This is a genomic window from Micromonospora mangrovicola, assembly GCF_047200535.1.
Taxonomy (GTDB): Bacteria; Actinomycetota; Actinomycetes; order Mycobacteriales; family Micromonosporaceae; genus Micromonospora.
The window spans coordinates 1-54,716 of sequence record NZ_JBJZOG010000030.1; the positions used below are offsets into that span (position 1 = coordinate 1).

The window sequence follows — 54,716 nt, forward strand, 5'->3', positions numbered from 1 at the left end:
CCCCCCCCCCCCCCCCCCCCCGGGCCCCGGTCAGGGCAGCAGGTCGCGCACCACCGCGTCGGCCAGCAGCCGGCCGCGCAGGGTGAGCACCGCCCGGCCGGCCGCGTACGCGTCGGCGGCCAGCAGGCCGTCGGCCCGGGCGCGGTCGGCCGCCGCCCGCCCGGCCTCGTCCAGCACGTCCAGGGGCAGGCCGGAGGCGAGCCGCAGCCGCAGCATCACGTCCTCCATGTGCGCCTCCGCCGGGGTGAGCACCTCCCGGGCCAGCCCGGGTGACTCCCCCGCCGCCAAGCGCTGCGCGTACGTGCTGGGGTGCTTGACGTTCCACCAGCGCACCCCGCCGACGTGGCTGTGCGCCCCGGGGCCGAGCCCCCACCAGTCGGCACCGGTCCAGTAGAGCAGGTTGTGCCGGCACCGGGCCGCCTCGGAGCGGGCCCAGTTGGAGACCTCGTACCAGGAGAAGCCGGCCGCGTCGAGGGCGGCCTCCGCGGCCAGGTAGCGGTCCGCCGCCACGTCGTCCGAGGGGTACGGCAGCTCACCCCGGCGCATCCGCCCGGCCAGCCGGGTGCCGTCCTCGACGATCAGGGCGTACGCGCTGACGTGATCCACCCCCGCCTCGACCACCCGGTCCAGGGAGGCGGCGAAGTCCTCCGCGCTCTCCCCCGGGGTGCCGTAGATCAGGTCCAGGTTCACGTGGTCGAAGCCGGCGTCCCGCGCCTCCAGGGCGGCGGCGGTGGCCCGCCCGGCGCTGTGCCGCCGGTCCAGGACCGCCAGCACCCCGGGCGCGGCGGACTGCATGCCCAGCGAGATCCGGGTGTACCCGGCCGCCCGCAGGGCCTTCAACGACTCGGGCGTGACCGACTCCGGGTTGGCCTCGGTGGTCACCTCGACGTCGGCGGCCAGTCCCCAGGTGCGGTCGATGCCGTCTAGGATCCGGGCCAGGTCGTCGGCGGGCAGCAGGGTCGGGGTGCCGCCGCCCACGAAGACGGTGTCCACCCGCGGCGGCGGGGTGTCCCCCAGTACCCGACCGGCGAGGGCCAGCTCGGCCAGCACGGTGTCGGCGTACGTCTCCCGGCTGGCCCCGCCGCCCAGCTCGGCGGCGGTGTACGTGTTGAAGTCGCAGTAGCCGCAGCGGCTGGCGCAGAACGGGACGTGCACGTACACCCCGAAACCGCGCGCACCGACGTCGCGGCGGGCGGTGGCGGGCAGCGATCCGTCGCGCGGGACGGTTTCGCCTTCTGGAAGAGCGCCGGGCATGGCCACTAGTGTGCCCGGCATGACCTCTCCGGACGCTCTCGTGCGGGTCGCCACGGCCCGTGGGGTGACCACCCTCACCCTGGACAGCCCGCACAACCGCAACGCGCTCTCCACCCCGCTGATGACCGAGCTGCTGGCCGGGCTGGCCGCGGCGGTCGCCGACGACGCGGTCCGGGCGATCGTGCTGGACCACACCGGCCCGGTCTTCTGTTCCGGGGCGGACCTGAAGGAGACCGCTGCCGCGTACGCCAGCGGGACGGTGCCCGCCGGGATGCTCGGCGATGTGCTGGTCGCGGTCCGGGAGTGCCCGAAGCCGGTGCTGGCGAAGGTGGCCGGGCCGGCCCGGGCCGGCGGCCTGGGTCTGATCGCGGCGGCCGACCTGGCGGTCTGCGCCCAGGAGGCGACGTTCGCCTTCACGGAGGTCCGGATCGGGGTGATCCCGGCGGTGATCTCGGCGACCGTGCTGCCCCGGCTGCACCCGCGGGCCGCCGCCGAGCTGTACCTGACCGGCGACACCTTCGACGGCCGGCGGGCCGCCGAGATCGGCCTGGTCACCGCGGCGGTGCCGGCGGACGGGCTGGACGCCGCCGTGGACCGCTACTGCGCCTCGCTCGTGAAGGGCGCGCCGACGGCCCTCACCGGGACGAAGGAGCTGCTGCGCCGGCCGGCCGCCACCGACCTGCGCGCGGAGATCGCCGAGTTGGCCGCCCTGTCCACCGGGTACTTCCTCTCCGAGGAGGGCCGGGAGGGCGTCCTCGCGTTCCGCGAGAAGCGACCGGCCCGCTGGGTGCCGGCCCCCGAGGGCGGGGTGGCGGAGAGCGCGGGCTAGCAGCGCCGGGCCTGCGGGCCGTGGCGGGGCGGTGACGGAGCGGGAGGCAGCCGGTCGGACGACCCGATCCGCCCATCCGGACACGTACGCTTGCAGACTGTCGGGACAGGAGGTGCGGGTGCGAACCAGGGCGGCAATCGTGGCGGCCGGTGTTGCAGTGTGTGTGCTGGCGCTGCTCGGCGTGTGGTTCGTCGCCAAGCAGTTCGGGAACCAGCTCCGGCTTCCGATGGCGAGCCGCACCTGCACCGTCCAGGCCGACGGGCGGGTCGTGCTCGGCGCCGACCAGATGGCCAACGCGGCCACCATCGCGGCCATCGGCATGCAGCGGCGGATGCCCGAGCGGGCCGTGGTCGTGGCGCTGGCGACCGCCTACCAGGAGTCGCACCTGCGCAACATCGCGCACGGTGACCGGGATTCGCTGGGCCTGTTCCAGCAGCGCCCGAGCCAGGGCTGGGGCACGCCGGAGCAGATCCGCGACCCGCGCTACGCGGCCGACAAGTTCTACTCCTCGCTGCGCAAGGTCAAGGGCTGGGAGAAGATGCGAATCACCGAGGCCGCCCAGCGGGTGCAGCGCTCGGCCTATCCCGAGGCGTACCAGAAGTGGGCGGACGAGTCGGAGGTCCTCACCCGCGCGCTGCTCGGTGACGCGACCGGCGCGGTGGCCTGCACGGTCGGGCCGACGCCGACGATGCGCGGGCCGGCCGCCGCGACCGCGCTGGTGCGGAACCTGGCCCTGGACTGGGGCCTGCCCGGCCTGACCGCGCCGACCGACCTGACCGACTTCACGGTCCCGGCGACGGACACCCGCGACGGCTGGCGGTACGCCCACTGGCTGGTCTCGCACGCCGACGACCACGGCGTGAAGCGGGTCCGCTTCGGCGACCTGGAGTGGACCGCCGAGCACGGCACCTGGGACAGGGTGAAGAACGACGGCGCACCGACCCAGGTGCTCGCGGAGGTCTTCGCCGCGACCTGACCCGGCGGCAGCCGGCCCGCGGACGGCCACGGGCCGGCGTCGAGGACCGCGCGGGCCGCTCAGGCGGGGGCGACGCCGAGGCGACGGCGGGCCTTCTCCCGGATCGGCTCGGGCAGCTCCGGGACGTCGAGCAGCGCGGGCAGCAGCCCGGGCTCCAGCGTGGTGGCCCGGAACACCTGACCGATGGTGACCCCGTGCGCCGGGCGGTCCACCACCTCGACCGGGTCGCCCGCGCCGACCTCACCCTCCCGCAGTACCCGCAGGTACGCCCCGGGCGCCGCCCGCACGGTGAACCGCCGGATCAGGTCGGGCACGCCCCAGAACCCGGCGAACGTGGTGCACGGGGTGCGCGGCTTGGTCACCTCCAGCAGGGCCCCGCCGACCGCCCAGCGCTCACCGATCACCGCCCCGGTGACGTCCACCGCGTACGTGGTCAGGTTCTCGCCGAAGGCGCCCGGTCCGATCGCCCGGCCCAGCTCGGCGGCCCACCAGCCGGCGTCCTCCTCGGCGTACGTGTAGACGGCCTGGTCGGGCCCGCCGTGGTGGGCCCGTTCGCCGATGAAGTCGCCGGTCAACCCGCCGGACCGGACCACCACCCGGCCGCCGGCCGGCCGCTTGTCGATGCCGCTGCGGCCGCTCGCGTCGCCCGCCCATTCCGCCTCGGTCACCACGCCGAGGTTCACCGCCGCCAACCTGCCCGTCACGACGCCCAGCCTAGTCCTCGCGGCCGGTCGTTCGCATATCCGGAAAGTACTTGCCAATCAGGAAAGTGAGCGATTTACTTTCCAAGTAGGCAAGTACTCGCCTCGCCCTCAAGGAGGACGTCATGTCCGAGCCGACCGTCTCCCCCGCCGCGGCCGCCGACGCGCTCGCCGAGATCCACGCCCGCCGCGACCAGGCGGTGACCGCGAGCCTCGTACCCGCCTGGTACTGGCCGTCCCTCGGCGGGCTGGTGGTGGCCTTCACCGCCGCTGCGGAGACCCACCGACCGTGGGTGGTCGCGGTCGGCTCCATCGGGTACGCGGTGGGCCTGGCCGCACTGATCTCCCGGGTGGTGCTGCGACACCGGGCGCAGGTGCGCCACTCGCTGCTCGGCGCCCGCGGCGCGTTCGGCATCGTCGGCTATGTCCTGGTGCTGGTGGCGCTCGGTCTCGGCGCCGGCTTCGCCGCCCAGGCGGCCGGCCTACGCTGGCCGGCCACCGTCGGCGCCGCGGTCACCGCGCTGGTGATGGCGCTGAGCGGCCCCCGCCTCATGGGGTACCTTTGCGGCGTGATGACCGCCCGGCCGATCGGCGACGGCCGGTGAGCGCGCCCCGGTTCGACGAGCTGATCCACGCGCCCACCCGGCTGTCCCTGGTGAGCCTGCTCGCCGCCACCGACTGGGCCGAGTTCCGCTACCTGCGGGAGCAGTTGGGGCTCTCCGACTCGGCGCTGTCCAAGCAGATCGGCGTCCTGGAGCAGGCCGGCTACGTCGAGGTGCGCAAGAGCTTCGTGGGCAAGCGGCCGCGTACCTCGGTCCGGCTGAGCCGGCGGGGGCGCGGCGCGTTCGACGGGCACGTCGCGGCCCTGCAGGAGATCGTTGCCCAGGCCGGGTCGAGCGTGCTGCCCGGGAGCTGAGGGGGCCGGGCCTGACCGGCCCCGCCCCCGGCCCGGCGGTCAGCCCTTGACCGCCCCGGCGACCAGGCCGGAGACCATCCGGCGCTGGACCAGCAGGAAGAACGCGATCACCGGCAGGGTGAACAGCGTCGAGGCCGCCATCACCGAACCCCAGGCGGTGTCGTCCCGCCCGAAGAAGAATGTCATCGCCACCGGCAGGGTGTACTTGTGCTGGTCGTTGATGAAGGTCAACGCGAAGATCAGCTCGTTCCAGGCGGTGATGAAGGAGAAGATGCTGGTTGCCACGAGCCCGGGGGCGACCAGCGGGAAGAGGATCCGGCGGAAGGTCTGGGCCCGGCCGGCGCCGTCGATGGCCGCCGCCTCCTCCAGTTCCTTCGGCACCGCGGCGACGAAGCCGCGCAGCATCCAGACCGCGAACGGCAGCGAGAAGCCCAGGTACGTCAGGATCAGGCTGGGCAGGGTGTTGTAGAGCCCGAGCCGCTGGATCATCAGGAAGAGCGGGATGACCAGCGCCTCCAGCGGGATCATCTGCACCACGAGCAGCAGAATCAGGAAGGTGGTGCGCAGCCGGAACCGGAACCGGGCCACCGCGGTCGCGGCGAGCAGCGCGACCAGCCCGCTGAGCAGCACGGTCGACCCCGCGACCAGCACGCTGTTGAGGAAGAAGTCGGTGAACGTCACGCCCGGGATGAGGTTGCCGGTGAGAATCTCCCGGTAGTGCTCCAGGGTCGGCCGCTCCGGCAGCGGGCGCGGGGTGGCCGAGAAGATCTCCCGGTTCGGCTTCAGCGAGGTGGTGACCATCCAGTAGACCGGGAAGGCCGCAAAGAGCGCGACCAGCAGGCCGGCGGCGTTGAGGGCGATTTTCTTCACGACTCGTCCTCCTGCCGGAGCACCATGCGGACGTACAGGGCGGTCACGATGAGCAGGATCAGCGTCAGGATGACCGCGATCGCCGACCCGAGGCCGTACTTGGGCGGCGGCGAGAACGCCTCCGCGTACGAGTAGATCGACAGCATGAAGGTCGAGCGGTCCTGGGTGCCGCCGGCCAGCACGAACTGCTGGGTGAAGACCTTGAAGTCCCAGATGGTGGAGAGCACCACCAGGATGCCGAAGACCGGGCGCAGCATCGGGAAGGTGACCGACCAGAACACCCGCCACGGGCCGGCCCCGTCCACCCGGGCGGCCTCCTGGAGCTCGCTCGGCACGCTCTTCAACCCGGCCAGCACGCTCACCGCAATGAACGGGAACGAGTGCCAGACCACCACCAGCGTCAGGATCGCGAAGAACAGCAGCGGGTCGTTGAACCAGCCGTAGCCGGTCCAGTCACTGCGCCCGAAGAGGGTCGTGGAGAGCCCGTCCGGCAGCGCGTTGAACAGCCAGGTGACCAGGCCGCTGGTGTCGTCGAAGAGCCACTTCCAGACGATCGTGCCGGTCAGCGCCGGGGTGGCCCAGGCGAGCATCACGCAACTGGCCACGAAGGTGGCCATCTTCTTCCCGAGTCGGTTGAGCAGCAGCCCGACCAGGGTGCCGAGGATCATCGTGAGCGCCACGTTCGCCACGGCGAAGAGCACGGTGTTGCGCAGCACCGTACGGAAGAACGGGTCGCCGAGGATCTGCGCGTAGTTGGCCAGGCCGACCCAGGGCCACTCGCGGTCCCCCCGTAGCTGCCGGACGTTGTCCAGCTTGTAGAAGGACATCATCACGACCTGGCCGAGCGGCCAGAGCAGCAGCACCGCGATGATCGCCAGGCAGGGCAGGAGCAACAGGTACGGGAGGCGGTCCGGACGGCGGCGCCGCCGCGCGGGGGTCTCCCGCGCGGCGGCTTCGCCGGTGGCCTCGGTCAGCGTGGTCACTTGGCGTTGAGGATGCTTTCCATCTCGGTGGCCGCGTCGGCGGTGGCCTGCTCGACCGTCTTCTGACCCTTCATGACCGAGCTGTTCATGGCCTGGGTCACCGTCTTGGTCCGGCTGACCTCGACCCACTTCGGGGTGAGCGGGGTCAGCTTGGTGTTCTGCATGGCCGTGCCGAACGCGGCCATCACCTTGTCGTTGGCGTAGTCGCCGCCGCTGACCAGGTCCTTGTAGACCGGGAAGAAGCCGAGGCTGCTGGCGAACTCCTGATCCTTCTGCTTGCTCAGCAGCACGGTCATGTAGTCCCAGGCCAGGTCCTGCTTCTTGCTGTCCTTCCAGAGGGCGATGTCGGAACCACCGGCGAAGGCCGGGGCCGGCTTGCCGTCCGGGCCGGGAATCGGGAACGTGCCCCAGACCTTCTCGATGTCCGGGTTGTCCTTCTTCATCGCTCCGCCCTGCCAGCTACCGGCGAACGCCATGGCCGCCTTGCCGGTCGCGAACTGGGTGCGGGCGTCGACCTCGTTCCAGGCGGCGGCGGCCGGCGGGGCGACCTTGTGCACGGTCACCAGGTCGGTCCAGAACTTGACCGCCTTCTGCGCCTCCGGCGTGTTGTAGCCGGACTTCCAGGTGTCGCCCTGCTTGGTGGCGATCTCGCCGCCGGCGGCCCAGAGGAATGAGTAGAACGGCAGCTCGGAGTTGCCGGGCAGGGCGATGCCGTAGGTGTTCGGCTTCTTGGCCTGGACGGTCTTGGCCACGGTGACCAGCTCGTCCCAGTTCGTCGGCGGCTGCACGCCGGCCTCGGCGAACCAGTCGGTGCGGTAGTAGACGGCGCGCACGCCGGCGTACCACGGGACGCCGTACTGCTTGCCGTCGAGCTGGGCGTTCTTGACCAGGTCGGGGAGGATGTCCTTCCCCTCGGTCCAGCCGTTGAACCGGTCCGTGACGTCGGCGAGCGCCTCCTGGGCCGCCCAGCCCTGGGTCTCGGTGTTGCCCAGCTCGGTGACGTCGGGGCCCTCACCGCCGGCGAGGGCGGCCTGGAACTTCTTCGGCGCCTCGAGCCAGGGGATGTACTGCACCACCACGTCGGTCTCGGGGTGCTTCTTCTTGAACTCCGCCTCGACGCTGTCGAGGAACTTGGTCTGGGCGTCGCCGCCCTCACCCATCATCCAGACCGTCAGCTTGCTGTTGTCCGCGGCCTTGTCGTCATCCCCGGAGCCACCGCAGCCGGCCAGCACCATCGCGGCCGAGGCCACGAGGGCGGTGACCGGAGCCAGCCGCTTCCACCTGTTCACGCCATATCTCCCTCGCGCCGTTTGGCACTAACCTTCTCCGCCGCACCTTAGTAGGAAAATTTCCTTTACAACAGGGGGTACTCACGACGGTGGGGCGAGGCGACCGTATCGCAGCCGGCCGCCCGGCCGGCAGGGGTGCTGTCCGGGCAGGTCAGGGCGCAGGCGCCAGCGGGCGCCCGACCGTGAGGTCGAGCGCCCGCTCGGCGTTTCGGGGGTGTGCGGGTCAGTAACGCGAGACGCTGCGCCGGCGACCCACGCCGGCCACCAGGGCCACGGCGATGGCGGCAACGACGACCTGCACCAGCAGTTCCATCCAGTCGACGCCGGCGGTCTCGGTCGCGATACCCAGGGCCCGGGCCAGCACCGTACCGAGCAGCGCGGCACCCACGCCGATCAGCATGTGCAGCCAGATCGGCATGTTCTGGCGGCCCGGAACGACCAGGCGGCCCAGCGCGCCGACGATCAGACCAACAATGAGCGCGGTGATGATGCCCGTCACGGTCATGGTCGTTCTCCTTTGCAAAGATGTGTCACACGGGGTCGTGTGTCTGCTGTTGTGACCGCTAATTTCCCGAGCGGCTGAAAAGCCAAACCGACTCCGGTGACGAACCGATTCGAACAGCTCCGACCTGCGCTTTCGCTCCGACTCTTCAGGTCCGCCCGGCGGCTCCGACCCGGAGGCGGCCGGCGCAGACGCCACTGTGGCCGGCGGCGGACCGACCCCGGCGCAGACGCCACTGTGGCCGGTGGCGGACCGACCCCGGCGCAGACGCCAGCGGGCGCCCGACCGTGAGGTCGAGCGCCCGCTCGGCGTTTCGGGGGTGTGCGGGTCAGTAACGCGAGACGCTGCGCCGGCGACCCACGCCGGCCACCAGGGCCACGGCGATGGCGGCCAGCACGACCTGCACCAGCAGTTCCATCCAGTCGATACCGGCGGTCTCGGTCGCGATACCCAGGGCCCGGGCCAGCACCGTACCGAGCAGCGCGGCACCCACGCCGATCAGCATGTGCAGCCAGAACGGCATGTTCTGGCGACCCGGAACGACCAGGCGACCCAGCGCCCCGACGATCAGACCCACCACGAGCGCAGTAAGAATGCCCCAGACGGTCACGGTCGTTCTCCTTTGAAGTAGGTTCACACCTTCTGTGTGGTTCCTGTCGTGACCGGTAAGTTCCCGACCCGTCGAAAAGCCAAACCGACTCATCTCGTGGCGCCGCCGCCCGCGCCGGACGCCGGTGCCTCGATTGCCCGCCGACCCCGGACGATCGCGCAGGTCGCGGGGTGCGGGCGGGTCAAGTGGCGGGCATCCGCGGCGACAAAAACTCATCCGCGGGGAGATGGGAAACGGCCGGCGCCCCGGGTCGGAGCGACCCCCGTCGGGGTCGCCGCGAGCGGGGCGCCGGCCGTCGCGGCGGCGTCCGGGCTTGCCTACTTCTTGCCGGCGGGCTTGCCGTCCCCCGAGTCGGAGGAGAGCGCGGCGATGAAGGCCTCCTGCGGGACCTCCACCCGACCCACCATCTTCATCCGCTTCTTGCCTTCCTTCTGCTTCTCCAGCAGCTTGCGCTTCCGGCTGATGTCACCGCCGTAGCACTTGGCCAGCACGTCCTTGCGGATGGCGCGGATGGTCTCCCGGGCGATCACCCGGTTGCCGATGGCAGCCTGGATCGGCACCTCGAACTGCTGACGCGGGATCAGGCTGCGCAGCTTCGCGGCGATCGTGGTGCCGTAGTTGTACGCCTTGTCCTTGTGCACGATGGCGCTGAACGCGTCCACCGGCTCGCCGTGCAGCAGGATGTCCACCTTGACCAGGTCGGACACCTGCTCGCCGGAGGGCTCGTAGTCCAGCGAGGCGTACCCCTTGGTGCGGCTCTTCAACTGGTCGAAGAAATCGAAGATGATCTCGGCGAGGGGCAGGGTGTAGCGCAGTTCCACCCGGTCGGCGGAGAGGTAGTCCATGCCGAGCAGGCTGCCCCGGCGACCCTGGCACAGCTCCATCACCGCGCCGACGTAGTCGTTGGGGGTGAGCACGGTGGCCCGCACCGTCGGCTCGTACACCTCGGCGATCTTGCCGGTCGGGTACTCGCTCGGGTTGGTCACCACGACTTCCTCGCCGTCCTCCTGGACAGCCCGGTAGACCACGTTGGGCGCGGTGGAGATGAGGTCGAGGTTGAACTCACGCTCCAGCCGCTCCCGGATGATCTCCAGGTGCAGCAGTCCGAGGAAACCGCAGCGGAAGCCGAAGCCGAGCGCCCCGGAGGTCTCCGGCTCGTAGGTGAGCGCGGCGTCGTTGAGCTTGAGCTTGTCCAGCGCGTCCCGCAGGTTCGGGTAGTCCGAGCCGTCGATCGGGTAGAGACCCGAGTAGACCATCGGCTTCGGGTCCTTGTAGCCGCCGAGCGGCTCGCTGGCCGGGTTGGCGTTGATGGTGACCGTGTCACCGACCCGGGACTGGCGCACGTCCTTCACGCCGGTGATCAGGTAGCCCACCTCGCCGACGCCCAGCGCGTCGGCCTTCTGCATCTCCGGGGAGATGACGCCGATCTCCAGCAGTTCGTGGGTGGCGCCCGTGGACATCATCTTGATCCGGTCGCGGGCGTTGATCCGGCCGTCGACCACCCGGACGTAGGTGACCACGCCGCGGTAGACGTCGTACACCGAGTCGAAGATCATCGCCCGGGCCGGGGCCTCGGCCTCGCCGACCGGCGGCACGAACTGCCGGACGATCTCGTCGAGCAGGTGCGGCACGCCCTCACCGGTCTTGCCGGAGACCTTGATGCAGTCCGCCGGGTCGCCACCGATGAGGTGGGCGAGTTCCTCGGCGTACTTCTCCGGCTGGGCGGCCGGTAGGTCGATCTTGTTGAGCACCGGAATGATGTGCAGGTCGTTCTCGAGGGCCAGGTAGAGGTTGGCCAGGGTCTGCGCCTCGATGCCCTGGGCAGCGTCAACCAGCAGGATCGCGCCCTCGCAGGCCGCGAGGGACCGGGACACCTCGTAGGTGAAGTCGACGTGGCCCGGGGTGTCGATCATGTTGAGCACTGCGGTCTCGCCGGCCCGGTCACCCTCCCGGATGGTCCACGGCATGCGGACGGCCTGGCTCTTGATGGTGATGCCACGCTCGCGCTCGATGTCCATCCGGTCGAGGTACTGCGCGCGCATCTGCCGGGGGTCGACCACGCCGGTGAGCTGCAACATCCGGTCGGCCAGGGTCGACTTCCCGTGGTCGATGTGGGCGATGATGCAGAAGTTCCTGATGCGCGCCGGTTCGGTGGCACCAGGAGCGTTCGCGCCGGGATCGAGCGTCGGTGGCACAGCGGTCCGTTCTGGTCGGCTGACGTGAGCGGGCCGGCGCGCCGCCGGCCCCCTCTATGCTCCCACGCCGTCCGGGGCGCGCCGGTGCTCCCCCGTCACTCCTCCGGCGGCTCGACGAAGAGGGCGGCGAGCTTCGGCAGCCGGCGCCGCGCCTCCTCCTCGTCGTCGAAGTCCCAGAAGTCGTTGAGGTCGGGCGCCGCGGCCGGCTCACGGACCGCCGGCAGGTCGGCCGCGGTCGCCTTCCGGTACGCCTCCCACGGCACCGCCAGCATGTCCTCGCACTCGAACTCCTCGCCGCTGAGCGCAGCGGCCCGGACCTGGGGCAGCTCGGCGAGGGAGTCCGGGTCGGCGACCGCCTTGGCGAACACCGCCCGGCCCTGGGTCATCAGCCAGCCCCGGAAGTACTCGAAACCGTCGTCCGAGGCACCCCCGTTGATCAGGTACGCCGCGCCCCACAGGTCGACCCGGTAGGAGGCGGCGAGCACCCGCCGCTGGTGCTCGGCGTACCCGACGATCTCCTCCGGGTCCCGCTCGGCGAGCAGGGCGACCGCCCGGGCGGCGACCGCGTCGGGCTCTCCCCCGCCGCCGGCCCGGGCGCGGTCGATCAGCTGCCAGAAGTCGTCGGTCCTCATGGCCTGGCAGTCTCGCAGACAGACCGGCGCTTCTCGCGGGGCAGCGGGAACAGCGCGGCAAGTCGCGGGTAACGGTGGGCCAGCTCGGCGGGATCGTTCACGTCCCACTCCTCGTCCACCGGGTCCGGCGAGCTGCGCAGCTCCACCCCTCGGGCCTCGACCACGTCGTCCAGGCCCCCTTCCTCGCCGGCGATCCGCTCGTACGCCTCGTCGGCCACGTAGTCCAGGCCCTCCCAGTCCGGCCACTCCTCGTCGGTCCAGTCCAGCTGGTGACGGCCGGCCAGCCGGCGTACCCAGGGCAGGTCGGCGAGCGCGTCCGGGTCGGCCAGCACCCGGTGGTACGCCTCCCGGCCCTGCCCGACCAGCCATGCCTGGAAGTAGAAGAAGCCGTCGTCGGAGCAGAGGCCGCCGCAGATCAGCAGGGCGGCACCCCAGTGTCGCCAGGTGTCGATCGGTCCCCGCAGCTCGTCCAGCCGCTGAACGAAGCCGACCGCCTCGGCGGCCGGCCGCCCGGCCAGCCGGTCGGTGAGCCAGGCCAGCCGCTCGTCGGGTGTGCCGGCGGCGGCCGACGCCTCGATGAGCGCCCAGAACTCGTCCGTGTCCACGTCGCGGATGCTGCCAGCGCGGTACGACAATGGCGGCTGTGCCCCGGATCTCCGTGCCCCCGGTGCCGTACGACGCGACGGCCGTCCGCTCCGGCTGGGCCGCGCTGCCGGCGGGGCTGCGGGGCGGGATCGCCGCGCGGCTCGGCGCGCCCCCGGTGGCGGTCCGGGTGGCCGGTGGCGGCTTCACTCGGGGCTTCGCCGCGGTGCTCACCGCGCCCGACGGCGACCGGATCTTCGTCAAGGCGGCGGCGCTGGACGGGCAGCGACACCTCGCCGACTGGTACTTCCACGAGGCGCGGATCCTGGCCCGGCTCCCCGCCGGCCTGCCGGTCCCCCGCCCGCGCTGGGCGCTCACCGAGGCCGGCTGGTACGCGGTGGCGCTGACCGCCGTCGACGGGCGGACCCCCGCGCTGCCCTGGGACCCGGCCGAACTGGACGCCGTTCTCGCCGGGTACGCCGAGGTGGCCGCCGCGCTCGCCGATCCGCCCGCGGAACTGGTCGCGCTCGGCCTGCCCCGCCTCACCGACCTGGCCCGCGACGACATCCTGTGGTGGGGCGAGGTGGCCGCCGGTCGCGAACCGACGCCGGAGCTGCCGGCCTGGGCCCCGCTGCCCGAACTGGCCGCGCTGGAGTCCCGCCTCCCCCGCTACGCCGACACCGGCGGGCTGGCCCACGGCGACCTGCGGGTGGACAACGTGCTGCTCGACGCGGACGGTCGGCCGTGGTTCTGCGACTGGACCTGGCTGTGCCACGGGCCGGCCTGGTTCGACCTGGTCAGCCTGCTGATCACCGGGTACGCCAGCGGCCTGGACGCGGACGCGGCCTTCGCCGGCCACCCGGCCGCGGCCGGCGCCCCGGCCGACGCGCTGGACGTGACGCTCGCCGCACTCTCCGGCTACCTTCTCACCGGCGCGGCGGCCGGAGCGTCGACCGCCTCGCCGCACCTCCGGGCGCACCAGCGGTGGAGCGGCGAGCAGGCGCTCGGCTGGCTCGCCACCCGACAGTCCTGGACCTGACCCGACGGCTCACTTGATCCACTCCGGATGCCGCAAGTGGCGCTATTCGAGGCCAGAGATACCGCCACATTCCGCAGATCGAGTGGATCACGGCCGACGCCGCTTGGCCCGGGCCCGGCGAGGCCGGCGCGGCAGGCCCGGCGAGGCCGACGCGGCCGGCGGTCCCTGGTCGGCCGGCCGGACCAGGGCCGCCCAAGCCGTTTTGGCTCGTCCCGGGCCGACCTGGTAACCTGGCTCTTCGCGCGGCGATGACGCATGCTCGTCGTGCGCGGAAGCAGACCAACCCGAGCTATCAAGACGAGGCTGTCGCGTGGCGAACATCAAGTCCCAGATCAAGCGCAACCGGCAGAACGAGAAGCGCCGGCTGCGTAACAAGTCGGTCAAGTCGTCGCTGAAGACCGCCATCCGGAGGTTCAACGAGGCTGCCGAGGCCGGCGACAGCGAGAAGGCCACCGCCCTCATGCGGGACGCCGCTCGCAAGCTGGACAAGGCTGCCAGCAAGGGCGTCATCCACGCCAACCAGGCGGCCAACCGGAAGTCGGCGATCGCCAAGCGCGTCGCCTCGTTCTCGGCCTGACGAGCGCACTTCAGACCTGGCCGGAAGCCCCGGGGCATCGCCCTGGGGCTTCCGGCTGTCTGCGTTCCCGGCCCCGTCCGCCTGCCGGCCCCCAGCCTGCACGCCCCCGACCTGCCGACCAAGCCGGCCTACGCGCCGCGCCCCCAACCTGCCGGGCCCCAACCTGCCGGCCCGCGGCCTGCCGGGCACTGGCCTGCCGGGCACTGGCCTGCCGGGCACTGGCGCCTGCACGATTCGCGAATCATCGGGGAACGCGCTGCCTCAGCCACGGTGGGAAGCGACAGTTTCCCGGAAGGTCCCCCGGCTCCTGTGTGCGCCCGACGGCCGGTGGGCGCGGCAGCGGGCCGGCCGTCGGGACGGTGAGTCAGCCAGCGGGGCGGTGGGCCGGTCAGCCGGGCGGGGCGGGCCGGGACCGGTCGGCCAATCGTTCGGCCTGGTCGGCCGGAGGTGCCGGGTCGCCGGGGCGGGTGGCGGGCAGGGCCGGGTCCCGGGCGGGCACCGCGCCGGGTAGCGCCCGGGCCGTCGCCGGCACCGGGGCCCGCCCGACGACCGGCTCCATCTGCCGGCGGAAACGCTCCCGTTCCTGCTCGGGCACCTGCGCCGCGGTGCGGATCACCAGCTCGGCGACCACGTCGTTGAGCTTGACCATCGCGGCCACCACGGCCGGTAGGACGAGCACCGCCCACCAGTTGACCAACTCGGCGAGGGCGAGCAGCACGGCGAGCGCCACCGACCCCTCGAAGAAGAGGAAGCAGAGCACCCCGCCCGGGTTGACGAAGCGCAGCCCCAGCACCCGGGCGTAGAGCGGCCGGTACCGCTCGTCGTCGCTCGGGACTGTCGCCCAGGACCGGGACCGGGTCACCGGCCGCTGCCCCGCCGGGCCGCCGCGACCGAGAACACCGCCCGCTCCAGCGCGTACGCCCGGTCGTCGGCGCCGCCCTTGACCGCCGCGTTGCACTCGGCGGCCGCCCGCATCGCCTCGACCAGGCCCTCCGGGGTCCAGCCCCGCCCCTGCCGCTGCGCCCGCTCGATCTTCCATGCCGGCATGCCGAGGCTGCTGGCGAGCTGGTAGGGACTGCCCCGACCGGCGGAGGCGACCCGGGCCACCGTACGGACCCCGTCGGCGAGCGCGTCGGCGATCGGCACCGGGTCGACGCCGACGTGCAGCGCCCAGCGCAACGCCTCCAGGGCGGCGGGGACGTCACCGACCATCGTCGCGTCGGCGACCGTGAAGCCGGTCACCTCGACCCGGCCCTTGTAGTAGCGGGCCACCGTGTCCGCCCCGATCCGGCCGTCGGTGTCCGCGACGAGCTGCGAGCAGGCGGCGGCCAGCTCCCGCAGGTCGGCGCCGACTGCGGCGATCAGCGCCTCGGCCGCGTCCTCGGTGCACCTGCCCCCGCTGCGGCGGATCTCGTCCCGTACGAAGGCAACCCGCTCCCGGTGCCCCTTGAGCTTGGCCGCCGGTACGACGGTCGCGCCTGCGGCGCGCAGCCCGTCGGCGAACGCCTTCCCCTTCGCCGCGCCGAGGTGCAGCACCACGAGCTGCACCTCGGGGTCCGGGTTCTTCGCGTAGTCCAGCAGCGCCGCGACCAGGTCCTTGCGGGCGTCCTGGCCGGACCGGAGCACCAGCACCCGCCGCCCGCCGAAGAGCGAGGGGCTGAGCATCTCGGCGATCTCGCCCACCGTCAGGGAACCGGCCTGGTACTCCCGGACGTCCACGTCGGGGTCGACGCTGCGGGCCCGGGCGACGGCTTCGGTGACCGCTCGCGTGGCGAGCAGCTCTTCGTCGCCGAGAACGAGCAGAATAGGGGGCAGGCTGGCGGGGGTCACGTCGCCCATACTCGCACGCGCTCCGACCGGATCGTGCCTGGTCATCGAGGGCTGTGACGGCACAGCCCGCACTCAGCGCAAATCCAGACATTTGATTCGATCCACCTGCTATCCCCACAAGACCGCCGGCCCTCGGCGCGGCCGTCCGGCGGCCCGGCCCGAGGCCCCGGGCCACCACCGCCAGCCCGTCCCCGTCGCGTACCGCGGCGATGTCGCCCGACGTGTCGGTCCGCAGCACCCGGGCACCGCCCCGGCGCAGCCGGTCCAGCAGGGCCGCGTTCGGATGCCCGTAGTCATTGCCCGCGCCCACCGACACCAGCGCGACGGCGGGCCGGACGGCGGCGAGGAAGTCCGGCTCCTGGTACGCCGAGCCGTGGTGGGCGACCTTGAGCACGTCGGCCCGGAGCGCAGCGCGGGGCCCGGCCTCCAGCAGGGCCCGCTGCTCCTCCGTCTCGGCGTCGCCGGCCAGCAGGATCCGCACCCCCGCCACGGTCGCGGCCAGCACCAGGGAGTTGTTGTTCGGGTCCGACCGGCTGCCGCGCAACGGGTGGGGCGGCCCGAGGACGGCGAGTTCCACTCCCCCGGCCCGCCAGCGCCAGCCCACCGGCACAGCGTCCAGCACCGCGCCCGCACCGCGGGCGGCCTCGCGTACCTGGGCGACGCCGAAGGGCGGTTCGGCCCACTGCGGGGTCACCACGCCCGCCACCCGCCGGCCCCGGAACACCCCGGCGATCCCGCCCACGTGGTCGGCGTGGAAGTGACTGACCACCAGCAACGGCACCTCGCGTACGCCGAGCCGGCGCAGGCATCCGTCCACGCCGGACGGGTCCGGGCCGGCGTCGACCACCACCGCCCGGCCGGCGGTGACCGGCAGCACCACCGCGTCCCCCTGCCCCACGGCGCAGGCCACCACCACCCAGCCGGGCGGCGGCCAGCCGGGCGCGAGCAGCCGGACGGGCAGCGTGCCGAGCACCACCGCGACCGCACCGACCGCGACCAGCCGGCGCAGCAGCGGTCGCCGGGCGGCGAACAGCACCACCACGGAGAGCGCGGCCAGCAGCAGGGCCCCGGTCATCCCGCCCGGCCAGGGCAGGGTCCCGGCGGGCAGCCGTGCTCCCTGCCCGGCCACCAGCACGAGCCACCGGGCGGGCCAGCTGCCCAGCCAGGCGGCGAACCCGGCGCCCGCCGGCCAGACCGGCGAGACCACGGCGGCGGCCACCCCGAGCACGGTTGCGGGCGCGACGGCCGGCACCGCCAGCAGGTTCGCCGGCACCGCGACCAGGCTCACCGTCCCCGAGAGACCGGCGATCACCGGACTGCAGGCGAGCTGTGCGGCCGCCGGCACCGCGAGGGCCTCGGCCAGCCCCGCCGGCACGCCCCGCCGGCGCAGTGCGTCCCGCCACCCGGGGGCGAGCAGCAGCAGCCCACCGGTGGCGCACACCGACAGCGTGAAGCCGGCATCCGCGGCCAGCTCCGGGTCGACCAGCACCAGCAGGGTGACCGCGGCAGCGAGGGCGGGCAGCGCGGCCCGGGGCCGACCGGCGGCGAGCGCGGCCAGTCCGATCGCGCCCATCGCCGCGGCGCGGACCACGCTCGGGGAAGGTCGGACCAGGATGACGAACCCGACCAAAGCGAGCAGGCAGAGCCCGACGGCCGTCCGGGGACCGGCCCGGGCCCAGCGCGCCAGCAGCAGCACCGCCCCGACCACGATGGCGACGTTCGAGCCAGTGAACGCGACTTGGGGAGGTGCGTACAAGAACGGCCCCGGCAGGTGCTGGAACACCTGTTACCCGGGGCCTTGACGGACAACGGAGGTCCGCCCGCCCATGAGTGTAGCTGTGAAGCAAGCCCTGCTTGCGACCAAGGATCTCGGCAAGAACGAGCGTGCCGTGGCTATCGCCATCGCCGCTCACGCCAACCACGACGGCAACGCCTGGCCGTCGGTCGCCACCCTCGCCGAGTACGCCGGCTGTTCTGAGCGGACGGTACAGCGGGCGCTCGCGAAGCTGGTGCAGCTCGGTCGCCTGGTCGTGTCCAAGGTTGCCGGCATCGCCACCCGCGTCTACCGCCTGGTCCTCGGTCAGGGGGTGTCATCCACTGCGCAGGGGGTGACGAACCAGCCGGCCGGGGTGACAGATCAGGGCACCGGGGGTGACAGCCAGGGTGGCACCAGAAGTGTTGAAGACCAAGGGAAGTTGAAGAACCGCGCTGGCGCGCGGGACTGGCGTCGCTTCCTTCCCAAGAACAAGAACACCACCACCCCTCGCCCGGGCGGCTACCCGTACCCCGAGCGTCGCGGGGCGGCCCTGCCGCCTGTCACTGGCACCGATCAGTGCCCGAGGCACCGAGGCTCCCTCGCCCACAACTGCGGCCCCTGCCGCTCCGAGGCTCTGGCCGGTGGCCGATGACCGACACCGCTGCCTACGCCCTGGTCCTGGTCCTCACTGGCGGACCGCTCTCGATGCTCGCCCCGTTCGTCATCGCTCGCCGGCTGGTCGAGCGGCAGGCAGAGCAGGTCGCCACCCCCACCACCGACGCCACCCCCCGCACCGCCCGCAAGGAGCTGATCAGCCGATGACCACCGCCACGATCAACAGCGCGTACCCCCGCCCCATCGGTGACCTGCTCCCCGCTGCCCGGGACCTGGCTGACAGGCTCGGCGAGATCCCGTCGCGGAACCGGATCATGCGCGAGTTCAAGGTGGGTGCGCCCAAGGCTCAGGCTGTCCGCCTCGCCCTGATCGCCGAGCCCATCACCGAGCCTGCGGAAGTCGACACCGAGCCCGCCTCGGACCCGTGGGAGTACGCCGAGCCCACCACCGAGGCCACCCCGGTTTCGCCGGTACTGCCGGCCGGCACCACCCCGGTTCCCCTGATCCTGCCGACGGGCAAGGGCACCGAGCCGTCTGCCGAGGTCGACCCGGTCGGACACTCGCCGGTCACGACCGGCACCACCCCCGTTCCGAGCAAGCGTCGCCACCCGGCTACCTGGCCAGTGATCCTGATCGCCCTGCCCGCGTTCGTCGCGATCTGGTCCGGGTGGGTCGGACTCGGCGGACTCACCGGGTTCGGGGTGGTCCACCCGCTGCCCGGGATCGCCGACGGGTTCAGCCTGAACACCGCCATCACGCTCCCGATCGGCGTCGAGGTCTACGCCGCGTACGCCCTGCGGGTCTGGCTGTCCGGCACCGGGTCTCCCCGGGTGCGCCGGTTCGCCAAGTGGTCCGCCATCGGGTCTCTGCTGGTCGGTTCCCTCGGTCAGGTGGCGTACCACCTGCTGACCGCTGCCGGCATCACGTCGGCTCCCTGGTGGATCACAACCGCCGTCGCCTGCCTGCCGGTGGCGGTGCTCGGCATGGCGGCTGCCCTGGCTCACCTGGCCGGCGAGGAGGTCGAGCAGTGACCGAACTTGAGCGAGCGATCCGCCGGCTACGGCGCAAGCACACCGTGTCCCGGGTCGCCTACCGGTACCTGTCCGGTCGGCCGCTCGATGGCCGGGAGGGCTACCCCTACCGGCAGCACGGCAAGGGCAGGCTCGCCGGCTGGCAGCGTCAAGCCGTCCGCCTCGGGGTCCCGGTCGCAGCCGTCATGGCTGCGGCCTACCCCGGGCAGGCTGGCGGGATGCTCGGCACCGCCGTTGCCGTCACCGGCTGGCGAGTGCGTCGTCGCCTGACCATGCGCCGGTTCAACCGCGAGTACATCGCCCCGACGCTGGCTGCCCTTGCGCCGGCGATGGGTCTACAGACCGGCGTACGCCTGCACGTTGATCCCTCGCTTGGCAACCTCACCCCCCGGCTGGCCAAGCCGCTCAGTCCGGCTGAGACAGCCGTGCGTGCCTGGTACGGCGAGCACGTCGAGCCGATCATCCGGTGGCTTCCTGAGCGCGCTCAGCGGGCAGCGTGGGCGGTGCAGCGCAAGGCGCAGCCGGTCACCTCTCGGCTGGCTGTGTTCCGCCGGCCGGTCGACGGCGACCAGGGGCCGCGTATCGAGCTGGAGGCGGACACTCCCTACCTGACCAGAGAGCAGCGGCAGTTGGTCTCTTCGATCATCGGCAGCAAGATCCCGGTGTCTGACCTGGTCGAGTCCTGGCAGCAGGTCGGTCCGCGGGTAACGGCTACGTGGACGGTGCGTAGGCGTCCCCCGGCTCGGGTCGGTGTCGACCAGGTCGCCGAGCACCTGCCCCGGCTGGCTGAGTGGGAGTTCTACATCGGGCAGGGTGCAGGCGATCGACCGGTGACCCTGTCCCTGCGGGACGACTCTCCGCACATCGCCGTGTCTGCCGGTACGGGTGCGGGCAAGAGCGTGCTTGCCGAGCTGGTCGCCGTGCAGGTGCTCGCCCGAGGTGGCCGGGTGGTGATCCTCGACCGCAAGGGCTCGCATCGTTGGGCGCTCGGCTTGGACCGCATCGACTACTGCACCAAGCCGGCGCAGATGCATGACGCGCTCGTACGTCTGGCTGCACTCGCCGATGAGCGGAACACCCTCGCCCTGCACGAGCCGGAAAACTGGGACTGCGGTCCCCGCGTGCTGGTCATCGCCGAGGAGCTGAACGCCACCATCGGGCAGTTGGTGAACTTCTGGGCCGAGGTGCGCGGCAAGGGTGACCCCAAGCGGTCCCCTGCCGTGTCGGGTCTGGCTGACCTGCTGTTCATGGGGCGTAGCGCCAAGGTCAACGTGCTGGCGATTGCGCAGATGCTGACCGCTCGGGCGATCGGCGGACCCGAGGCGCGGGAGAACTTCGGCATCCGCTGCCTGGCTCGGTACACCGCGAACAACTGGAAGATGTTGGTTCCCGAGGCAGCCATGCCCCGGGCATCCCGCACCCTCGGCAGGTGGCAGATCGTGATCGGCGGACAGGCCACCGAGGTGCAGGTGGCGTACCTGTCGGCGAGCGAGGCTCGGCAGCTTGCTTGTCCCCGGTCCTCGGGGACATCCGAGGTCAGCGGCCTATCAAGCCCTGCCGGGGACTTCCTGACGCTGCGGCAGGCGGTAGAGGTCGGGGTGCTCCCGTGGAAGTTGGACGCCACCAAGAAGCGACTACAGAGAGGTGTCGGCGAGGTGCCCACCCCGAGGGGCAAGGACGGGAACGCCGACCTGTACGCGAGAGCAGACCTTGCCCGCTGGGCAGGGAGCGAGGCAGAGGAGAAGATTAGCCAGTGATCGAGACCGTGACCTACGCCAGCCACACCGCGCACCTTGACCCGATGACCGGAGAGGGGCTGTTGGTGCTTCCCCTGGTCGCCGACGACATCGAGCCGGTGGCCGGCGTGGTCAGCCTGCACGCTGCCGACTGGGATCACGCCATCGGGGATCTCGGCCGGCGCGGCTGGGAGCCGAGCGAGGATGACGGCGGCGGCCTGGTCCCCGTCGGCACCACGGCGAACGGGCGATCAGTCATCGGTCTGTACGGGCGAGAGCCGGTGATCTCTGCCCCGAGCATCGACCAGGCGGCCGAGGCGCTGAGGGATCTCCTCGCCGTCGCCCAGGTGGTCACCCAGTAGACCCCACCGACGGAGAAGCCCCGGCACCCATCACGGGTGACCGGGGCTTTCTTTGTCTACGCCTCCTCGTGGGTGAGCGCGTTCCGATGCAGCTTCGCCGAGTAGATCCGAGACTTGACGGTTCCCACCGGCACCCCCATCACCTCAGCCAAGAGGTCGATCGGCCGGACATGGAGGCCCGCGCTCTCCAGCTTCTGCAGAAGGTCGAGCAGGGCAGCGTAGTAGGTGTCAGGGTCATCCTTCGGCGAGGCCGGCATCTTGGCGACACCGTCTTGCAGCATCTGCCGCACATTCCTCTCAGAGATCCGCTGGACACCCTCTGGCAGAGCCAGCATCGCGATACGGCGCTCGATACGCCGTGCCACGCCAGTTGTCCAACCCTTGCGCCGCTGCGCGTCTGTGGCATCCGGGGACAGCTTCATCGTGACCTCGGTGGGGCCGTCGCTGGCTGGTCGATCGCCGATCACCTCCCAAGACACCGCCACATCCCAGCCGGACTCGGTGAACTTGCGGCTCGCCTTGACTGCTCTCGTCGTCGCCATGCGCCGATAAAACCATGTGACCAACCGACACTGCAAGCCGACCCGCCCAACCAGTCTGGTGGGACGTCTTGACAAGTCGGTTCATCAGATGTCAGAGTTGTAGGTGTGCCGCTGAAGCGGCAGCGGGCCAAGCAGCAGTCCAAGGCCAAGCGCGGCCCGCGCACAGGCAGGCGACCGGCGACCAGAGCCGGAGCAGACAACGACACAAGGGGAGGCGCGATGAGGACCCCGACCGGCGGAGTCACATCACGAGAGGTGCGTGATCAACCTGACCGACGAACTGCGCGACACGGCTCGGCGGATCGCCGAGGCTGCGCCAACCCTGACCCCTGACCAGCGAGCCCGCCTGCGTGGGCTGCTCAACGCGACTCACGACCAGGAGGTGACCCAGTGAGCGGTTACATGGTCGCCGAGTGGACGCGATCCGAGGGCTACTGCGATACCGGCATCCGTGCCGACACCTACGCCGAGGCCGAGGCTGCGGCTTCCCGTAGGCACAGCATCGAGGGACCGAAGTCGCGATACCTACCGATGTCCCTGCGACGGGGCATCGAGCTGGGAGTGGTCTGGGGTGGCGGAAGGTGAGCTTCCCCGGAACGTTCAGCCTGTCGGCTCTGGCCGAGGCGTACCGGCGAGCAGCCGAGGCGCACGCCTACTACTGCGAGTTGAAGCGCAAGGGTGACCCCGAGTCCGTCGAGGAAGCCCGGTACCTACTGCTCGGCTGGGGTGAGGTCTGGGAGCTGTTCGACGGAGTCGGCCTGCCGATCGAGCAGGACGAGGACGGCACCTGACGTGACGATCAACTTCAACGGTGACCCCTGGGGAGGTATGAACCAGGCGGCCGAGCGGCGGCGAGCCAAGGACCCGAGGCATCCTCTGGTCTACCGGATCGGGTTCGCTGCGATCGGTTGGGCCAACAACGTCGGGCACAGCCGGTTCGATGGGCTGACCTTGGCGCAGATCCTCGCTGACAAGAGGGGTGACGTGCCGGCCCGGCAGACCATCGCCAAGGCCATCCGCAAGGCCAAGGAGTTGGGGCTGATCGACCCTGACTCCACCGCTCGATGCTTGGTCGTCTCCCGGCGGGTCTTCCAACGGGGTGGCCGAGGGTCGTACACCTGCGACGAACACGGGATCTCTCGAAGCCAGCGAGTGCCGGGGTGAGTCCTGCGGGGACTCGAAGTGAGTCCTGCCGGGACTCGCGATACCGCCCCTGAACTGGGGAAACGCAAACGATCTCTCTACTCTTCTTCACCCTCCAACTCAACTCCTGACCGAGTACGACAGGCGCTCAGTCGCGACCTGCCCTGATCGGCCCGGTACGGGCCGGCTGCCCGGGCGACTGCGCGACGGCCGTCCCGGTGATCCGGCGGCGGCAAGACGAAGACGACCCGGGACGGGTCGACCACCAGGAACACCAGCAAGACCGAAGGTGCCCGCGAGAGCGGGCCATCGACAAGCGAAGGGAGGCCCATGAGGACCCGGACCAGCCGGGTCACCAAGCGGATGGGAGATCCGCCATCTTCAACATCAAGACCAGCGACCCCGAGCGCGACGAACATCGGAAGCGCGTTGCCGTCGCTCGGATCGAGCTGAGGGAAGCACAGCATCGGCTTGCTCTGGCCTCCGTCAACGTCTACCCGTTCACCTGGTCCCCCGAGATCGATGCCGCTGTCTCGGAGTTGTCTCGGGTGATGGTCGCCTACCGGACCACTGTGCGTGCCAGCAACCGCGCCAGCCGGGATTGGCGACAGGTCCAGCCGTGACCACGCCGCCGGGCAACTGACCCACCCCAACCAACCAGCACCACCCGGGAGACCGGGCACATCGGCGTGCCTGCCTCCCTCCCCCCTGTACCTGCGACACGCACAGGAGCGTGATCAACAGTGAGCACCACGAAGAAGAACACCACCAAGTCCGCCCGTCAGACCGCCACCGAGGCCATCGCCGAGGCTCGGGAGATCCTGACCCGTCGCCAGCAGGAGCACGCCGCTGCCGTCGAGGCGCATGAGGAGCTGACCGCTCGCCTGCACTCCGGCGATGAGTCGGTGACCCCTGCCGCCATGACCGAGGCGGCTGCCGCCGTCGAGCGCGCCGAGATCCTTGTCAAGGCTGGCGAGCAGGCTCACTTGACTGCGGTCAAGAAGGCCGAGGTGACCGACTGGACCTCGGTGGCCGGGCTCGTTGCCGACGCCATCCGCCCGGCCCTCCCGGGCATTCCCGTGGAGGTGATCAACACCAAGCCGGACCGCAGCAAGCACAACGGCCAGCCGGTCATCTACGTGCACCAGAGCCACGCGACCAAGCCGGCGAAGACCGGCGGCGGTTCCCTCTCCGCTGCGGTGAACGTCGAGCTGCACACCGCTGCCCCTCTGAGCGTGTCGGCCGACGTGCTCGGCAAGGCCGTCAAGGCTGACCCGCAGATCGCGGCGGCGGAAGTCAACGGCAGCGACCAGGTCGCCCCGATGCCGGGCGGCGGGTACGTGTCCGTCGTCGGCGTGTCCGTGCAGCGGGGATGGGAGTCCACCCCGTTCATCCCCACCGAGCCCACGGACTACCACGCGCGGCTCGCGGCGACGGATGCGACCACCGCTCTCCGCAGCAAGCTGCACGACATCAGGGCCGGTGGCGCTCTGGACAGCCGGGGCGAGTTGGTCAAGTCCGCGACGGTCGACGGTCAGCGGCACACGCTGGTGCGACTGGCTCTCGGGCTCAAGAGCACTGCCAGCGCCCGGCCGTACACCTCGCCGATCGAGGCGCTGACTGCCGGACTCGTCGACCTGGAGAGCCAGTACGCGGACGGGCTCGGTCGCTGCACTGCGATCAAGGTCGAGGGTCAGCAGGTCGAGGTAACAGGTCAGGACAACCGGCACTCCACCGCGTGGGTGACTGCGCAGGTCGAGTACCTGGCGGCTGTCGCCTGACCGAGTAGCAGGTGACGGGGCAGGGCACTCCGCGGGTCACCCTGCGCCGCAGGCGGTTGCACGGCCCTCAGCGGGGCTGCTGGGAGAGATCCTGGCGGCCCCGCCTCGCCGTACCCGTGGTCGACTTCCCAACAGTGACAGGTCTCTACACCCCCGAGACCATCGTTCACCCTGGTCAACGGGCCGACACCCGGATCAGGACGACCCTGGAACCGTGGCGCGATCTCAGCCGCTAAGACCAGGCGGTACGGAAGGGGACGGCCGAGGGGTTATACCCCCAGGTACTCAGCGTCGCGGTCGCGGCACGCTGCCGTCGGGACCGTCGTCACGGATCGAACGCAACCTGCTCAGGTCCATGTAGAGAGGTAGGTGCGCCATCCTGAGATCGGGAGAGTTCTGCAGGTGAAGCAACAACCGATCGAGATCCGTCGAGCGGACGTATCGCACATCGCCTTGCAGGTGATCAAGCGCGCTGATCGCGATCGCAAGCTCCCTGTCGGTCTCGCCGAGCTTGCGGCTGATAACGCTCTCCCGGATGCTCTGCGCTTCATCTTTGTTGCCCGCCGACTTGGCAAGCTCTGCCCGCAGCTCCTCGTTCTCCTGCTGTGCTCTCCCAAGCGACTCTTGGGCACGCGTCAACTCGGTTTCCATCCTCGTCAAGACAGCCTCGACCATCTGAACCGACTTGTCGGCGATGTTGACCCTCCTCTCGCGCCGGCTGAGCAGGTGACTCACGACGGCGGTGATCACCGATCCGAGCCCAAAGGCGCCTGCGACGGCAACACCCAACGTGATCTTCTCGATGATGGTCACTCCGCCTCCTCAACGAAAGGTGCAGGACGCGACCCGGCCACGCGCTCTACCGCCTCCTGGACGTAGTGAAGGGTGCCCTGCATCCGTACGGACTTGGCGATCTTGTGTAGGTGGTCGTCCACCAAGCCGATACGCCTGAGCAGGCAGAGCCGCGTGACGTGGAACAGGCTCTCTGCGAGCCAGTGCAGGTCCGCGCCGTCGAACGCCTCACGGCCCTCGTCGAGGTGAGTCAGGTTGTTTCTGACCTTCTTGACCGCCCGGATCCAAGCATCGACATCGTCTCCAACGAGGGCATGGATCACCTCTGGCAGCTCGCGAGCAAGGTCCCTCAGTCGCCGATCAAGGCTCGGATCGTTGGCATGAGCCATCACGTCTGCGAACCAGGCATGGTGCTCGGCTGGGACTCCCTTCTCCCTGATCTGCCGCCGAAGCCTCCTGAACTCGGACGGTGGAAGGTAGGAACCCCCGACGGTGGCGCGATGCAGGCCCTCGGCCGCCGACGAGATGTTGAGAAACCTGTTCTCGCTGTAGATGCCCTCGCTTCTCATCGTCAGCAACGAGCCGACAATGGGCGTCAGGGCAGCCGCTTTGTCGAGCCACGCTGCAACTGCCTGTATCCCGCCGAGATCATCGAGCGGCACGAGCACGTCGTGAGCGGACAGGGGCTTGACTTCCTTTCGCTGGGTGGGGTCGCCGAGTCTCGCTTTGAGTTCAATGCTGCGGCGAGTTCCTGGGATCGGCTTCCGCGACAGGAGCATCTCAGGGTGATCTGACCTGTAGACGTAGATGCTGTCAAAGGAGTCTTTACGGTCGGTGCACAGAGAACTCAGGTTGTACAGGTGCCCGGCATCCCCGTAGATGCGGGTGAGAGGCGTCAATTCGTCGTACTCGATCACGAACTCTGGCCACTGGTTGACCTTGACGCTCTCAAGCTCAACGTCTTCCCGCGACCACCTGAAGTCGAGTGCCACCTTGCCCCGTGTGAACCTGCCTTCGCTCGCCGCTGGGCGATCCAGTCGGCAGACCACCTCCCGCCGATCGACGCCCTCAAGTGCAGAGTCAACCTCCACAGAGATCGCGTTCTTGCCAACCCAAGGCGCGGCATCGCGGAGGCGAACGATCACGGACTCGAAGGCGGTTTGATCATCGTCCTCAAAGTGCCCACCGATGAGGATGGCGTTGGCGTAGTACTTCGTGCGGTTGAGCCAACCACAGTCGATCAGCGTTACGGGCTGTCTGTGGTTCGGCTCCTCGATGAGGCCGAGGATGCGGTTTGGGTTTCCTCCACCTTTCTCAACCATCACCCCATCGGCACGCTTCTCGGCGAGCGCGTCCGAAAGGAAGAGCGTTGCGCCGTCCTTTGGGTCGAAGACGAGACGCCCATGCCGTTTGACCTGTCCCGGCCCGGGAAGCCAGAACGAGCCAGTTACATCGAGGGGTTGCACAGCCTGACGATAGAGGAGACGGTGCATCTCGGGGACCCGGCTCGCGCGCGATCCACTGGTGACTATCCCGCCAAGTACTGCAGCACGCCCGCGACAGTGCCAATGCCCGTGAGGATCAACGCGATGATGCCGCTCACCCTCGCCCAACGCTTCCATCCGGGCGGTTCGGGCTCCTGTTCCTGCGCTTGCCCAACGCTGCTCGTGGCATCGCCGCTCGCCTGGGCGTTGTTGATCGTCACCCGATGGCGCTTCCCAGTGACGACGAACTGGACCGCCTGGTTGGCCGCCTCCGCCGACGGCTTGTCTGCATCATCAGGCATCCCGTCTCGCAGTTCTGCCACGAGAGCCGTGAGCGCGGTTCGGGTACGGTCCAGCACGCCAAGGATCGAAGCTTCGCTGACACCCCAGTAGATCCGCTCCACAGCCTGGAACGGGTTGTTCATCTTGCGGTTGATGTACTTGACCATCGTCGACCCACCCGGGATTCCCAGGCAGACGAGCCCCCCGTCGGCATGGCGAAGCGCAGCTTCAAGCTCACCCACGCCACCACGCAGCGGAACCTCCTCCTTGACGTGTTCGCGTGCGAAGTCAGGGAGATCGAAGGCACTGATCTGTTGTCGCTTGACGCGGTACCGCGCGTTCATCCCGTCCATGAGGATCTGCGCGGCCACCGTTCGCCACGCGGGCAGCTCATCGTCGGGGCCGTACCCGTTCAACTCTCGGCTTGCCCAGTCTCGCAGCTCGGCTGACCTGGTCTGCCCACCAAGAGCCACGCACTTGCGAAGCGTGTCGGCGAGAGACACGCCGCTGTCGAGCGCACCCCGCTCGATCTCATCGATCAGCTTGATCTCGCGTCCGCGCATCTGTCCCGCGCTCCCCGTCCCTGCCCCGGTCGATCGGTCGTCACTGACAGTATCCACCACCGTAGATGACCTTGACGGTTGGGCGTGAGGCCGAGGGGCAGGTGACAGATGGCATCCTCACCCGACCAGCCCACGCTCTGCCCACGTCTGGCTGTCACCGCGCCAACGGGAGTTGCCGAGCCGGGCAGGGTCGAGCGAGCGTGCGCCTCGGTACGTCTTGCCCACCCGCAGGTCAAGCAGAAGCGACACCACCTCGCGCTGCTGGCCGATGTTGAGCCGCTCCCACCTCTGTTCAACGCCGGGGCCGACCAGGTCCCGCACCAGCGGAGGCACATCGACATGCTGGGCCTTGCTCTCGGCTGCCTCGATCTCGGCGAGCAACTGCCGCTCGATGCTGGCGAGCCCGGCGGGCGAGATCTCCCCGCGTGCCGCTGCGGCGTACCACTCATCGAGCCGGGCACGCTTCTCCTCCACCTCCTGGCGAGCCTGCTCAGGCTCCCCCGCGTCCTCCGCCGCAGCGAGCAGGTCGAGCGCATCCGGCCGAGACAGCCGAGCCATGAGCACAGTCACCACGAACTGCTCAAGAACGGCCGTCTTCACGCTGACGCAGAACTGCGCCGAGCACAGGTAGGCGTAGTGGGTCCGGTTCTTCTGCACCCGCATTCGTGAGCTGCACACGTCACAGACAGCGGCACCAGAGAGCAGGTGGCGCACTGCAGTGTCTCGCTGCGTCTTCCGCCGTGGGTCGGTCAAGATCGACCGGCAGACCGCGTACGTGCCCTCATCGAGGATCGCTGGCCACTTCGCATCCCCCACGATCTTTCCGAGGTGTACGCGCTTCCCGATGTACCCGGGGTTGAGCAGGGTCCGCCGGATCTGCGACAGCATCCACCCGTGCCCGCCACCCCTCGGTGTGGGGATGCCTCGTCGGTTGAAGTCCTGTGCGATCGACCGGCAAGGCTCCCCGGCGGCTACCCGCCTGGCTGCCTCCCGGACGACCTCGGCCTGGTCCTCGTGGATCACCTGGGCCACGAAGTTACCCCGGTCGTCGTAGGTACGTCGGTACCCGTAGAGCAGCTTGCCGTGCGGCTGGCCGCTGGCAGCCTTGCCACGCACCGATCGCAGGATGCGCTCTCGCGTCTTCTCGCTCTCGTACGCCGAGTCGACGCCGTCCTCTGCCAGGGTGCGCCAGTCTCGCGGGTTCTCAAGGTCGTAGGTTCGCCGATGGGTGACGACATGGATGCGGGCCCGACGGCGACGGCAGAGGTTGAGCAAGCCCGCCCACCCCTCAAGCTCTCGACCACCGCGCGACGACTCCCAGAGGATCAGAACGTCAACGTGCTCGGTGGCGAGGTAGTCGAGCAGCTTGGCGTACTCTTCCCGCTGCTTGCGGGCGTACCGGCTGGCTGAGCGGTCGTTGTCCACGAATACCCGGGCAACGGTCCAAGCCTGGTCGACTGCGTCCTGCTGGCACTCCTGCTCTTGCTCGCCGACCGACCTGCGCTGCCGCTTGTCGTCGTCGCTCACCCGCGCGTAGATGACGGCGATGACTGCGGCGCGTAGACCCGGTTTCGCTTCCCCCATGACGTGCTACCGTAGCACTACCCCCAATGAGCGTTCGTACCGGACACCGCGTTCAGGTGCGTCATGCCGGTGGCCCGGAAGTCCTCCTCGACCGCCACGGGCAGCCGGCTGGTGTCTCCCACGACCAGCCCGGGCAGCAGCCCACCGGGTTCGTCGGGGAGCGGTTCGCAGGCGCGTTGCAGCCCGGTCCGCAGGACCCCCGCGACCCGCTGCGCCCACGGTGGCCGGCCGTGAATGGTGGGCGGCCCGGTCGCGGTGAGCACCGCCGCGGTGAGGTCCCCGCCGCGCGGGGCGGCCAACCGTCCCCGGGCGGTCGCCCGCTGCCCCGGTAGCAGCGTCCGCCACCCTGGATCGGTCGCGAGCACCAGGCCCCGCACCGGGCCGGTCAGCCGCCAGCCCGCCGGATCGGTGAGGCGTACCAGGTCGGCACGGAGGAGCAGGGTGGCCAGGCGGCCGGGGGCACCGCGCACCGGGCGCGGGTCGTCCCGGACCACCAGGTCGGCGGTGACCAGGGCCCGGGCGTCCACCAACGCCCGCACCGGGGCGGCGTCGCGGACCGCGACCCGGGCCGCGGTGGCGGCCGCCCCGCAGAGCACCCCGAGCAGCACGGCGACCACGATCCAGCCGTACCGGCGGACCGGGGTGGGCGGCCGCCCGAGCACCCCGCACAGGTGGAGACCGAGGACCGCGGCCAGACCCCCGGCCACCCCGGCCAGCGCCGCACCCTCACCGGCGCTGAGGCGCAGCCCGGCCAGGGCGGCGAGCCAGGCGGCCACGGCAAGCCCGGCCAGCCGCAGGTCGGGGACGTCGGCCGTCGGGGCCTTCCCATCCGGCGTGAGCGACGGCATCACACCGTCACCAGGTCCTTGAGCTGCTCGTACCGGGCGTCGCCGATGCCCTCGACCTGGCGCAGGTCGGATACGGACCGGAACCCGCCGTGTCGTTCGCGGTGGTCGAGGATCCGCTGGGCGAGCACCGGCCCGACCCCGGGCAGCGCGTCGAGCTGGGCCAGGGTGGCGGTGTTCAGGTTGACCGGCCCGCCCGGCGCGGCCGCGCCCCCGGCTGCCGGCCCGGCGGCGGGCTGGCCGGGCGGGGCGGCGACGCCCACCAGGATCAGCTCGCCGTCGGTGACCTTCCGGGCCGGGTTGAGCAGGGCGACGTCGACCCCGGGCAGCGCCCCGCCGGCCGCCTCGACCGCGTCCGCCACCCGGGCGCCGGCCGGCAACCGGACCAGGCCGGGACGGCGTACCTTGCCGGCGACGGCGACCACGAGCGGCGCCGACGCCGCGCCGGACGACCCGGCCGGGGACGGCTCCGGCCCGTCCGACGCGCCGGCCACCGCGACCGGGGGCACCGGCTCGGCGTGCGGCCGGGACCGCCAGGCCCAGAAGCCGGCGACCAGCACCACGACGGCGGCCACGACGGCGAGGGCGCGGATGCCGCGCCGGCCGGGGTCGAAGGCGCCCGGGCCGGGTAGCCGGGACGTCCGGCGACCGGTCTCCGTGGCGTCGGCGACGCCGGCCCGACCCTCGCCTGTCGGGGTCGTCGCCGGCCCGCTCTCGCGGAGGCCGGGCACGTCCACGACGTCCGGGTCGGATGGGGGCATCGCCGGACCACGGCCAGCCGACCGGAGGGGCAGCCGGCCGGGGGGCGAAGGCGGGCGCGGCCCGGCGGCCAGCACATCTGGAGGGAAGGAGGCGGCTCGCCCCGATGCCGGCTGGTCCGGAGGGCAACTCGGGACCGGCCGGTCGGGACGAGAAGGCACGGTCGACCCGGACTGCGCAGGGTCATCCGGCCAGAGGGTCGCGCCGAACGGCCCCGACTCGGCAAGCGCCGACGGGACCGCGACGGACCACGCCCGCTCGTCGCCGGGCACCGGACCGGACCGGGTGGCCGGCGGGGCGGGGGCGACCGCCACCGGGTCGAACAGCCGGGAGAGGCGCTGCCGTACCTTCGTCTCCTCGTCGTCTGGCACGGCTCGGGACGCTACGGCGGCGGGACGCGCGCGCCCATGGCGGCGACGCTTCGCTGTGGACGACGGAGCGCGCTGTGGACGACGCCCTGATCATGCCCCGGTTGTGCTGGCGGGCGGGCGAGAGCGCGCGCGTGGACCGGCGTACGGCGTCGAAGTCGGCGAAGGGCGTCAGGACGATCGGACGCGGCAGCACGGTGCTCACCGTGCCTCCGGGTCGAGGCCGAGCGCCGCCCGGCCCCCGTCCACCGGCAGGGTCACCCCGTTGACGAACGCGGCCTGCGCCGACAGCAGGAAGGCCACCACGTCGGCGACCTTGCCGGCATGCCCGATCCGGCCCACGGGGTGCAGCCGGGCCAGCTCCGCCCCGACCCGGTCCGCCTCCTCGGGGGCCAGGCCGGCCAGGAAGGCGGCGTGCCGCTCGGTGTGGACCGAGCCGAGCGCGACCGCGTTGGCCCGGATGCCCTGCCGGCCGTACTCGACGGCGAGCGCCCGGATCAGCCCCTCCACGGCGGCCTTCGCGGTGGCGTACGGCAGCGCCCCCGGAACCGCCCGGCGGGCCTGGTGGGAGGAGACGTTGACGATCGCGCCGCCGGTGCCGGCGGCGCGGAAGCGGCGTACCGCGGTGGCTGCCCCGACCACGGCGGGGCGCAGGTTCCGGTCGATCAGCGCGCACACCTCGGCGGCGGGCGCGGTGTGCAGGGAGGCGTCCTGGAACACCGCGGCGTTGTTGACCCAGCCGGACAGTGGCGCGACGGCCTCGGCGAGATCCGCCGCCCGCGCGGTGACCGCCTCGTCGGACGCGTCGCCGGTCACCGGGCGGAGCCGATCGGCGGCGGGATGGTCGGCCAGCCAGGTCAGCGCCGCCGGGTCGGGCTCGATGACGACCACGGTGCCGCCGTCGGCGGCGAGGCGTTCGGCGATCGCCCGCCCGACGCCGCGGCCGCCGCCGGTGACCACGTAGGAACACCGGGGCTCCGGCCGCCCGCGGTGACCGCCTGGGACGATCCGGCGACCGGGCCGCCGTCGGTCGGCGGGGACGGCACCGGCTCACCCCGCCGGGCGGCGGTGGATGACCACGCTGGCCAGGCCCGGTCCGGCGTGTGCCGCGACCACCGCCCCGGCCTGGGTGACGTGGGTGTCGTGCAGCCGGTCGCCGAGCCGCTCGGTCAGGTCCGCCACCAGCTGCTCGGCGCGCTGCGGCGCTGCCAGGTGGTGCACCGCGAGGTCCACCTCCGCGTCGCCGGCGGCTTCGACCGCCAGGTCGACGAGGCGGGCCACGCCCCGGCCGGCGGTGCGGACCTTGTCCCGGATCACGATCGTGCCGTCCGGCATGTGCATGATCGGCTTCACCGAGAGGGCGGTGCCGAGCAGCGCCTCGGCCGCGTTGATCCGGCCGCCCCGGCGCAGGAACTCCAGGGTGTCCACGTAGAAGAAGATGGTGGTCCGGTCGATCGCGTCGACCGCGGCGCGGCGCACCCCGTCGAGGTCCGCGCCCGCGTCGGCGGCCCGGGTGGCGGCGAGCACCGGGAAGCCCAGGCCCATCCCGGTGGAGCGGCTGTCGACCACGGCGACGCGGTCGCCGAACTCGGTGGCGGCGAGGCGGGCCGCGTCGACCGTGCCGGAGAGCTCGGCCGACAGGTGCACCGAGACCACGGCGTCGGCCCCGCCGTCGAGCAGCGTCCGGTAGACCTGCGCGAACTGGTCGGGGGCCGGCCGGGAGGTGCTCACCGAGACCCGCCGGCCGCTCAGTGCCCGGGTGGCGTCCTCCGGGAACGTCTCGACGCCTTCCAGCCCTTCCGCGCCGTTCAGTACGACGGTCAGCGGAACGACGGTGAGCCGGTGCGCCTGGATCAGCTCGGGCGGGAGGTAGGCGGTGGAGTCGGTGACGACCGCGACGGGCATGCCCGGCACGCTAGCCGATGTCGGGACGACGCGCCTCAGACCGCGTCGGTCGACGCGGGCGGCGTGACGAGGCCGACATTGTGCGCCCGCAGGTGCCAGCCCCGGACGTCGTCGTGACGCAGCTCGGTCCAGTGGCAGTTGCCCAGCGACCCGATGGTGCGCAGCACCGAATGGTCCCAGCCGAGCAGGTGACCGACACCCTGCCGGGCGCCGCCGCCGTGCGTGGTCACCACGACGGTGCCGCCGACAGCCAGGTCGGCCGCGTCCTGGAACGCCGCGCCGAGGCGTTTGCCCAGGTCATCGAGGGTCTCGATGCCGGCGCCCGGGTCGGGGTCACCGGCGCGCCAGCGCGCGTACTCGTCGGGGAAGCGCTCGGCCACCTCGTCGAGGGCGAGGCCCTGCCACTGGCCGAAGTGGCGCTCACGCAACCGGGCGTCGGCGCGTACCGGCAGCCCGGTCAGCGCGGCGAGAGCGGCGGCGGTGTCGGCGGCCCGGCGCAGGTCGCTGGCGACGATGGCATCCGGACGCAGCGCGGCGAGGACCGCTGCGCCGGCCCGGGCCTGCTCCCGGCCGAGGTCGTTGAGGGGTACGTCGGTCTGCCCCTGGACCCGGCTGGTGGCGTTCCAGTCGGTGTTGCCGTGCCGCCAGATGATCAGGCGGGTCATTCGGCGGCGGCGCCGGCCGCGGAGTCCGCCAGGTCCCGGTCCACGAAGGGGATCTGCGGGCAGTCCTTCCAGAGCCGGTCGAGGGCGTAGAACTCGCGCTCCTCGGTGTGCTGCACGTGCACCACGATGTCGACGTAGTCGAGCAGCACCCAGCGGCCCGCCCGCTCACCCTCACGGCGGACCGGCTTGGCCTTCTCCGGCAGCTCCAGCAGCCGCTCCTCGATGGCGTCGACGATGGCGAGCACCTGACGCTCGTTCGGAGCGGCGGCCAGCACGAACGCGTCGGTGATGGCGAGCTGGTCGCCCACGTCGATGATGACGATGTCCTGCGCCTTCTTGTCGGCCGCGGCCTGGGCGGCGGCCATCGCCAGCTCGTGAGCGCGTTCGGAAACTGTCACCGTTCTCCTTCGATCAACCGTACGACCCTCCAAGCCTCTCACACCCGGTGGCGTGGTGACTTGTCAGTTCTGGTCGATTACCAGGACAAAGCCCCATTTTATCGGCGAAATCACCGCTGATAGAGTCGCCGTTTGGCGATGTACTGCACCACACCGTCGGGCACCAGGTACCAGACCGGCTCGCCGCGGGCCACTCGCGCCCGGCAGTCCGTCGACGAGATCGACATGGCCGGGACCTGCACCAGGCTGACCGTGTCGGCCGGCAGGTGCTGGTCGGAGAGCTCGAAGCCGGGCCGGGTCACCCCGATGAAGTGGGCCAGGGCGAGGACCTCGTCCAGGTCCTTCCAGGAGAGGATCCGCTCCAGCGCGTCCGCGCCGGTGATGAAGAAGAGCTGGACCTTCGGGCCGTACTCGGCCTGCAGGTCGCGGAGCGTGTCGACGGTGTAGGTGGGGCCACCCCGGTCGATGTCGACCCGGCTCACCTGGAAGCGCGGGTTGGAGGCGGTCGCGATCACCGTCATCAGGTAGCGGTCCTCGGCCGAGCTGACCGGCTCGTCCGCCTTCTGCCAGGGCTGCCCGGTGGGGACGAAGACGACCTCGTCGAGGCCGAACCGGTCGGCCACCTCACTCGCGGCGACCAGGTGCCCGTGGTGGATCGGGTCGAAGGTGCCGCCCATGATGCCGATCCGCCGGATGTCTTCCTCCACCCCGTGATCGTAGGGGCCGCCGGCAGGACCCGGCGCGCGGCCGGTGTGGCGGGAGGGGCTTCCCACGCCCGGCACTCACCCATATACTCGCCTACGAGTACTCGGCAGCAAGTAATGAGTGGAGGAGTGCGATGCCCGGGCGGCGGAAGGTCGGCAACCTCACGGCGCTCGCCGTGCTCGCCGTCCTGGTCGAGCGTCCGATGCACCCGTACGAGATGGCCACCACCCTCCGCGACCGCGGCAAGGACCAGGACATGGGGATCAAGTGGGGGTCCTTCTACACGGTCGTGCGCAACATGGAGCGGCACGGGCTGATCGCGGCGGTGAAGAGTGTCCGCGAGGGCCGCCGCCCGGAGCGCACCGTCTACCGGATCACCGACGAGGGTCGGGCCGAGCTGGTCGACTGGGCCCGCGAGCTGGTCGCCACGCCGGTGGCGGAGCACCCCCGCTTCCGCGCCGGGCTGTCGGTGCTCGCCGCGCTGCACCCCGACGAGGCCGTGACGCTGCTGCAAGGACGGCTCTCGCAGCTGGAGGACGGGATCAGGACCGAGCGTGCGGCGCTCGCGGAGCACGCCCGCCTGGTGCCTCGCCTGTTCCTGGTCGAGAACGAGTACGACCTGACGATCCGGGAGGCGGAAGCCGCCTGGATCCGCTCCCTGCTGGCCGAGCTCAGCTCGGGCAGCTACCCGGGGCTGGACGAGTGGCGGGCCTACCACGAGGCCGGCGCACCCGAGCCGGGCCCGACGGGCGGGGGCGGTACCACCACGTGACGGACGGCCCCGGCACGGTGCGCCAACACCGCGCCGGGGCCCTTACCTCGAACCGACACCTGAAGGCGCCCGGCCCGAAGCGGCAACCACGAGGATACCGGCGCTCCCTCCAGGTGGGTTCGGCACGCAGCACCACCGACGACCCCTGGGAGGGACCGTGTCCAGAAAGAGCACAGCAATCGTCATCGGCGGCGGCATCGCCGGTCCGGTGACCGCGTTGGCCCTGCACCGTGCCGGCATCGCCGCCAGCGTGTACGAGGCGTACCCGAGCACCGCCGACGGCATCGGCGGCACCCTCGCGCTCGCGCCCAACGGCGTCGCGGCGCTGCGCCTGGTCGGCGCGGACGAGGCGGTCACCGCGCTCGCCACCCCGATCGACCGGCAGCTGCTGGCGGTGGGCCACAAGCAGGTGGCCCTGCCCGGCCTGGCCGGGGTGCCGCCGCTGCGCGTGGTACGGCGCAACGCGCTGCACCAGGTGCTGCACGACCGGGCCGTCGCCGAGGGCGTGGTCATCGAGCACGGCAAGCGCCTGGTCGGCGTACGGGAGACGACCAGCGGGGTGACCGCCCGGTTCGCCGACGGCAGCACCGCCGAGGCCGACGTGCTGATCGGCGCGGACGGGGTCCACTCGACGGTGCGCACCCTGATCGACCCGCACGCCCCCGGGCCGAGGTTCACCGGGCTGCTGGGCTTCGAGGCGGTGGCCCGGCACGAGGTGACCACGGAACCCGGCACGATGACCTTCGCCTTCGGCCGGCGCGGCTACTACCTCTACTGGCCCGAGCCCGGTGGCGGCACCCGGTGGGGGGTCAACCTGCCGCAGGACCGGCCGCTGAGCCTCACCGAGGCCCGCGCCGTGCCGCCGGCCGAGTGGCTGCGCACCCTGCGCGCGGCCTACGGTGACGACGCCCCGGGCCGCGAGCTGATGGCCACCAGCAGCGCGGAGGAGCTGCAGGTGGTGGGCTCGCTGCACATCATGCCGCCGGTGCCGCACTGGCACCGGGGGCGGATGGTGCTGGTCGGTGACGCGGCGCACGCCCCGTCCAACAGTTCCGGGCAGGGCGCCTCGCTGGCCATCGAGAGCGCCGTGCAGCTGGCCCGCTGCCTGCGTGACCTGCCCGACGTCCCGTCCGCCTTCGCCGCGTACGAGCGGCTGCGGCGCGACCGGGTGCAGAAGGTGGCGACGCGGGCGGCGCGGATCAACCGGAAGAAGGCCCCGGGTCCGGTGGCCCGGGCGATCATGCCGGTGCTGATGCCGCTGTTCATCAAGGCCGCCATGAACCCGGAGAGGACGATCGGCCCCGAGCAGCGCTACGTCATCGACTGGGACGCTCCGGTGACGGCGGATCCGGTCGCGCGCTGAACCCGCATCGGGGGTGGCGCACCCGGTCGGATGCGCCACTCCCGGCCCCGGGTCAGGCGCCTGCGGCGGCCACCGCCGTCCGGGCCACCAGCGCGCGACGCAGGTCGTCGTCGAGGTCGACGACCCGCCGGCGCAGGCCCGGCGTGAGGTCGTCGCGGGCCAGCAGCGCCGCGGCCAGCTCCCGGGTGGACTGCGCCACGGCGTAACGGGGGAAGGCCAGGGTGGCCACCCGGTCGGCCGTCCACGGGGTACGCAGCCGCGCCGCCGCCGGCATGTCGGCGAAGTACCGCTCGACGTACCCGGCGGTCAGGTCGGCCTGCTCCGGTTGCCAGAAGCCCTCCGCGGTGGCCTCGACGAGCCGGTTGGACAGTTCCGCGTTGCGGGTGACGATCTCCCAGGCGACCCGTTTGGCGTCGGGGTCGGGCAGCGCGGCACGGCAGCCCGCGGCCCGCTCGGCGCCGGTGGCGCTGCGGTCGGCGGCGGCCTCGGCGGTGATCTCCGGCTCGCCGGCCGCGCCCAGCACCACCAGCCGGCGGAGCAGCGCCCACCGCAGGTCGGTGTCCACGGCCAGCCCCTCCGGCACGCCCTTGCCGGCCAGCCAGCCGGCGAGCAGCCGGGTGTCGACGGTGGCGGCGATCAGGCCCCGGGCCGAGGCGAGTTGCAGCGACCCACCGGCCGGAGCGGTGGCCAGCAGCGCGGCGCAGGCCCCGGCGATCCGGAGCAGGGCGGCGTCCCGGGCCAGCGGCTCCAGGTAACGGTCGACCAGGTTCCGGCTCAGGGTGAGCACGTCCTCGGCGATGATCACCTCGCTCTCGGCGGGCAGCGCCGCCGCGATGAGCGCGACCACCGCGGCCACCGGCCGCTCACCGTCGGTGGCGGCGTCCAGCGCCTCGCCCCAGAGCAGCGCCCGGGCCAGCGGGTCGTCCAGGCCGGGGAGCACCATTGGCACCGCGTCCGCGGAGGCGGAATCGAGCCGGATCTTGGCGAAGGTGAGGTCACCGGCGTTGGGCAGCAGCAGGCCGGTGGCCGGCTGGCCGACCAGCCCGGTCAGCTCGGTGCGGCCGCGGTCGGTGTCCGGGTCGAGGTCCACCTCGAAGCGGCGCGTCGGGGCGTCGGCGGCGTACCGGGCGACGCCGATGCGGTGCGGGCGCAGCACCGGGTACGCCTCCGGCGCGGTCTGCACCACGGCCGCCTCGGTCCACCGGCCGTCGGCGTCCACCGCGGTGACCATCCGCAGCGTGTTGACCTGCGGGCGGCGCAGCCAGCGCTCGGCCCAGTCGGTGAGGTCGCGACCGCTCGCCGCGCCGAGGCTGTCGAGCAGGTCGGCGAGGGTGGCGTTGGCGAACCGGTGCTTGGCGAAGTGCGCGTTCAGGCCGGCCAGGAAGGCGTCGTCGCCGAGCCAGGCGACAAGCTGGCGCAGCACGCTGGCGCCCTTGGCGTACGAGATGCCGTCGAAGTTGAGCAGGCCCTGGGCGGCGTCGGACACCTCCTCGGGAGCGACCGGGTGGGTGGAGGGACGCTGGTCGGCCGCGTACCCCCACGCCTTGCGGCGCATGGCGAAGGTGGTCCACGCCTGGTCGAAGCGGGTCGCCTCGGCGGTGACCCGGGTGCCCAGGTACTCGGCGAAGGACTCGTTCAGCCAGAGGTCGTCCCACCAGCGCATGGTGACCAGGTCGCCGAACCACATGTGCGCCATCTCGTGCGCGATGGTGGTGGCCCGCAGCTCCCGCTGGGTGTCGGTGACCGCCGAGCGGAACACGTAGTCGTCGCGGATGGTGACCAGGCCCGGGTTCTCCATGGCACCGGCGTTGAACTCCGGCACGAACGCCTGGTCGTACTTGCCGAACGGGTAGCGCTCGGCGAAGAGCTGGTGGAAGCGGTCGAAGCACTGCCGGGTGACGGTGAAGATCTCGTCGGCGTCGGCGTCCAGGTGGGTGGCCAGCGAGCGCCGGCAGTAGAGGCCGAGCGGGATGCCGTCGTGCTCGTCGTGCCGGACGTGCCACGGACCGGCGATCAGGGTGAAGAAGTAGGTGGCCAGCGGCGCGGTGGGGGCGAACTCCCAGCGGCCCGGGTGGGGCGTGGCGGCGACCGCGCCGTTGGCCGCGACGGTCCACTCGGGCGGGGCGGTGACCGAGAGGGTCACCGGGGCCTTCAGGTCGGGCTGGTCGAAAGCGGCGAAGATCCGCTGCACGTCGTCGAGGAACGACATCGCGTACAGGTAGGTCTCGCCGTCGGCCGGGTCGACGAAGCGGTGCAAGCCTTCGCCGGTGTTCGAGTACGCCATCTCGGCCTCGACCGTGAGGGTGTTCGTCGCGGCCAGCCCGGTCAACGGCAGCCGGTTGTCGTCGAGCGTCCCCGGGTCGAGGTCGCGGTCGTTGAGGCGTACCCCGAGGAGTTTCGCGGGTTTGACCTCGACGAAGGTGCCGGCGTCGGGGGTTGCCCGGAACCGGATGGTGACGGACGAGCGGAACCGCTCGCCGTCACCGGTCAGGTCGAGGTCCACCTGGTAGGACTCGACGGTAATCAACGCGCCACGCGCGGTTGCCTCTACACGGGTCAGGCTCGGCATCCGCTTATCCTGCCCGATAGGGCCTGGCCGGGCTCTCCCCTGACGCGGCGATGGAGGAACAGATGGGTCAGCACCCCAAGGGCGACTTCGACCTCTCCCGGGCGGTCTGGCAGCGGGCCGAGGGCGACACCTCCGAGAGCGCCGTGGAGGTGGCCTTCGTCGACGAGCTGATCGGGATGCGCAACTCGGCCGAGCCGGACGGCCCGGTGCTGGTCTTCACGCAGGCCGAATGGGACGCCTTCGTGGCGGGCGCCCAGGACGGCGAGTTCGACCTAACCTGAGGGGCGGCGGTCTGCGCCATGTCCTAGTCACCGTCGCCCCAGCCGAGGCCGCCAGGGCCGGGCGCGTGGTGGAAGCCGGGGTGGTCCGCGACGTCGGCGCAGCGTTCACCGTCGGGCCCCACCGCGCCGCAGAACAGCCGCTGGGCGCGGTGCCAGGCGTCCGCCGGGGAGACCGCCGAGGCACCGAGCGCCAGCTCTGGACGGAGCAGGCTCAGCGCCTCGGCGTACGCGACGGCCAGCTCCCGGGCGACCGACGGGTCGGCCGCCTCGAAGCCGAGATGCACGGTGAAGAACCGGGCCGGCCGGGCCGCGCCCCGGCGAGCTGGCGCGATCAGCGCCTCCGCCCGCTCGCCCCGGCTCGTGCCGAGCCCGGCCACCACCCGCCGCCAGCGCCCCGCCCGGTTGTCCCGCATCCGTCCTCCCCGTCTCCGGTGCCGCCCGCCGGTCCGGTCGATTGCCCCCGGACCACCGGTGGTGTCCCACGACCGGCACGCCGCCGGCCCGGACCCAGCGAACCAGCATTCCGCCGTCCTGGGAGGGGCCAGCTACGGCGCCGAGGCTGGCCCCTCCCCCGGCCCACGGCGTGTGCCAGGGTGGCCGCCGGGACGGGATTCACCCACCCTGACGTGGGTAGAAGGGCAGCGACCGTGCCGTGTCGCCGCCAGGAGCAGCCGATGAGCGCCATCCCCACCGACCGGAGCCCGGAGAGCACACTGGCGTTCCTGCGCGCGGGCTACCGGTTCGTCGGCGACCGGTGCGACCGGCACGGCAGCGACATCTTCCAGACCCGGCTGCTGCTGGAGCCGACCATCTGCCTGCGTGGGCGGCCCGCCGCCGAGCTCTTCTACGACAACGACCGCTTCGTCCGGCACGGGGCCATGCCGGCGCGGGCACAGCGCACCCTCACCGGGGTCGGTGGTGTGCAGGGGCTCGACGACGACGCGCACCGGGCCCGCAAGGCGATGCTGATGTCGATCATGACGCCCGCCGCGATCCGCCACCTCGGGCAGCTCTTCGACGACGAGTGGCGGGCCCGCCTCCCGGTCTGGGCCGAGCGCGGTCCGGTGGTGCTCTACGACGAGGTCGGCCGGATTCTGACCCGGGCGGCCTGCGCCTGGGCGGGGGTGCCGCTGGCCGAGGCGGACGTGGCCCGGCGCGCCGACGAGCTGCACGCCATGATCGACGCGCCGGCCGCGGTCGGCCCCCGGCACTGGCGGGGTGTGCTCGCCCGCCGGCGCGCCGAGCGCTGGCTCGGGGACCTGATCGGCCGCGCCCGCGGCGGCGCCCTGCCCGCACCGGAGGGGAGCGCGCTGCGGGCGGTCGCCGGGCACCGCGACGAACGGGGACGGCCACTGCCCCGCCGGATCGCGGCGGTGGACCTGCTGAACGTTCTCCGGCCGACGGTCGCGATCGACCGGTTCGTGGTCTTCGCCGCGCTGGCCCTGCACGACCACCCGGGGTGGCGGGAGAGGGTCCGCGGCGACGACACCGCGACCGAGAGCTTCGTGCAGGAGGTACGCCGCTACTACCCCTTGTTCCCGGTGGCCGCGGCCCGGGTACGGCGCTCCTTCGAGTGGCAGGGGCACCCGTTCCCGCAGGGTCGCCGGGTGCTGCTCGGCCTGTACGCCACCAACCACCACCCGCAACTGTGGCCCGAGCCGGAGCGGTTCCGGCCGGAACGGTTCGCCGGCTGGCGGGGCGACCCGTTCAGCCTGATCTCGCAGGGCGGCGGCGACCACTTCACCGGGCACCGCTGCGCCGGCGAGTGGCTCACCATCGAGCTGATGAAGCGTGCGGTCACCAACCTCACCGGCACGCTGAGCTACCAGGTCCCGCCGCAGGACCTGGCGCTGACCCTCAGCCGGGTGCCCGCCCTGCCGCCGAGCGGGTTCCTGATCGACGCGGTGCGCCGCACCGAGTGATCAGCGCGCCACCTCGCACACCAGGTCGGTGATCTGGCCGGAGTCGTCGCAGCGGGTCTTGCGGAGCGTCACCGGCCCGAGGTCGGGGCTGTCGAAGAGGCGTACGCCGCCGCCGAGCAACACCGGCACCAGGTGCACGATCAACTCGTCGAGCAGCCCGGCGCGCAGGCACTGCCGGGCGACGTCGGCGCCGAACACGCCCACGTCCCGGTCACCGGCGGCGGCGCGGGCCCGGGTGACCGCCTCGCCGATGTCGCCCGACAGAAAAGTGATCCCGTCGACCGGTGCGGCCGGCCGGTGGGTCAGCACGAAGACCGGCCCGGACCAGGCCCCGCCGTAGGTGCGGCGGGGCCCTTCCCCGGGCCGGTTGCCCAGGTCGTACCCGCGCCGGCCGGAGAGAATCGCGCCGGTGCGGCGCACCGTCTCCCCACCCAGCGGACCGGCGGCGCCGTGCCCGAACATCCAGTCGGCCGAGTCGTCCGGCGGGGCGATGAACCCGTCGAGCGACATGGTGACGTGCCAGATGATGCGCGCCATCGCGCCTCCTCGCGCCGCCCACCCCGGGGCGGGCGGGACCGGCGTCCATCATGGACGACGGGTGTGACAGCCGGCCGCTCCGCAAACCACCGCCCGGTGCTGTCCGGGGCGCTGCTGGTCGCCCGGCCGGGACCGGCGAGTGACGCCGCCACCCGCTCCCCGACGTCCCGGCTCCCGGGTCCGGTCAGGCCGGGTGCTCCTGCCTCGACCGGCGCCCGGACGGGTCGCGCCGGGCGTCGCCCACCTGCCCGGTCTCGATGAGCGACTTGATCCGGCGCAGCCCGCCGCGCAGCGCCAGGTCCGGGTCGTGACCGCCGGCCAGGCCGAGCGCCCGGCGTACCGGGCCGGACCGCCAGCGCAGCTCGGCCCGGATCTCGGTGCCCCGGTTCTGCGGCATCGGCACCAGCTCCACCCGGCCGTGCTGGGCCACCGGCCCTTCGACGACCCGCCAGCTCAGCCGGCCCGGACCGTCGACGGTCACCTCGGCCCGCCACTCGACGCCGCGCCCGGCCGGGTCCCTGGCCACGCAGCGCCACCGGTTCTCGTCGAGCTGCTTCAGGGTCGCCCACTCGGCCAGCCCGCGGTCCAGCCGTTCCCGGTCGGTCCAGAAGCCGATCACCGCCTCGATCGGCCGGTCCACGGTGATGTCCCGGTGGACGACGTACCAGCCGTCCTGCCGCACGGGTCGATGCCGTCGGCGGGCCAGCGCCCGGCCGACCCCGACCCCGACCACCGCGGCGGCGCCGGCCACGGCCCACCTGGTTGCGTTCCTGGTCATCACGTCCCCTCCGCCCAGGCGTCCGGTCTGGATCGCCCGCGCCCGGATGCCCGGGATGCCGCGACCGAAACGGGCCGCTGTTTGATCACCGGAATTTCGGGCAAGCTGCGCCACCCATCGGGCCCGGCGGAGGTGAGGGAAGCCATGCGGGCGTACCACGAGTCGGCGCGGCTGCTGGCCGCGCTGGTGGGGGCCGCGGCGGCGGCCGCCACGCTCACCACCGGTCGGCCGGGGCGGTTGTCCCGGGTCGCCGCGGCGGCGGCCGGTGCCCTGGTGGGCCGGCGACTCGCCGGTGCGCTCCGTCCTCCGGGCCGGCGGACCGACGACCGCGCCCGCCCGTCCCACCGGATGGAGAACGGGCCGGACGAGTTGCGGCTCTGGGTGGCGGCCGACCTCCCGGCGCGTCCGCGCCCGGCCACGGATCCGCTGTCGAGCTGAGCCTGCCCCGGCGTGCCACCACCGGACCGGCCGCACCGGGCCCCGCCGGGTCGTTCTCGACCTCAGCTCCACCGGGTCCGCCGAACCCGGCGCCCGGCACCGCCCGCGCACGCGACAGCTCGCGGCCACCCCCGGGCGTCCTACCAGGTGTGGCCGCGAGCTGCGGCGTACGAGGACGGTCAGTACCGGACCTGTTCGCGCGGCTGCTGCGCGGTGTCCCGCACCTCGTGCGCTGCGGAGCGGGTGTCGTCCCGGGCCGTCTGCGCGGCCTCCTCGGCGGTCGACCGCACCGACTCGGCGGCGTGCTGGGCCGGCCCGCGCAGCTCGTCCCGGAGCTCGCCGGCGACCTCGCCGAACTTCTCCTTCACCACGTCCCCGTGCTCGGCGGCCTTCTCCTTGACCTGCGCGGCGACCTGCTGCTCGCGGCGGGTGGCCGGGATCAGCGAGGAGACCAGCATCCCGACGCCGAAGGCGATCACCCCGGCGGCGATGGGGTTGCCCTGGGACCTCTCCCGGAGCACCCCCGGCGCCCGGTGGGCGGCGTCGCCGACCGTCGAGGCCGCCGAGGAGGCGTGGTCGCCCACCGAGCGGGCGTGGTGGCCGGTGCTGTGGCCCAGGTCCGATGCGCTTCCCATCACCTTGTCCTTCACGTTCGACAGCGCGCTACGGGCACGCTGCTTGCGGTCGTCGACGATGCGGCTCGGGCTGACCTTGTACGCCAGGGCGTCCACGTCCGAGCTCAGGTTGTTGCGGGTGGCCTCGATCTCCCGGCGGATCTGGTCGGGGTCGGTGCTCATCGGGTGACTCCCTCCGGGTGCGGCTTGAGCGCGTCGGGAATGCGCTGCACGCTGTCGTTGGTCTGCTTGAGGCCGCGGATCCGCTCGGCGTTCTTCTTCCCCATCGAGTAGAGGACCCCGGCGATCGCGGCCCAGAGGACGGCCACGATCAGCGCGGCCCAGCCGGCGTCCATCACGTTCGACAGCCCGGCCCAGAGCGCGATGGAGAGGAAGAGCGCCACCATGTAGCCGCCGAAGCCGGCACCACCGAACAGACCGGCGGCCTTGCCCGCCTTCTTCCCCTCCTGGCGGATCTCCGCCTTGGCGAGCTCGACCTCCTGCCGCAGCAGGGTGGACAGGTCGGTGGTCACCTGGCGCATCAGCTCGCCGATGGAGCTGCCCCGGACCTCGTCCGCGGTGTGCGGGGCGCCCGCCGGGCGGTGTCCGGGGTCCAGGCCGGGCCCCTGCGTCGGCACGCTCATGCCGTCGCCTCCCCTTCTGTCGATCACGGACGGGTGACGCCGCTGGACGGGACGCCCGGCAGCGGGTCGGTCCGCTCCGCCGGGGGCAGCGGCTGGCCGGTGCCGCCCGCCGGGTCGACCCAGGTGTCCGGCGCGCCCGCGCCGGGGTGGGTCGCGCCCGGGGCCGGCTCGGCGTAGCTGCCGGGGGTCGGGTCGAGGTAGCCGCCCGGCGGGATCTGGTCCGGCACGGCCCGGGCGGTCGGGATGACGGCGGTCCGGTCCGGGTCGTACGCCGGCTGGCCGGCGCCGTCGCCGACGGCGGCGATGTTGCGGGTCAGCCGGCCGGCGACCACGCCGAGCAGCGCGGCGCCGACCAGGAAGGTGCCGGGGTTGCGGCGGGCGTAGTTCTTCACCTCGTTGAGGATGTCGCCCGGCTCCCGCTGCTCCAGCCAGCCGGCCGCGCCGTGCACCCGGTCGGCGGCCTGGTGGGCCAGCTCGGTGACCGGTCCAGCGCCGCCGCCGTTCTGCGCCATCGAGCGCATCTCCTCGGCCAGCGAGCGGAGTCCGGTCGCGGCGCGCTGCTGCTGCTGGCCGGCCTGGGTGGTCACCTGGTCGCGGGCCTCGCCGTACAGGTTGCGGGCCTGCCGCTTCGCCTCGCCGACGACCTCCCTGCCCTGCTCCCTGGTCGTCTGGGCGACCGCGCCGCCGGCGTTCGCCGCCTCCGAGCCGACCTGACGGGCCTGGTCGCGAACCCCGCCGCCGTTGCTCGACTCGTACGTCGCGGACGAGGGTGAAATATCGTAGGTCATGGGGTTCCTTCCGCTCGGATGGTCGTAGCGGTTGTGCTCGGGGGATCACGCCGAAATTGTTTTCAGCATGACAACTGACCTACCCCTGGTCGTCGGGTCCATGCCTGATTCGTCATTTCTCTGCGGAGCCGCCCCGGCCTGATCACAGAATGGAGGGTCTGCCCGACCCGGGCGGCGGCTGCTCCACGGAGGTGACAGCGATGGCACGTGACGTGCGCGGACGCGCTCCGGCCCGGTCCCGTCCGGCGATCCAGAAGGTTGCCCTCGCGGTGGCCGCCGTCCTCCTGCTGATCGGCGTGCTCGGGTTCGTCCCCGGGCTCACCACGCACTACGGGGACCTCGCATTCGCCGGTCACCGCTCCGAGGCGAAACTGTTCGGCCTGTTCCAGGTGTCGGTGCTGCACAACCTGGTGCACCTGGTCTTCGGCCTGGCCGGGCTGGTGCTGGCCCGCACGATCCCCGGGGCGCGGCTCTTCCTGGCCGGGGGTGGCGCCATCTACCTGGCCATCTGGCTGTACGGCTTCGGGGTGGACCGGGAGAGCGCGGCGAACTTCGTGCCGTTCAACGACGCCGACAACTGGCTGCACCTCTTCCTCGGCTTCGGCATGCTCGTCACGGGCTTGCTGCTCTCCAACGAGGTGGGCACCGGCGGCCGGCTGGACACCCCGATCGATCGGCCTTGACCTGCGCCACCCGGCCGGGTGGTGACAGCTCGACACGCCGTCACGCCGTCACGCCGGCTTGCCCGAGATTTGCCCGGGGCAACGGAGGATCACCACGGGGAAGTGACCCTGACGAGGAGGCGGGCTCGGCCAAGGCGTGGCCGAATACAACGAGATGGAGGCGCCGCAGAACGGGGCCGCCCTGATCAGCGCCGGGCACTTCCTCGGCACCAGCGACTTCTGGTTCCAGTCGATGCAGGACCGGCAGAGCGAGTTCCTCGCCGTGGGTGTGCTGATTCTGCTGAGCATCGTCCTGCGGCAGCACGGCCGCCCCGAGTCCAAGCCGGTCACCGCCGCGCGCCGAGATGGCCGCCTGAGCCGCGACCGTCGCCGCCGTCAGGCGGCGACCGGCAGTCGCTTGGCGAAGCAGGCGCGGTACGGGTTGTCGACATACTCGCCGTACACCGGGATGGGCTGGTAGCCGCAGGAACGGTAGAGGCCGATGGCGGCCGGCAGGTAGGTGCCGGTCTCCAGGCACACCGTGGTGTGCCCCTGCTGGAACGCCAACTCCTCCAGCGCGGCCAGCAGGTGCCGGGCGACGCCCCGCCCCCGGTACGCCGGCCGGACGTACATCCGCTTGAGCTCACCGGTGTCGGCGTCCAGGGGCTGGATCCCGCCGCAGGCGATCGCCCGGCCGCCGTCCACCACGACCAGGTAGCGGATGCCGTCGTGGGTGAGTGTCGCCTGCCCGTCCAGGCCGCCGTCGGTCTCGCGCAGCTCGCGCTGTTCGGCGATGACCAGGGCGGCGAGCTCGGGGTCGGCGGCCGGGCGGGGTTCGATCAGCATGGCGCAACGCTAGGGCGGACGGATTTCGCGGAGGTTTCCGGCCAACGACCCGAACACGGACGCAGCGGAACTACTCCCAGTCCTCGTCGTCGTCCGCCTCCGCCGCCGCGGCGGCCTCGATCTCGTCCTCCGGGCGCCGCCGGCGTGCCTTGCGGGCGGCCAGCCGCTCGGCGGCCGTGGCCCGGGTCGACTTCTCCTCGAGCCGCACGTCGGTGCCCCGGTTGCCGGGAACGAAGTCCACGCCCGCGTAGAGGGTGGGTTGCCAGTCGAACTCCCGGTCACCGATGCGGACCAGGTCGCCGGCCTGCGCGCCGGCCTTGGCCAGCTTCTCCTCGACACCGAGGCGGGCCAGCCGGTCGGCCAGGTAGCCGACGGCCTCGTCGTTGTCGAAGTTGGTCTGCTTGACCCAGCGCTCCGGACGGTTGCCCCGGACGGTGTACGAGCCGTCGGCCTCCGCCTCGATGGTGAAGCCGGCGTCGTCGACCGCCTTCGGGCGGATCACGATCCGGGTCGGCTCGGCCGGCGGCGCCGCGCTACGCGCCTGCTCCACCAGCTCCGCCATCGCGTACGTCAGCTCCTTGAGCCCCTCGCGGGTGGCCGTGGAGATCTCGAAGACCCGGAACCCGCGCGCCTCCAGGTCGGGCCGGACGATCTCGGCGAGGTCCCGCCCGTCCGGCACGTCGATCTTGTTGAGGGCGACGAGGCGGGGCCGGTCGGCGAGACCGCCGTACTCGCTCAGCTCGGCCTCGATGGTGTCGATGTCGGCGAGGGGGTCCCGGCCCGGCTCCAGCGTCGCGGTGTCGACCACGTGCACCAGCACGGCACAGCGCTCGACGTGGCGGAGGAACTCCAGGCCCAGACCCTTGCCGGTGGCCGCGCCCGGGATCAGCCCCGGCACGTCGGCGACCGTGAACGTGTGGTTGTCCACCCGGACCACGCCCAGGTTCGGCACCAGCGTGGTGAACGGGTAGTCGGCGATCTTCGGCTTGGCGGCGGAGATGACCGAGATCAGCGAGGACTTGCCGGCGGACGGGAACCCGACCAGCCCGACGTCGGCGACGCTCTTCAGCTCCAGCACGACGTCCAGCCGGTCACCGGGCTCACCCAGCTCGGCGAAGCCCGGCGCCTTGCGCCGGGCGTTGGCCAGGGAGGCGTTGCCGCGACCGCCGCGACCGCCGCGGGCCGCTTCGAAGGTGGTGCCCACGCCGACCAGGTCGGCCAGCACCTCACCGTCGGAGGTCTGCACCACGGTGCCGTTCGGCACCTTGATCACCAGGTCGTGGCCGTTGGCACCGTCCCGGTTCGAGCCGGCGCCGCCCTTGCCGTTCTCGGCCTTCTGGTGCGGCCGGTAGTGGAAGTCGAGCAGCGTGGTGACCTGCGGGTCCACGACCAGCGACACGCTGCCGCCGTGCCCGCCGTTACCACCGTCCGGGCCACCGAAGGGCTTGAACTTCTCTCGGTGGATCGAGACACAGCCGTGCCCGCCGTCGCCGGCCTGCAGGTGCAGGACGACCCGGTCAACGAACGTCGTCACGCCGTCAATCCTTCCAGCGGGGTCCGCCCCGCACGAGCAAAAGCGAAGCGGGCCGGGACACCGAGGTCCGCGGCCCGCCTGCGCCGAAGGTATTACTGCTGCGGCACGATGCTGACAGTCTTGCGACCGCGCTTCGTGCCGAACTGGACCGCACCGGCGGCCAGCGCGAAGAGCGTGTCGTCGCCGCCGCGGCCGACCAGGTCACCGGGGTGGAACTTGGTGCCACGCTGGCGGATGATGATCTCGCCGGCGTTGACGACCTGACCACCGAAGCGCTTCACGCCGAGCCGCTGGGCCGCGGATTCGCGGCCGTTACGCGAGCTGGACGCACCCTTTTTGTGAGCCATTGAAGGACGACCTACTTCCCGCTGGAGATGCCGGTCACCTTGACCTGGGTCAGCGGCTGGCGGTGACCCTGGCGCTTGTGGTAGCCGGTCTTGTTCTTGAACTTGTGGATCCGGATCTTCGGGCCCTTGGTGTGCGCGGCGATCTCGCCGGCCACCGAAACCTTGGCAAGCTTTGCCGCGTCGGTCACCAGGTCGTCACCGTCGACGAGGAGCACCGCGGTGAGCTTCACCGCATCGCCGGGGGCACCGGCGAGCTTCTCGACCTCGATCACGTCGCCCTCGGCGACCTTGTACTGCTTGCCGCCGGTCTTGACGATCGCGTACATCGGAGGCGGACTCCCTGTCGTTGAGGCTGCTGGCGGTCGTTCCCACGGCATCTCGCCGGGAGCCGTGACACCGGCGGCGCGGGCGCGCGGGAACTCGGCACACCAAAAGTGCGCCGCAGGCAAGCGTACGCCATACCAGGCCCGCCGCCCAAACCGGGCCGCCGGTCAGCGCGGACAGAGCTCGTCGAGGCGCTGCTGGAGCCGGTTGAACTCCGTCTCGTCGATCGTCTGCACGTCCGTGCCGAGCCCGCCCACCTCGGTGGCCAGCTCCGCCAGCAGGGTACGCAACCGCGGGTCGGTCGCCCGCGCGGACTGCTCCCGCAGGACGTCCCGCCAGCCGGCCAGCGCGGCCTCCACGTCCCGGCGGGCGGCGTCCGCCGTCCGCCGATCGCCGACCGCCTTCGCCCGCAGCATCTCGGCCAGCTTGTGCACATACGTCTGCACGGCGGCCGAGCCCGCCTGCTTGGCGCGCGCGCACACCCCGGCGTCCCCGGTGGCCGTCGGGGTCGGCACGGCCGCCGTGCCCGCTGGGGCCGGTGAGGCGAAGCCCACCGCGAACGGGTCGTCGCCCCGGTCGGCGCAGCCCGCGCCGGCCAGCACGATCCCGGTCAGCGCGGTGACCGCGAACACCCGACGCATGTCTCCTCCCGTCCGGGCCGCGCCGTCCCGACGGAGTCGACGGGTGCGACGGGGCCCCTCCCTGCGGACTCTGTTGCCGAGGAAGGGGCCCTGTCAAACACCGTGCTGGTCAACGCCTCACGGCCGGGTGCGCCGCCGCGCGCCACCGCGCCGGGAGCGCCGCCGGCCGGTACCGGCCTCGGCGACCTCCTCGTCGGTCTCGCCGATCGCGTCCGGGTCGTCCGCGGCGGCCAGCCGGGCCGACTCGCCCTCCTGGCTGTCGGCGAGCGCCGGAGCGGCCGGCGTCTCGGTCTCGTACCGGGAGAGGTCGTAGCCCTGCGTGTCGTAGTAGTCGTCCGGGGTTTCGACGACCTCGGCGACCGTGCGCTCCGGGGCGGCGGCCTCGGCGGCCGGCTGCTCGGGCGCGGCCTCCGCGGCGGGCTTCTCCGGGGCGGCCTTGCGGCCGCGGCGCCGGCCCTTCTCCTCGGTCGCCGGGGCGGTGACGGCCGAGGCGACCGCCTTGACCTTCTCTCCCGCGCCGCCGCCCGCCCGCGGCTTCTCCGGCACCGGCTCGGTGTGGATGATCACGCCGCGGCCCTTGCAGCACTCGCAGGTCTCGCTGAACGCCTCCAGCAGGCCCGCGCCGATCCGCTTACGGGTCATCTGCACCAGGCCCAGCGAGGTGATCTCGGTGACCTGGTGCTTGGTGCGGTCCCGGCCGAGGCACTCGGTGAGCCGGCGCAGCACCAGCTCCCGGTTCGACTCCAGCACCATGTCGATGAAGTCGATCACCACGATGCCGCCGAGGTCGCGCAGCCGGAGCTGGCGCACGATCTCCTCGGCCGCCTCCAGGTTGTTCCGGGTGACCGTCTCCTCCAGGTTGCCCCCGGAGCCGGTGTACTTGCCGGTGTTGACGTCGATGACGGTCATCGCCTCGGTCCGGTCGATCACCAGCGAGCCGCCGGAGGGAAGGAACACCTTGCGGTCCAGCCCCTTGAGGATCTGCTCGTCGATCCGGTACTCGGCGAAGACGTCGGTGGTGCCCGCGTGCCGGCGCAGCCGGGCGACCAGGTCCGGCGAGACGTGCGACAGGTACGACTCGACCATGTCGTACGACTGCTCGCCCTCGATGACCAGCTCGCGGAAGTCCTCGTTGAACAGGTCCCGGACCACCCGGATGACCAGGTCCGGCTCCTCGTAGAGGAGCACCGGGGCACCGCCCTCGGCCGCCTTGGCCTGGATGTCCTCCCACTGCGCCTGAAGCCGCTTCACGTCGCGGGCCAGCTCGTCCTCGCTGGCGCCCTCGGCAGCCGTGCGGACGATCACCCCGGCGCCGTCCGGCACCAGCTTCTTGAGGATGTCCCGCAGCCGCTTGCGCTCGGTGTCCGGCAACTTCCGGCTGATGCCCGAGGCGTTGCCGTTCGGCACGTACACGAGGTGCCGGCCGGAGAGCGCGATGTGACTGGTCAGCCGGGCGCCCTTGTGCCCGATCGGGTCCTTGGTGACCTGCACCAGCACCGAGTCGCCGGACTTGAGCGCCTGCTCGATCGAACGGGCCCGGCCCTCCAGGCCGGTGGTGTCCCAGTTGACCTCGCCGGCGTAGAGCACGGCGTTGCGCCCGCGCCCGATGTCGACGAAGGCCGCCTCCATGCTGGGCAGGACGTTCTGCACCTTGCCCAGGTAGACGTTGCCGGCCATGGTGCCGGACGAGTTGCGGGTGACGTAGTGCTCGACGAGCACGCCGTCCTCGAGGACCGCGATCTGGGTCCGGTCACCGCGCTGGCGGACGGCCATCACCCGGTCGACCGCCTCCCGGCGGGCCAGGAACTCCGACTCGCTCAGGATCGGCGGCCGGGTACGCCGCTGCTCGCGGCCGTCCCGGCGACGCTGCCGCTTGGCCTCCAGCCGGGTCGAACCGGAGACACCCTGCACCTCGTCGACGGGCTTGCGCGGCTCCCGGATCTTGACGACCGTGGGCACCCCGTCCTCGGCGGCGGCCTCCACGTCCCCGGCGCCCCGACGGCGGCGGCGACGCCGGCGGCGGGTCATCCCGTCGCCCTCGGTCTCCTCCTCGGCGGCCTCCTCCTCGGCGGCCTCGGCTGCCTCGGCCTGGACGGCCTCCTCGGCCTCCTCCTCCTCGGCCTCCTCGGCACCACCCTTGCCCCGGCCCCGGCCGCGGCGGCCCCGACGGCGGCGGCGACGGCCGGCGGCCATCTCCTCCTCGTCCTCCTCCGCCTCGGCGATCTCCTCGACCTCGACGGTCGGCTCCTCGTCGACCTCGACCTCGACCTCTGCCGGCTCCGCCTCCCGGCGGCCGCGGCGGCGACGCCGGCCGGTCTCCACCGGCTCCTCGGTGGGCTCCTCGGCGGCCGGGTAGGTAACCCGGACGGACGGCGCCTCCTCCGGCTGCGGCGCCATGAACAGGACGGTCGGCGCGGAGAGCGCGGCCCGTCGACGGCGGGTCGGGGCCGGCTCCTCAGCCGCCGGCTCCTCGGCCGCGGGCACCGCGGCGCCCGGCGCGATCTCGCCGGTCCGATCCTCCACGCCACCGGCCCGGGCCAGGGTGGCCTGGTCGACCGGCGGCACCTGCGCCGCCTCCGGCGTCTCGCCCTCGATCGCCGCGGGCTCCTCGGCCGGGGTGGCCGGCGCGACGCCCTCGACGTCCGCCTGCGGCTCGGCGACCGCGTGCGGCTCGGCCGCCTCGGCGGGTGCCTCGGTCGCGGACTCCTCGATCGGGGTCTCGGCGGGCGGCGGGGTGGCCTTCCGCCGGCGGCTACGGGTCACCTTGACCGGCGGGACGACCTCTTCGGTGGCCGCCTCCACGCCGGTGGCGGCCACCGGCTCCTCGACCGCCTTCGCGGGTGCCGCCTTGCGGCGCCGCCGGGTGGCCTTGGGCGCCGCCTCCAGCTCACCGGCAACCGGGGCGAACACCTCGGCCTGGGGCGACTCGGCGCTGGCGGTGCCGGCGCCGGTGGACGCCTCGGCCGGCGCCTCGGTCTGCTCCGGCTGGTTCAGCGGGGCGGCCTTGCGTCGGCTGGTCCGCTTGCGGGCCGGCTTCTTGGCCTCGGTGCTCTCGGTGCTGCTGGCGGCGGTTGCCTCGGCCGGTTCTGCGCCGGTCCGTTCGCCGCCCTCGGGCTCGTTCTCGAGCATGGACGTTCTCCAGTTCTGGCTGCCCCGGGCGCGGGTGAGCGCTGCCACGCAGGGTCGCCGCAAAAGGTGTTTCCGCCGGGCGCGCAGGCGCGCGACCGCCGAAGTCTGCCTGCCAGAGCGCTGACCGTCGGTCAGCGCTCTCCGATGGCTGCCCCGTCGCGATCCGCATCCAACGGATCGACGATCTCGCCCTGCGCGGTCAGCGTGCCCTGCGCCAGCCGGATCACCCGCGGGGCGACCGGCGGCTCCAGGGCGGCCACCACGCGGAGGCCGGAAAGGACGTCATCGGGCCGTACGGAGGGGGTGACCTGCCGCACGACCACTTCGAGTATCGCACACGGTACGGCCGCCGCCCCGGAAGGCGTCTCCGACTCCGGCACCACATCGATGTCGATGACGGCCCCGCGGGCGTCGAACGTCCGGCGTCCCTGCTTGGTCATCCGCTCGACCTGGATCTCGCCGGCGGCGCGGAACGCCGCCACCGCCTGCTCGGCCAGGGCCGGGTCGACCTCGGGCAGCTCGATCCGCCACCGGGACGCCTCGATCCGGTCGGCGAGGCTGCCGCCGGTGGCCTCCACGGCGTCGAGCAGGTCGAGGCCGGGCGAGAGGGCGGCGTCCAGGGCCTGCCGCAGCTGCTCCGGCTCGACCGGCTCGCGCAGGCCGATCTCCAGGTACTCGGCCTCGCTGGCCACCCCGGTCGGCGCGGCGGAGGCGTACGAGATCTTGGGGTGCGGGGTGAAGCCCTGGGAGAAGGCGATCGGTACGCCGGCCCGGCGCAGGGCGCGCTCGAAGGCCCGGGCGAAGTCCCGGTGCGAGGTGAACCGCAGCGGCCCGCGCTTGGCGTACCGGATCCGGACCCGCTGGACGACCGGTGCCTGGCCGCCCTCGGGTTGAGGCTTTCTGGCGATCGTGAACTCCTCGGGTGCTACCTGCGTGTCCGCCCCATCCTGGCGCAGCGCCCCCGGCGGTACGCACCCGGGGCCGCCGCGGCGGCCGAAAAGCCGGTCGAAACCGGCCGGCGGGGTCGTTCCCGCCCACCCCGGAACACGCCGGTGGCCGGCCGGTGACGCGCAGGTCACCCGGCCGGCCACGACGATCAGGATCGGTTCCCGCCCGGCGGCGGGTACGTCCCCGGCGGGGCGGGCGGCGCGCCCGGCGGGGGCGGGTAGCCGGAAGGTGGGGCGTAACCGCCCGGACCCGGCGGCGGATAGCCACCGCCCGGTGGCCCGTAGCCGCCCTGGCCGGGGGGCGCGCCCGGCGAGCCGTGGCCGGCCGGGACCGGCGGGTGGCTCTCGGCGGCCATCCGGTCGAGCACCTGGTCCGGGACATCGGCCGCCCGGGCCGCGTCGCGGCGGTACCGGCGCCGGTTCCAGATCAGGAAGAACGCCAGCCCCAGCAGGATCACCAGCACCACGGCGATCCCGAT

The 54,716-nt window shown here is 72.3% G+C and carries 61 protein-coding genes and 2 pseudogenes (1 of these 63 running past the window's edge); 23 read left to right on the plus strand and 40 right to left on the minus strand.

Features of this window, described 5'->3' with window-relative positions; translation table 11 throughout:
- Positions 1-30 precede the first annotated feature (30 nt).
- The gene (hemW, locus tag ACL02O_RS14620) at positions 31-1,254 is read right to left on the minus strand and encodes a radical SAM family heme chaperone HemW (RefSeq protein ID WP_412818598.1); all 1,224 of its coding nucleotides are present in this window, start codon (positions 1,252-1,254) and stop codon (positions 31-33) included.
- 19 nt (positions 1,255-1,273) lie between these two features.
- Here hemW and ACL02O_RS14625 point away from each other — a divergent pair, with 19 nt between their 5' ends.
- On the plus strand, positions 1,274-2,083 hold the full coding sequence (locus ACL02O_RS14625) for an enoyl-CoA hydratase-related protein (protein WP_412818599.1): 810 nt from the start codon (positions 1,274-1,276) through the stop codon (positions 2,081-2,083).
- 112 nt (positions 2,084-2,195) lie between these two features.
- On the plus strand, positions 2,196-3,059 hold the full coding sequence (locus tag ACL02O_RS14630; RefSeq protein WP_412818600.1) for a hypothetical protein: 864 nt from the start codon (positions 2,196-2,198) through the stop codon (positions 3,057-3,059).
- A gap of 59 nt (positions 3,060-3,118) precedes the next feature.
- Here the strand turns inward: ACL02O_RS14630 and ACL02O_RS14635 are convergent, their stop codons facing one another.
- Positions 3,119-3,763, minus strand: a complete 645-nt coding sequence (locus ACL02O_RS14635; RefSeq protein WP_412818601.1) for an MOSC domain-containing protein — start codon at positions 3,761-3,763, stop codon at positions 3,119-3,121.
- A gap of 122 nt (positions 3,764-3,885) precedes the next feature.
- Here ACL02O_RS14635 and ACL02O_RS14640 point away from each other — a divergent pair, with 122 nt between their 5' ends.
- Positions 3,886-4,365: a hypothetical protein gene (locus ACL02O_RS14640; protein WP_412818602.1), complete on the plus strand. Its 480-nt coding sequence runs from the start codon at positions 3,886-3,888 to the stop codon at positions 4,363-4,365.
- Positions 4,362-4,676, plus strand: a complete 315-nt coding sequence (locus tag ACL02O_RS14645) for a winged helix-turn-helix domain-containing protein (protein WP_412818603.1) — start codon at positions 4,362-4,364, stop codon at positions 4,674-4,676. Before ACL02O_RS14640 ends, ACL02O_RS14645 begins: the two co-directional genes overlap by 4 nt.
- Positions 4,677-4,715: 39 nt before the next feature.
- On the opposite strand, the gene ACL02O_RS14650 is transcribed toward ACL02O_RS14645, so the two are convergent.
- The 8 genes from ACL02O_RS14650 to ACL02O_RS14685 form a co-directional block, all read right to left on the minus strand.
- Entirely contained in the window at positions 4,716-5,546 is an 831-nt protein-coding gene (locus ACL02O_RS14650) for a carbohydrate ABC transporter permease (RefSeq protein WP_412818604.1), read from the minus strand.
- The gene (locus ACL02O_RS14655; RefSeq protein WP_412818605.1) at positions 5,543-6,529 is read right to left on the minus strand and encodes a carbohydrate ABC transporter permease; all 987 of its coding nucleotides are present in this window, start codon (positions 6,527-6,529) and stop codon (positions 5,543-5,545) included. Before ACL02O_RS14655 ends, ACL02O_RS14650 begins: the two co-directional genes overlap by 4 nt.
- On the minus strand, positions 6,526-7,818 hold the full coding sequence (locus ACL02O_RS14660) for a sugar ABC transporter substrate-binding protein (RefSeq protein WP_412818606.1): 1,293 nt from the start codon (positions 7,816-7,818) through the stop codon (positions 6,526-6,528). The genes ACL02O_RS14655 and ACL02O_RS14660 overlap by 4 nt, the downstream gene beginning before the upstream one ends.
- Positions 7,819-8,041: 223 nt before the next feature.
- Positions 8,042-8,323 (minus strand): GlsB/YeaQ/YmgE family stress response membrane protein, encoded by a 282-nt coding sequence (locus tag ACL02O_RS14665; RefSeq protein ID WP_412818607.1) that lies wholly within the window; start codon positions 8,321-8,323, stop codon positions 8,042-8,044.
- Positions 8,324-8,648: 325 nt separating this feature from the next.
- On the minus strand, positions 8,649-8,930 hold the full coding sequence (locus tag ACL02O_RS14670; RefSeq protein ID WP_412818608.1) for a GlsB/YeaQ/YmgE family stress response membrane protein: 282 nt from the start codon (positions 8,928-8,930) through the stop codon (positions 8,649-8,651).
- Positions 8,931-9,247: 317 nt separating this feature from the next.
- Complete coding sequence (gene lepA, locus ACL02O_RS14675; RefSeq protein ID WP_412818609.1) at positions 9,248-11,125, minus strand: translation elongation factor 4; 1,878 nt, start codon at positions 11,123-11,125, stop codon at positions 9,248-9,250.
- A 95-nt stretch (positions 11,126-11,220) separates the two neighbouring features.
- A complete protein-coding gene (locus ACL02O_RS14680) occupies positions 11,221-11,757 on the minus strand; it encodes a DUF4240 domain-containing protein (RefSeq protein WP_412818610.1) in 537 nt (178 codons plus the stop codon).
- Entirely contained in the window at positions 11,754-12,362 is a 609-nt protein-coding gene (locus ACL02O_RS14685) for a DUF4240 domain-containing protein (RefSeq protein WP_412818611.1), read from the minus strand. The genes ACL02O_RS14680 and ACL02O_RS14685 overlap by 4 nt, the downstream gene beginning before the upstream one ends.
- Before the next feature lie 29 nt (positions 12,363-12,391).
- On the opposite strand from ACL02O_RS14685, the gene ACL02O_RS14690 reads away from it, so the two are divergent.
- A complete protein-coding gene (locus ACL02O_RS14690) occupies positions 12,392-13,378 on the plus strand; it encodes a phosphotransferase family protein (RefSeq protein WP_412818612.1) in 987 nt (328 codons plus the stop codon).
- A 310-nt stretch (positions 13,379-13,688) separates the two neighbouring features.
- Positions 13,689-13,955 (plus strand): 30S ribosomal protein S20, encoded by a 267-nt coding sequence (gene rpsT / locus ACL02O_RS14695; RefSeq protein WP_412818613.1) that lies wholly within the window; start codon positions 13,689-13,691, stop codon positions 13,953-13,955.
- Between the two features lie 388 nt (positions 13,956-14,343).
- Here rpsT and ACL02O_RS14700 read toward each other — a convergent pair whose 3' ends face one another.
- The 3 genes and pseudogenes from ACL02O_RS14700 to ACL02O_RS14710 form a co-directional block, all read right to left on the minus strand.
- The gene (locus ACL02O_RS14700) at positions 14,344-14,817 is read right to left on the minus strand and encodes a hypothetical protein (protein ID WP_412818614.1); all 474 of its coding nucleotides are present in this window, start codon (positions 14,815-14,817) and stop codon (positions 14,344-14,346) included.
- Positions 14,814-15,794 carry a DNA polymerase III subunit delta gene (gene holA / locus ACL02O_RS14705; protein ID WP_412818615.1) on the minus strand — a complete coding sequence of 327 codons (981 nt, stop codon included), beginning with the start codon at positions 15,792-15,794 and terminating at the stop codon, positions 14,814-14,816. Before holA ends, ACL02O_RS14700 begins: the two co-directional genes overlap by 4 nt.
- Before the next feature lie 139 nt (positions 15,795-15,933).
- A pseudogene (locus ACL02O_RS14710) lies at positions 15,934-17,520 on the minus strand (ComEC/Rec2 family competence protein); the annotation flags it as partial.
- 103 nt (positions 17,521-17,623) lie between these two features.
- On the opposite strand from ACL02O_RS14710, the gene ACL02O_RS14715 reads away from it, so the two are divergent.
- Genes ACL02O_RS14715 through ACL02O_RS14735 form a run of 5 tightly spaced genes read left to right on the plus strand, consistent with a single transcriptional unit; the run spans position 17,624 to position 21,285 of the window.
- A complete protein-coding gene (locus ACL02O_RS14715; protein ID WP_412818616.1) occupies positions 17,624-18,193 on the plus strand; it encodes a helix-turn-helix domain-containing protein in 570 nt (189 codons plus the stop codon).
- The gene (locus ACL02O_RS14720; protein WP_412818617.1) at positions 18,190-18,363 is read left to right on the plus strand and encodes a hypothetical protein; all 174 of its coding nucleotides are present in this window, start codon (positions 18,190-18,192) and stop codon (positions 18,361-18,363) included. The genes ACL02O_RS14715 and ACL02O_RS14720 overlap by 4 nt, the downstream gene beginning before the upstream one ends.
- Positions 18,360-19,187: an ABC transporter permease gene (locus ACL02O_RS14725; protein ID WP_412818618.1), complete on the plus strand. Its 828-nt coding sequence runs from the start codon at positions 18,360-18,362 to the stop codon at positions 19,185-19,187. The genes ACL02O_RS14720 and ACL02O_RS14725 overlap by 4 nt, the downstream gene beginning before the upstream one ends.
- Positions 19,184-20,944, plus strand: coding sequence for a helicase HerA domain-containing protein (locus tag ACL02O_RS14730; protein WP_412818619.1), 1,761 nt, complete (start codon positions 19,184-19,186; stop codon positions 20,942-20,944). The genes ACL02O_RS14725 and ACL02O_RS14730 overlap by 4 nt, the downstream gene beginning before the upstream one ends.
- Positions 20,941-21,285, plus strand: a complete 345-nt coding sequence (locus ACL02O_RS14735; protein ID WP_412818620.1) for a hypothetical protein — start codon at positions 20,941-20,943, stop codon at positions 21,283-21,285. The genes ACL02O_RS14730 and ACL02O_RS14735 overlap by 4 nt, the downstream gene beginning before the upstream one ends.
- 56 nt (positions 21,286-21,341) lie before the next feature.
- Here ACL02O_RS14735 and ACL02O_RS14740 read toward each other — a convergent pair whose 3' ends face one another.
- A complete protein-coding gene (locus ACL02O_RS14740; RefSeq protein WP_412818621.1) occupies positions 21,342-21,827 on the minus strand; it encodes a hypothetical protein in 486 nt (161 codons plus the stop codon).
- A 259-nt stretch (positions 21,828-22,086) separates the two neighbouring features.
- Here ACL02O_RS14740 and ACL02O_RS14745 point away from each other — a divergent pair, with 259 nt between their 5' ends.
- The 5 genes from ACL02O_RS14745 (at position 22,087) to ACL02O_RS14765 (ending at position 24,751) form a co-directional block, all read left to right on the plus strand.
- A complete protein-coding gene (locus tag ACL02O_RS14745) occupies positions 22,087-22,221 on the plus strand; it encodes a hypothetical protein (protein ID WP_412818622.1) in 135 nt (44 codons plus the stop codon).
- A 187-nt stretch (positions 22,222-22,408) separates the two neighbouring features.
- Positions 22,409-22,618: a hypothetical protein gene (locus ACL02O_RS14750; protein WP_412818623.1), complete on the plus strand. Its 210-nt coding sequence runs from the start codon at positions 22,409-22,411 to the stop codon at positions 22,616-22,618.
- A gap of 1 nt (position 22,619) precedes the next feature.
- Complete coding sequence (locus ACL02O_RS14755) at positions 22,620-22,991, plus strand: hypothetical protein (protein ID WP_412818624.1); 372 nt, start codon at positions 22,620-22,622, stop codon at positions 22,989-22,991.
- Between the two features lie 197 nt (positions 22,992-23,188).
- Positions 23,189-23,593, plus strand: a complete 405-nt coding sequence (locus tag ACL02O_RS14760) for a hypothetical protein (RefSeq protein ID WP_412818625.1) — start codon at positions 23,189-23,191, stop codon at positions 23,591-23,593.
- 120 nt (positions 23,594-23,713) lie between these two features.
- On the plus strand, positions 23,714-24,751 hold the full coding sequence (locus tag ACL02O_RS14765) for a hypothetical protein (protein ID WP_412818626.1): 1,038 nt from the start codon (positions 23,714-23,716) through the stop codon (positions 24,749-24,751).
- Positions 24,752-25,036: 285 nt separating this feature from the next.
- On the opposite strand, the gene ACL02O_RS14770 is transcribed toward ACL02O_RS14765, so the two are convergent.
- From ACL02O_RS14770 to nadD, 11 genes and pseudogenes are all read right to left on the minus strand, one after another.
- Positions 25,037-25,564, minus strand: coding sequence for a hypothetical protein (locus ACL02O_RS14770; protein WP_412818627.1), 528 nt, complete (start codon positions 25,562-25,564; stop codon positions 25,037-25,039).
- Positions 25,561-27,009 (minus strand): ApeA N-terminal domain 1-containing protein, encoded by a 1,449-nt coding sequence (locus ACL02O_RS14775; protein ID WP_412818628.1) that lies wholly within the window; start codon positions 27,007-27,009, stop codon positions 25,561-25,563. The genes ACL02O_RS14770 and ACL02O_RS14775 overlap by 4 nt, the downstream gene beginning before the upstream one ends.
- 62 nt (positions 27,010-27,071) lie before the next feature.
- The gene (locus tag ACL02O_RS14780; protein ID WP_412818629.1) at positions 27,072-27,872 is read right to left on the minus strand and encodes an AbiTii domain-containing protein; all 801 of its coding nucleotides are present in this window, start codon (positions 27,870-27,872) and stop codon (positions 27,072-27,074) included.
- Positions 27,873-27,989: 117 nt separating this feature from the next.
- Positions 27,990-29,456, minus strand: a complete 1,467-nt coding sequence (locus ACL02O_RS14785) for a recombinase family protein (protein WP_412818630.1) — start codon at positions 29,454-29,456, stop codon at positions 27,990-27,992.
- 32 nt (positions 29,457-29,488) lie between these two features.
- Positions 29,489-30,304, minus strand: a pseudogene (locus ACL02O_RS14790) (ComEC/Rec2 family competence protein); the annotation flags it as partial.
- Complete coding sequence (locus ACL02O_RS14795; protein WP_412818631.1) at positions 30,304-31,062, minus strand: helix-hairpin-helix domain-containing protein; 759 nt, start codon at positions 31,060-31,062, stop codon at positions 30,304-30,306. The gene ACL02O_RS14795 and the pseudogene ACL02O_RS14790, both read right to left, overlap by 1 nt.
- Positions 31,063-31,629: 567 nt before the next feature.
- Positions 31,630-32,388, minus strand: coding sequence for an SDR family NAD(P)-dependent oxidoreductase (locus tag ACL02O_RS14800; protein WP_412818632.1), 759 nt, complete (start codon positions 32,386-32,388; stop codon positions 31,630-31,632).
- Between the two features lie 90 nt (positions 32,389-32,478).
- A complete protein-coding gene (locus ACL02O_RS14805) occupies positions 32,479-33,333 on the minus strand; it encodes a DegV family protein (protein ID WP_412818633.1) in 855 nt (284 codons plus the stop codon).
- Between the two features lie 35 nt (positions 33,334-33,368).
- Positions 33,369-33,998 (minus strand): histidine phosphatase family protein, encoded by a 630-nt coding sequence (locus ACL02O_RS14810; protein ID WP_412818634.1) that lies wholly within the window; start codon positions 33,996-33,998, stop codon positions 33,369-33,371.
- Positions 33,995-34,396, minus strand: a complete 402-nt coding sequence (gene rsfS, locus ACL02O_RS14815) for a ribosome silencing factor (RefSeq protein WP_412818635.1) — start codon at positions 34,394-34,396, stop codon at positions 33,995-33,997. The genes ACL02O_RS14810 and rsfS overlap by 4 nt, the downstream gene beginning before the upstream one ends.
- A gap of 110 nt (positions 34,397-34,506) precedes the next feature.
- A complete protein-coding gene (gene nadD, locus ACL02O_RS14820; RefSeq protein ID WP_412818636.1) occupies positions 34,507-35,103 on the minus strand; it encodes a nicotinate-nucleotide adenylyltransferase in 597 nt (198 codons plus the stop codon).
- A gap of 131 nt (positions 35,104-35,234) precedes the next feature.
- Here nadD and ACL02O_RS14825 point away from each other — a divergent pair, with 131 nt between their 5' ends.
- Together ACL02O_RS14825 and ACL02O_RS14830 are read left to right on the plus strand one after the other, a co-directional pair.
- Positions 35,235-35,873 carry a PadR family transcriptional regulator gene (locus ACL02O_RS14825; RefSeq protein ID WP_412818637.1) on the plus strand — a complete coding sequence of 213 codons (639 nt, stop codon included), beginning with the start codon at positions 35,235-35,237 and terminating at the stop codon, positions 35,871-35,873.
- A gap of 157 nt (positions 35,874-36,030) precedes the next feature.
- Positions 36,031-37,236, plus strand: coding sequence for an FAD-dependent monooxygenase (locus ACL02O_RS14830; protein WP_412818638.1), 1,206 nt, complete (start codon positions 36,031-36,033; stop codon positions 37,234-37,236).
- Between the two features lie 52 nt (positions 37,237-37,288).
- Here the strand turns inward: ACL02O_RS14830 and pepN are convergent, their stop codons facing one another.
- Positions 37,289-39,805: an aminopeptidase N gene (pepN, locus tag ACL02O_RS14835; RefSeq protein ID WP_412818639.1), complete on the minus strand. Its 2,517-nt coding sequence runs from the start codon at positions 39,803-39,805 to the stop codon at positions 37,289-37,291.
- A 62-nt stretch (positions 39,806-39,867) separates the two neighbouring features.
- Here pepN and ACL02O_RS14840 point away from each other — a divergent pair, with 62 nt between their 5' ends.
- Complete coding sequence (locus tag ACL02O_RS14840) at positions 39,868-40,086, plus strand: DUF397 domain-containing protein (RefSeq protein ID WP_412818640.1); 219 nt, start codon at positions 39,868-39,870, stop codon at positions 40,084-40,086.
- Between the two features lie 23 nt (positions 40,087-40,109).
- Here the strand turns inward: ACL02O_RS14840 and ACL02O_RS14845 are convergent, their stop codons facing one another.
- Positions 40,110-40,499, minus strand: a complete 390-nt coding sequence (locus ACL02O_RS14845) for a hypothetical protein (RefSeq protein WP_412818641.1) — start codon at positions 40,497-40,499, stop codon at positions 40,110-40,112.
- Positions 40,500-40,760: 261 nt separating this feature from the next.
- Here ACL02O_RS14845 and ACL02O_RS14850 point away from each other — a divergent pair, with 261 nt between their 5' ends.
- Positions 40,761-42,008 (plus strand): cytochrome P450, encoded by a 1,248-nt coding sequence (locus tag ACL02O_RS14850; protein ID WP_412818642.1) that lies wholly within the window; start codon positions 40,761-40,763, stop codon positions 42,006-42,008.
- Here the strand turns inward: ACL02O_RS14850 and ACL02O_RS14855 are convergent, their stop codons facing one another.
- Both ACL02O_RS14855 and ACL02O_RS14860 read right to left on the minus strand, forming a co-directional pair.
- Positions 42,009-42,545 carry a dihydrofolate reductase family protein gene (locus tag ACL02O_RS14855; RefSeq protein WP_412818643.1) on the minus strand — a complete coding sequence of 179 codons (537 nt, stop codon included), beginning with the start codon at positions 42,543-42,545 and terminating at the stop codon, positions 42,009-42,011.
- A 184-nt stretch (positions 42,546-42,729) separates the two neighbouring features.
- Complete coding sequence (locus ACL02O_RS14860) at positions 42,730-43,323, minus strand: SRPBCC family protein (RefSeq protein WP_412818644.1); 594 nt, start codon at positions 43,321-43,323, stop codon at positions 42,730-42,732.
- Positions 43,324-43,467: 144 nt separating this feature from the next.
- Between ACL02O_RS14860 and ACL02O_RS14865 the strand changes: the two genes are divergently transcribed.
- On the plus strand, positions 43,468-43,761 hold the full coding sequence (locus tag ACL02O_RS14865) for a hypothetical protein (protein ID WP_412818645.1): 294 nt from the start codon (positions 43,468-43,470) through the stop codon (positions 43,759-43,761).
- Positions 43,762-43,940: 179 nt separating this feature from the next.
- On the opposite strand, the gene ACL02O_RS14870 is transcribed toward ACL02O_RS14865, so the two are convergent.
- Genes ACL02O_RS14870 through ACL02O_RS14880 form a run of 3 tightly spaced genes read right to left on the minus strand, consistent with a single transcriptional unit; the run spans position 43,941 to position 45,807 of the window.
- Entirely contained in the window at positions 43,941-44,558 is a 618-nt protein-coding gene (locus ACL02O_RS14870; protein WP_412818646.1) for a DUF3618 domain-containing protein, read from the minus strand.
- Complete coding sequence (locus ACL02O_RS14875) at positions 44,555-45,019, minus strand: phage holin family protein (protein ID WP_412818647.1); 465 nt, start codon at positions 45,017-45,019, stop codon at positions 44,555-44,557. Before ACL02O_RS14875 ends, ACL02O_RS14870 begins: the two co-directional genes overlap by 4 nt.
- A gap of 23 nt (positions 45,020-45,042) precedes the next feature.
- On the minus strand, positions 45,043-45,807 hold the full coding sequence (locus ACL02O_RS14880) for a hypothetical protein (RefSeq protein WP_412818648.1): 765 nt from the start codon (positions 45,805-45,807) through the stop codon (positions 45,043-45,045).
- 200 nt (positions 45,808-46,007) lie between these two features.
- On the opposite strand from ACL02O_RS14880, the gene ACL02O_RS14885 reads away from it, so the two are divergent.
- A complete protein-coding gene (locus ACL02O_RS14885) occupies positions 46,008-46,490 on the plus strand; it encodes a DUF4383 domain-containing protein (protein ID WP_412818649.1) in 483 nt (160 codons plus the stop codon).
- A 136-nt stretch (positions 46,491-46,626) separates the two neighbouring features.
- A complete protein-coding gene (locus ACL02O_RS14890) occupies positions 46,627-46,950 on the plus strand; it encodes a DUF6766 family protein (RefSeq protein ID WP_412818650.1) in 324 nt (107 codons plus the stop codon).
- Here ACL02O_RS14890 and ACL02O_RS14895 read toward each other — a convergent pair.
- The 8 genes from ACL02O_RS14895 to mycP all read right to left on the minus strand — a co-directional run.
- Positions 46,866-47,315, minus strand: coding sequence for a GNAT family N-acetyltransferase (locus ACL02O_RS14895; RefSeq protein WP_412818651.1), 450 nt, complete (start codon positions 47,313-47,315; stop codon positions 46,866-46,868). The two genes, ACL02O_RS14890 and ACL02O_RS14895, sit on opposite strands and share 85 nt — an antisense overlap.
- Before the next feature lie 70 nt (positions 47,316-47,385).
- Positions 47,386-48,849: a GTPase ObgE gene (gene obgE / locus ACL02O_RS14900; protein WP_412818652.1), complete on the minus strand. Its 1,464-nt coding sequence runs from the start codon at positions 48,847-48,849 to the stop codon at positions 47,386-47,388.
- Positions 48,850-48,941: 92 nt separating this feature from the next.
- On the minus strand, positions 48,942-49,196 hold the full coding sequence (gene rpmA, locus ACL02O_RS14905; protein WP_412818653.1) for a 50S ribosomal protein L27: 255 nt from the start codon (positions 49,194-49,196) through the stop codon (positions 48,942-48,944).
- Positions 49,197-49,207: 11 nt separating this feature from the next.
- Complete coding sequence (gene rplU, locus ACL02O_RS14910) at positions 49,208-49,522, minus strand: 50S ribosomal protein L21 (protein ID WP_412818654.1); 315 nt, start codon at positions 49,520-49,522, stop codon at positions 49,208-49,210.
- A 165-nt stretch (positions 49,523-49,687) separates the two neighbouring features.
- Entirely contained in the window at positions 49,688-50,161 is a 474-nt protein-coding gene (locus tag ACL02O_RS14915) for a hypothetical protein (protein ID WP_412818655.1), read from the minus strand.
- 117 nt (positions 50,162-50,278) lie between these two features.
- Positions 50,279-53,290: an Rne/Rng family ribonuclease gene (locus ACL02O_RS14920; RefSeq protein WP_412818656.1), complete on the minus strand. Its 3,012-nt coding sequence runs from the start codon at positions 53,288-53,290 to the stop codon at positions 50,279-50,281.
- Positions 53,291-53,421: 131 nt separating this feature from the next.
- Positions 53,422-54,141 (minus strand): TIGR03936 family radical SAM-associated protein, encoded by a 720-nt coding sequence (locus ACL02O_RS14925; protein WP_412818669.1) that lies wholly within the window; start codon positions 54,139-54,141, stop codon positions 53,422-53,424.
- Positions 54,142-54,386: 245 nt separating this feature from the next.
- Positions 54,387-54,716: the end of a type VII secretion-associated serine protease mycosin gene (gene mycP, locus ACL02O_RS14930; RefSeq protein ID WP_412818657.1), read on the minus strand. The gene runs 1,089 nt beyond the window's last position; 330 of the gene's 1,419 nt are visible here — the last part of the coding sequence; its start codon lies off the right edge, out of view; it ends in the stop codon at positions 54,387-54,389.

What these genes read in the sequence shown, in the direction of transcription:
- pepN (WP_412818639.1), bottom strand. Translation starts at nt 39,805, where the DNA reads ATGCCGAGCCTGACCCGTGTAGAGGCAACCGCGCGTGGCGCGTTGATT.
- rpmA (WP_412818653.1), bottom strand. Translation starts at nt 49,196, where the DNA reads ATGGCTCACAAAAAGGGTGCGTCCAGCTCGCGTAACGGCCGCGAATCC.
- ACL02O_RS14665 (WP_412818607.1), bottom strand. Translation starts at nt 8,323, where the DNA reads ATGACCGTGACGGGCATCATCACCGCGCTCATTGTTGGTCTGATCGTC.
- hemW (WP_412818598.1), bottom strand. Translation starts at nt 1,254, where the DNA reads ATGCCCGGCGCTCTTCCAGAAGGCGAAACCGTCCCGCGCGACGGATCG.
- ACL02O_RS14810 (WP_412818634.1), bottom strand. Translation starts at nt 33,998, where the DNA reads ATGACCCGCCTGATCATCTGGCGGCACGGCAACACCGACTGGAACGCC.
- ACL02O_RS14825 (WP_412818637.1), top strand. Translation starts at nt 35,235, where the DNA reads ATGCCCGGGCGGCGGAAGGTCGGCAACCTCACGGCGCTCGCCGTGCTC.
- ACL02O_RS14880 (WP_412818648.1), bottom strand. Translation starts at nt 45,807, where the DNA reads ATGACCTACGATATTTCACCCTCGTCCGCGACGTACGAGTCGAGCAAC.
- ACL02O_RS14725 (WP_412818618.1), top strand. Translation starts at nt 18,360, where the DNA reads ATGACCACCGCCACGATCAACAGCGCGTACCCCCGCCCCATCGGTGAC.
- ACL02O_RS14640 (WP_412818602.1), top strand. Translation starts at nt 3,886, where the DNA reads ATGTCCGAGCCGACCGTCTCCCCCGCCGCGGCCGCCGACGCGCTCGCC.
- ACL02O_RS14795 (WP_412818631.1), bottom strand. Translation starts at nt 31,062, where the DNA reads ATGCCCCCATCCGACCCGGACGTCGTGGACGTGCCCGGCCTCCGCGAG.
- ACL02O_RS14845 (WP_412818641.1), bottom strand. Translation starts at nt 40,499, where the DNA reads ATGCGGGACAACCGGGCGGGGCGCTGGCGGCGGGTGGTGGCCGGGCTC.
- ACL02O_RS14870 (WP_412818646.1), bottom strand. Translation starts at nt 44,558, where the DNA reads ATGAGCACCGACCCCGACCAGATCCGCCGGGAGATCGAGGCCACCCGC.
- ACL02O_RS14720 (WP_412818617.1), top strand. Translation starts at nt 18,190, where the DNA reads ATGACCGACACCGCTGCCTACGCCCTGGTCCTGGTCCTCACTGGCGGA.
- ACL02O_RS14680 (WP_412818610.1), bottom strand. Translation starts at nt 11,757, where the DNA reads ATGAGGACCGACGACTTCTGGCAGCTGATCGACCGCGCCCGGGCCGGC.
- ACL02O_RS14865 (WP_412818645.1), top strand. Translation starts at nt 43,468, where the DNA reads ATGCGGGCGTACCACGAGTCGGCGCGGCTGCTGGCCGCGCTGGTGGGG.
- ACL02O_RS14860 (WP_412818644.1), bottom strand. Translation starts at nt 43,323, where the DNA reads ATGACCAGGAACGCAACCAGGTGGGCCGTGGCCGGCGCCGCCGCGGTG.
- ACL02O_RS14855 (WP_412818643.1), bottom strand. Translation starts at nt 42,545, where the DNA reads ATGGCGCGCATCATCTGGCACGTCACCATGTCGCTCGACGGGTTCATC.
- ACL02O_RS14850 (WP_412818642.1), top strand. Translation starts at nt 40,761, where the DNA reads ATGAGCGCCATCCCCACCGACCGGAGCCCGGAGAGCACACTGGCGTTC.
- ACL02O_RS14780 (WP_412818629.1), bottom strand. Translation starts at nt 27,872, where the DNA reads ATGCGCGGACGCGAGATCAAGCTGATCGATGAGATCGAGCGGGGTGCG.
- ACL02O_RS14690 (WP_412818612.1), top strand. Translation starts at nt 12,392, where the DNA reads ATGGCGGCTGTGCCCCGGATCTCCGTGCCCCCGGTGCCGTACGACGCG.
- ACL02O_RS14785 (WP_412818630.1), bottom strand. Translation starts at nt 29,456, where the DNA reads ATGGGGGAAGCGAAACCGGGTCTACGCGCCGCAGTCATCGCCGTCATC.
- holA (WP_412818615.1), bottom strand. Translation starts at nt 15,794, where the DNA reads ATGGGCGACGTGACCCCCGCCAGCCTGCCCCCTATTCTGCTCGTTCTC.
- ACL02O_RS14840 (WP_412818640.1), top strand. Translation starts at nt 39,868, where the DNA reads ATGGGTCAGCACCCCAAGGGCGACTTCGACCTCTCCCGGGCGGTCTGG.
- ACL02O_RS14875 (WP_412818647.1), bottom strand. Translation starts at nt 45,019, where the DNA reads ATGAGCGTGCCGACGCAGGGGCCCGGCCTGGACCCCGGACACCGCCCG.
- ACL02O_RS14895 (WP_412818651.1), bottom strand. Translation starts at nt 47,315, where the DNA reads ATGCTGATCGAACCCCGCCCGGCCGCCGACCCCGAGCTCGCCGCCCTG.
- rplU (WP_412818654.1), bottom strand. Translation starts at nt 49,522, where the DNA reads ATGTACGCGATCGTCAAGACCGGCGGCAAGCAGTACAAGGTCGCCGAG.
- ACL02O_RS14625 (WP_412818599.1), top strand. Translation starts at nt 1,274, where the DNA reads ATGACCTCTCCGGACGCTCTCGTGCGGGTCGCCACGGCCCGTGGGGTG.
- ACL02O_RS14805 (WP_412818633.1), bottom strand. Translation starts at nt 33,333, where the DNA reads ATGCCCGTCGCGGTCGTCACCGACTCCACCGCCTACCTCCCGCCCGAG.
- ACL02O_RS14915 (WP_412818655.1), bottom strand. Translation starts at nt 50,161, where the DNA reads ATGCGTCGGGTGTTCGCGGTCACCGCGCTGACCGGGATCGTGCTGGCC.
- ACL02O_RS14740 (WP_412818621.1), bottom strand. Translation starts at nt 21,827, where the DNA reads ATGGCGACGACGAGAGCAGTCAAGGCGAGCCGCAAGTTCACCGAGTCC.
- ACL02O_RS14885 (WP_412818649.1), top strand. Translation starts at nt 46,008, where the DNA reads ATGGCACGTGACGTGCGCGGACGCGCTCCGGCCCGGTCCCGTCCGGCG.
- ACL02O_RS14920 (WP_412818656.1), bottom strand. Translation starts at nt 53,290, where the DNA reads ATGCTCGAGAACGAGCCCGAGGGCGGCGAACGGACCGGCGCAGAACCG.